A 57671-nucleotide genomic window follows, 5' to 3' on the forward strand; every position below is an offset into this window, starting at 1 on the left:
CCGCTGAGCAGCTCGTTGCCGATGATCAGCGCCGCTGCCGTCCTCATCTCACCCTTGCTCCGCTCAGCCCTCGAACTCGCGCGTCACCGGGCGCCCGTCGGCGTCCATCCCGAGCAGCTCCTCGACGCGCTTCTCCGCGCGGTCGAGGCGCTCCTGCGCCGACCGCGACAGGCGGATGCCCTCTTCGAAGAGCGAGAGCGCGCGCTCGAGCGGCAGGTCCCCGCCCTCGAGCTCCGCCACGATCTTCGCGAGGCGGCGCGTCGACTCCTCGAACGACGTCGCGCCCGCAGCCTTGTCGCCGCTCGCGGGAGCGCGATCGGCCTCGGTCGCGGACGGCGTCGACGCGGCGCGGGGCTCCGCGCTCGATCCCACGGCCGATTCCACGGCCGATCCCACGGCCGCGCCGCCCTCGTCCGTCGCGTTGCTCATCGCCATGAGCCAGCGTCCCCCGGGGGTGCGGCCGGCGCAAGCAGGACGGAGCTCACGCCGGGCGGCACCGCCGGCACGAGGAGCACGCCGTCGGGATCGGCCACGACCGGGACCGCCAGCCCATCCGGGCGGACGAGCCGCGCCGGCCGCGAGGACGCGCTCGCGGCCGCGCTCCGGTCGTTCGGGACGATCGCGATCCACACCACACCCGTGGCCAGCGCGGAGCGCGGCGGGTCGAGCCCCGGCGCGCCGGCGCCGGAGAGGGCGGCCCGCGCGAGCGCGCGCACCCCCTCGTCCGGATCGAGATCCCGCGCCGCGAGGAGGACCCGCCTGCGCTGCACCTCGGTGCGCCGCGACAGCCCGCGGACGATCGCGCGGCGCACCGAGGGGTCGTCCTCGAAGCGGTAGGCGCGCGCAAGGAGCGACACGCTGTCGGGCATGGGGTCGCTCCCGAGGCCGAGGGCGACGTGCGCGCGCACGACGGGATCGCTCCCCTCGAGCAGCCGCTTGAGCCTGCCGCGGACCACCTCGTCGTCGCGGGCCGCGAGCGCGCGCGCCGCGAGCGGCGACAGCGGCCCCCCTTCCTCCGCGAGCGCGGCGAGCCGCGAGGTCGCGATCGCCCCGCCCCCGGGCTCCGCGAGCAGCGCGACGCCCGCGGAGATCGCCGCCGCGTCGGGCGCGGCGTCGTCGCCGCCCGGCGCGGCGGCGCGGCGGTCCACGCGGCGCGCGGCGAGCTCCGCGAAGAGCGGCGCGAGCGCGGCGAGGGCGCGATCGCCCAGCGCGAGCGCGCCGCGCGCCGCCGCGTGGACCGCCGCGCGATCGCAGGAGGCCGGAGAGCACCCGCCGACGACCTCGACCGCGTCGCGGAGGCCGAGCGCCACGGCGCCGAACACGCCGACGGCGCGATCGCTCGACCCCTTCGGCGCGGCGAGCGCGGCGAGGAGCCGCCCCTCGAGCGCCGCGGGCGCGTCGCGCAGCACGAGCCCGCGCACGACGCCCGCGCGCAGGCCGAGCCTGCGGAGGTCTGCGTCCTTCGCGGCGCGCGGGCCCTCGAAGAGCTCCGCGACGGCGGCCCGCGCCTCGGCCCCGGGCATCGTCGCCAGCGCGAACGCCGCCGCCGTCGCGAGCTCGGGGCGCTCGGTGATCAGCCGGCGCAGCTGCCGCGCCGCCTCCGCGCCGCCCGCGCGGCCGATCGCGGCGACGGCGCGCGGCTGGGCGTCCTCCGGGAGCAGCGGGAGCGCGCGCGCGAGCGCCGGCACGAGCCGCTCCGCCGGCGCGAGCTCGGCCAGCCTGAGCCCGTCGACCCGGCCGAGCTCGGATCCGAGCAGCGCGGCCACCGCCTCCGGCGCCTCCGGCGCGCCGAGGTGGACGAGGATCTCGACGGTCGGCTCGAAGAGCCCCGGCTCCGGCCTGCGCAGCCACGCGCGCGCCTTCGCCAGCGCCGCCTCGTCGCCGAGCCGCGCGAGGGCGCGCGCCGCGGCCACCTGCGCCGCCCGGTCGCCGCCCTCGAGCATCGGCCGGAGCGCCGCGATCGCCCGGAGATCGCCGAGCTCGCCGAGGAAGCTCACGAGCGCGGGCTCGATCCGCTTGCGGCTCCCGAGCAGGAGCTGGAGCGACGCGGGCGGGTACGCCTTGAGCGCGCGCGCCGCGGCCTCCCCCGCGGCCCCGCCCTGCACGATCGCGTTCACGAGCGCGCCGAGCGCGCGCCTCTCGCCGGTGCGCGCGAGCGCGAGGGCGGCCGTGCCGCGCAGCACCTCGCCGAGCGGCGAGGCGGCGCCGCGCGCGGGGCCGCCGCCCTCCGACAGCTCGCGCGAGAGGAGCTGGCGCACGCTGTCGCGCGGTGCGTGCGGTGCGAGCGCCCGCACCGCGGCGAGGCGCGCCCTGGGATCGCGCGCCGCCGGCGACCCCTGCTCGAGCGCGGCGAGCAGCGCGCTCACCGCCTCCTCGGTGCCGATCGATCCGAGCCGCTCGACGCCGCGCAGCCGCGCCTCCGGGTCCCCCGACGAGAGCAGCCGCTCGGCGACGGGCACGCCCAGGCTGCCGCGCAGCGGCGCCGCGCCGGCCTCGGCGCCCGCCGGCGTCCTGCCGCCGTCCTCCGCGGCCTGCGGCGCCCGCGCGACCGGCTGCGGCGCTGCCGTGCCCGCCACCGCCGTGGCCGCGATCGCCGCGGCGAGGCCCACGGCGCGGGGGCTTCCAGGGAGGAATCGCATACGCTGCGCCGTACTATCCCGCGATCGACGGCCCGCTGTCACTCCCCAGGCTCAGCAGCGCCGGGTCATGTCAGCGCCGCTCAGCGGCGCTCAGCGCCGCGTGCGACCCTGGAATTTGATGGAAGCACGCGCTAGGCCGACCTACGGTGCAGCCGCTGAATGCGCCTGTGAGTGAGGTGACGCTTGATCGATCTGGTACGGACACTGGAAAAGGCCATCACGGTATCCGCCAACAAGGCGTGGCCAGTCTTGCAGCGCCTGAGCCGGCTCGGCGGCGAGCCCAAGCCGTTTCACCCGAAGTGGAGCGACAAGCCGATCCCGAGGGGCGGCCAGCGCTCGAAGCCCCCGCTCGGCTGGCCTCGCGAGACGGACAGCCTGTGCCCGCGCTGCGTCAAGGAGGCGCGCGCCGAGATCCTGAGTGGCAAGGCGGACTGGACGAAGCTCATCAGCGACAAGCCCGGGGAGATCCGCGCCAGCATCGTCGCGCGCGACGGGCGCGTGGTCATGGAGAAGACGTGCCCGAAGCACGGCTTCTTCTCGGACACGATCTCGATCGACCCGGAGTTCCTCGCCCGGATCGAGCGCCTCTTCGGCGGCCGCGACGTCGAGATGACGCCGGATAAGATCCACAACCACGGCTCGAGCACCATCCGGTACGGGCGCGGCGCGGTGCTCACTGTCGATCTGACGAACCGCTGCAACATGATGTGTGACCCGTGCTTCATGGATGCCAATCAGGTCGGCTATGTGCACGAGCTGTCCTGGGAGGAGATCACGCGGATCCTGGACGACGCGGCGGACGTGCGCCCGCGCCGCCAGATGTCGATCCAGTTCTCCGGCGGCGAGCCCACGCTGAGCCCGCATTTCCTCGACGCGATCCGGTACGCACGCCAGAAGGGGTACTTCGCGGTGCAGTGCGCGACGAACGGGATCCGCTTCGCGGAGGAGCCGGGCTTCGCCATGAAGGCCAGGGAGGCCGGCCTCCGGATGGCGTACCTGCAGTTCGACGGGGTCACGAACACCGCGAACAGCCACCGGAAGATCGGCAACCTCTACGACGTGAAGCTGCGGGCGATCGAGGAGCTCTCGACCGCCGGGATCGACGTCATCCTGGTCGTGACGATCGTCAACGGCGTGAACAACGACCAGGTGGGCCCCATCATCGACTTCGCGGTCCAGAACGCCGACAAGATCACGGTCGTCAGCTTCCAGCCGGTCAGCTTCACCGGACGCGACGAGGACATCTCCGACGAGCTGCGCGAGGAGCAGCGCTACACGCTGAGCCACCTCGCGCACGACATCGCCCGGCAGACCGGCGTGACCGACCCGCTCCGCGACTGGTTCCCCCTGTCGGCGCTCAGCCCCTTCGGCAACGTGACCGACCTGCTCGACGGCCCCGACAAGGACTGGGGACAGATCAACTGCGGGTGCCACCCGAACTGCGGGATCGGGACCGTGCTGTTCGTCCACAAGAAGACGAAGCAGATGGTCCCGCTGCTCGACTTCATCGATGTCGAGGAGCTGCTCTCCGACCTGCGCGCCATCTTCGACGCCGGGCGCGGCCGCACGCTCACGAAGGCCCAGGTCGTCGCCGCGCTGCTGCGCCACTACCGGCCCGAAAAGGCGCCGTCCAACTTCAATCTCGCGACGCTGGTGAAGCAGTTCATGAGCCAGACGGGCGCCGCGCACGCCGGCGAGGGCGACGCCAGCGCGTACGAGTGGCGGGTCCTGTTCGTCGCGGGCATGTGGTTTCAGGATCTGTTCAACTACGACTTCCGTCGCACCGAGATGTGCATCATTCCGTACGGAACGCAGCTCGGCGAGATCAGCTTCTGCGCATACAACACCGGCGCCGGGTGGCGGAACATCCTCGAGAAGATGAAGGCAAACGCCACGGTGGCCGAGTGGTACAAGAAGCACGGCAGGCACCCCGTCCATGCGAAGAATAAGGATCTTCCTTTACCGGCTTACGACAACCCCCTAACGATCATCGAGCACGATCTCGCATTGCACGAGCGCGAGCAGGGCGGCCCGCGCGCGCGACCGCCGACCAGGCGGCTGCCGATCGTGAGCTGATCGCGCATCCTCCCCCCGCGCGCGCTGCGCCACCGTCACCGATCGCCGACAGAGAGGTCACGCCGGCCCGCGACTGTCGGCGAACGGTCGTAGCACACCTCACATCGACAGGGAATCGGGCTGTCGCCGTGGCTGTGTGGGACGGGCGCGCGCACGCGGAGACCGGCGCATGACTCGTGGAGAACGCGCCACGCATGGTGTAGCCTGGCCATGTGACCTTGTACGGTGGCCGCTATGAGAGCTTGCGCGCCATCGCGTCGGGCGGCATGGCCACCGTGTATCTCGGGCGGGCCGTCGGCGCCGGCGGGTTCGAGCGCCTCGTCGCCCTGAAGATGATGCACCCGCACATCGCGGCGGAGCCCGAGTTCGTCGCGATGTTCCTCGACGAGGCGCGCCTCGCGGCGCGGGTCCGCCACCCCAACGTCGTCGCGACCTTCGATCTCGTCGAGGACCCGCTGTTCCTCGTCATGGAGTACATCGAGGGCCCGTCGCTGCACCTGCTGCTCCGCACGTGCGCGCGGGCGAAGCGGCCGGTCCCCGTCGGGATCGTGCTCCGCATCTTCCTCGACGTGCTCGCGGGTCTCCACGCGGCGCACGAGCTCACCGGGTCCGACGGCGAGCCGCTCCACCTCGTGCACCGCGACGTCTCGCCGCAGAACGTGCTCGTCGGCATCGACGGCGTCTCGCGCATCACCGACTTCGGCGTGGCCCGCGCCGAGACGAGGCTCATGTCGACGCAGGGCAACGCGCTCAAGGGCAAGCTCTCGTACATGGCGCCCGAGCAGATCCGGGCCGAGCAGGTCGATCGCCGCAGCGACGTGTACTCGGCCGGCGTGGTGCTCTGGGAGATGCTCACGGAGGAGCGCCTGTTCAAGGCCGACAACGACGGTGCGTTGATCGCGCAGATCCTCCAGGGCCCACCCGCGGGTCCGCGCGGGGTGGTGCCGTCGGTCCCGGCCGCGATCGACGGGATCTGCCTGCGCGCGCTGCGCGCCGACCGGGACGAGCGGTTCCCTACCGCGGCGGCCTTCGCCGAGGCGCTCGAAGAGGCGGCCGCGCACACGCCGGGCCTCGCGGTGTCGTCGCCTCGCGCCGTGGAGGCGCTCATCAAGGAGATCGGCCTGCGCGACGTCACCGCGCCCATCAGCGCGCGGAGCGGCCCCGCGTCCGGGCCGAGATCGGCGCGCTCGCCGCTCAGCCAGCGCTCTCCTCGGAGCGAGCCCCTGCCGCTGAGCCAGCGCTCGCCTCGGAGCGAGCCCTTGAGCCAGCGCCCTCCGCCGAGCGGGCTCCTGGGCCAGCGCTCTCCGCCGAGCGAGCCCCTGAGCCAGCGCTCTCCTCTGGGCCTGCGGATCCTCGGGGCGGCGCCGGACAGCTCGGGCGCCGACGGCAGCGCGCCGGGGCTGGGCGCCGTCGTCTCCGAGGCCGTGTTCCGCCGGCAGCACATCGTGCGCCGCAGCGTGATCGCCAGCGTCTGCGCGGTCGCGCTCGCGGCCGGGGTGGGCGCCTTCGTCGCCGTCGGTCAGCGCGAGCCCGCCGCTCGAGAATCGGCGGAGAGCATCTCCGCCCCCCCGAGGTCGCCGCTGCTCCCCACGACCGTGGCCGACAGCGCGACCGTCCACGCGGCCGCGCCGGAGCAGCCCGGCGGGCCCGCCGAGGCTCCCGTCCCCGGCGGCTCCGCCCAGGGCCCCGCCCCCGGCGGAATCGCACACGGCGCTCCCCCCGACCGATCCGCCCAGCCCCCTGTCGCTGGCCGATCCGCCCAGGGCTCCGCTCTCGGCAGGTCCGCACACGGCCCTGCTCCCACCGCCAACCGCGCAACGAACGCGGCCCCGCGGCCGGCCCCCAGAGCGACCCCGCCTGTGGCCGTCAAGCCCAGGACGAGCCGGCCGGACACGCGCACAGCGAGCGGATCCAACGTCTCGAAGACGAAGCCGGCGCCCCGCTCATCGGCCGTTCGCAGCGCAGCGCCGAAGGCGCCGGAGCCGAAGCGGAGCGTTCCGCGGGCGACCTCCCGGACGCCGTTCAAACCAACAGGGCTGTGACGCGCAACCCAGCGAAGCGGTGACGCGCAACCCAGCGAAGCGGTGACGCGCGACGTCACGACGGTCGTGAGACGCCATCGGCGCACCAGCGTCCCAAAGACGTCAGCGCTGGACAGACGCGGCACGCGGCGCCTGAGCACCGGCGCGGCGGAGCGCGTCGCGCGACGCCGGCCTGGCGATGCTCCTTTTTGCCGCCTCGTCCAACACTCCGGCCATGGAGGCCCGTCCAACGCTCCGGCGACCACGACCTTCCGCCGCCTCGGCTCAGGTCGCGCGACCCGAGGTCGCGCTGTCACACATTGAGCGCCTCGCTGCGTCACCTACATCGTCACAAGGGACAGCAGAAGGTCAGTCGTCATCTCACGAGCGCGATATAGGAGGTAGGCTATTCTTGTCGTGGGGCGGTATGTGCTCGCCCAAGTGAAAGACGCGCCGCGCGTCAGACGTTACCCCGGGGGAACCAGCTCATGCGCTCGCTTTTCGAGCAGGTGGTCGAGTGCTGCGGCCTCGCGCCCACATTCGCCAGGAAGATCATCCAGGAGGCCTGCGACCGGAGCGGTGTGTCGCCGCCCGAAGCGATGACGCCTGCCGATCTCATCCGTTCGCTCCCCCAGATCCGCCAGGCCCTCGGCGTCTTCCTCGAGCCCTCGGAGGTCGCGCTGAAGACGGCCGCGATGCGCGCCCTCGTCAAGGGCTCCTGGCCGTCGATGCCCGCGGTCGTCCCCCCCGACCAGAGCCAGGAGAGCCGGACACCTCAGGAGGAGCCGAAGTCAAAATCGAGCTCGTAGAGCTCGTAGTGCGACCGCTTCATTCCGAGCGCGACATAGGTCGACTGGGCACGCGCGTTCGCGGTCTCCACGTAGAGGCGGATGCCGCATACGTCCCCCGCGTCCGCCGCCATCTCGTGGACTCGCCGGTACAGCGCCCGGAAGATCCCGCCGCGCCGCGCCGCGGGGGACACGTAGACGGATTGGATCCACCAGAAAGTGCCGTTTCTCCAGTCACTCCATTCGTAGGTCACCATCAGCTGCCCAGCCACGTCGGAGGCGCGCTCGGCCACCAGATAGAACCCTTTGGCCTCATCGGCGATCAGCGCCGCGGCGCCGCGGAGGGTGGTGGCGGTGTCCAGCACCTTGCCCTCCGTCTCGAGCGCCATGGCCCGGTTGTTCGCCGCGATGATGGCCACGTCCGTGGGGGCCGCCCGGCGGATGACGAGCGCTGTCACGGGGCGACCTCCCGGCGGGCGCCGGGGGGGCGTGCTCCCGGCGAGCGGCCGGAGGGCGGCCTGCCGGGGAGCTCGGGGGAGCGGCGTCGGATCGACATGGCCGACCCCATACCGCGGACCGCGCGGCTGCTCAACGGTTGCGTCCCGGTCCCGCGGCGAGAGCGCAGGAGGCAGCGGCGAAGGCGCCGCCGCGGCGCGTCATGTTTCGAGATGCGATCATCGACGTGGGCGGCCGGCACTCCGGCGCACAGCGGTGAGCCATCGAGCCTCGCGCCGACGTGGCGCAGCCCGGCCGCCCCCTGCGCCGGCCGGCGGGGAGGTTGTGCTCCCCGCCCGATCGTGCGTACGCTCCGGGCGCGCAGCCTCCGGAGGGTGCCCCTTGACACTGCTCGTCAGCGACTCGATTGCCCAGCGCGTCCAGCGCCTGGAAATCCCTTTCAACAGCTTCGGGGTCGATCCTTACGGCATCTCCCGGAAGCACCTGGGTCTCTTTTTCTCGCTCCTTGACTTCTTCTATCGTCATTATTTCTCGGTGGGCGTGACGGGCACGGAGAACGTCCCTGCGCGCGGGCGCGCGATGCTCGTCGGCAACCACTCGGGGGGAATCGCCATCGACGGAGCGATGGTGGTCGCATCGATGTTCTTCGAGATGGAGCCGCCGCGGCTGGCAGAGGGGATGGCGGAGAAATTCATCAATCGCCTCCCGTTCACCTCGCTCTGGTCGAGCCGCACAGGGCACTTCACCGGCCTCCCCGAGCACGCGAGCCGCCTGCTCGAGGACGAGCGGCTGCTCATGGTGTTCCCGGAGGGGGCGCGCGGCACCGCCAAGCTCTACAGCGAGCGCAACTCGCTCGTGAATTTCGGGTCCGGGTTCGTCCGGCTCGCGATGAAGACGAAGACGCCCATCCTCCCGTTCGGCTTCGTCGGCGGCGGAGACGCGGTGCCCACCGTCGCCAACTCGTACACGATCGGCCGGCTGTTCGGGGTGCCGTATATCCCGATCACCCCGTACCTCGTCCCGGCCCCGCTGCCGGTCCAGCTGGAGATCACCTATGGCGAGCCGATGACGTTCGCCGGGACCGGCGCGGAGGAAGACGAGGTGATCCTGGGCCACGTGGAGCAGGTGAAGGCGAGGATCGCCGAGCTCATCGAGGCCGGGCGAAGGCGGCGACGCAGCAAGCTCGCGCTGGACCAGCGCGGCGCCGCGCCGCCCAGGCCTGCTTCGTCGAAGGAGAGCGCATGAGGGTCCTCATCCCTGGAATCACGGGTCAGCTCGGCCGCATGGTCGCGACGCGCCTCCTCGAGGAGGGGCACCAGGTGATCGGCATCGACCGGCGGCCGTGGCCGACCGCGCCGGCCGGCGTCGAGATGCACAACGTGGATCTGCAGAAGCGCGCCGCCGAGGAGGTGTTCCGCAAGAGCCGGCCCCAGGCCGTCATCCACATGGCGACCGTGACGCACCTCGTGGAGCAGACCGAGGAGCGGTATCGGATCAACCTCGGCGGCACGCGCGTCGTCTTCGACAACAGCCGCGCCTGCGGGGCCGAGCACGTGATCTTCGTCGGACGACACACGTATTACGGCGCTGGCCCCGAGTCGCCGCTGTACCACACAGAGGAGGATCCGCCGATGGCGGTATCCACCTTCCCCGAGCTCGCCGACCTCGTGGCGGCCGATCTCTACGCCTGCACGGCGCTCTGGCGCGCTCCCGAGCTCTGCACGACCGTGCTCCGCATGTGCTACACGCTCGGCCCGACGGGCCACGGCACGCTGGCGAGCTTCCTCCGCGGGCCTCACGTCCCGTACGTCCTCGGGTTCGACCCGCTGTTCCAGTTCATGCACGAGCAGGACGTCGTGACCGCCATCTGCCTGGCGCTCGAGAAGCGCATCCGCGGCGTCTACAACGTCTCGGGCCCCCAGCCCGTGCCCCTGTCGCTCATCATCCGGGCGGCGGGCAGGGTGGCGGTCCCCCTCCCCGAGTTCGTGCTGCGCAACGCGCTCGGCCGCTTCGGCCTGCCGAAGCTCCCGCGCGCGGCGCTGACCCACATCAAATACCCCGTCGTCGTGGACAGCGCCGCCTTCCGCGCGGCCACCGGGTTCAAGCACGCCATCGACGAAGCCCAGGCCGTCCGCGAGTTCCGCGACGCGCACCCGGTCCAGGCGGGCCGCCCCTGAACCCTCCGGAGATCGCCGGACATCGCCCTTATATTCGAGCGACGGTCCCCCCCTCTGGTACATGCCGCTCTAGGAGGTCCCGTTGTTGTCCGACAAGGTCAAGCAGTTCGCGCCGGCCAGGCTCACCGCGGACGTCAGCACGCTGCCCGAGCCCGAGAGGAGGGCGCTCGGCAAGCTCATCGAGGCCTCGCGGCGGCTCGATCCCGTGTTCGACCGGCAGGCCTACGCCGCGAACCCCGAGCTCCGCGAGCGGCTCCTCTCGGACGCCACCCCGGAAGGGCGGGGCAAGCTCGCCTATTTCGACATCATGCGGGGCCCGTGGGACAGGCAGGATCACCACCGCCCCTTCGCCATCGACAGGCCCCGCCCGCCCGGCGCCGGCTTCTACCCGGAAGATCTCGCGGCCGACGAGCTCCACGCGTGGACGAAGCAGCACCCGGGCGACAAGGAGGCGTTCGAGGGCCTGTTCACCCTCATCCGCCGCGACCAGGGCGGGCTCGTCGCCGTGCCGTACAGCCAGGCCTACGCGGCGTGGCTCGGCCCCGCCGGCGCGCTCCTCGAGGAGGCGGCGGCGCTCACGGCGAACGAGAGCCTCCGCAGGTTCCTGAGGTCGCGGGCCGCGGCGTTCCGATCGGACGACTACTATGCATCCGACAAGGACTGGATGGATCTCGACAGCCCGGTCGAGGTGACCATCGGCCCTTACGAGACCTACGAGGACGAGCTCCTCGGCCTCAAGGCATCGTTCGAGTCGTTCGTCACGGTGAGCGACCCGGCGGCCTCCGGGAGGCTCTCCAAGTACAAGGAGCTCCTCCCGGAGATGGAGCGCAACCTGCCCATCCCCGATGAAGTGAAGACGCAGCGCGGCGGAGAGAGCCCCATCCAGGTCGTGGACCTGGTCTTCAGCGCCGGCGACGCCCGCAAATCGGTCCAGACGATCGCGTTCAACCTGCCGAACGACGAGCGCGTCCGCGCCGAGAAGGGGGCCAAGAAGGTCCTGCTCCGCAACGTCATCGAGACGAAGTTCGAGCTGATCATGCGGCCCATCGCCGAGCGCATCCTCGACCCGGCGCAGCTCGAGCGCCTGTCCGCCGACGCGTTCTTCAACGAGACGCTCTTCCACGAGCTCTCGCACAGCCTGGGCCCGGCGTTCGCGCGTGTTGGCAAAGAGCGGGTGGAGGTGCGGCTCGCGCTCGGCGCGACCTACTCGGCCATCGAGGAGGCCAAGGCCGACGTGATGGGCGCCTACAACGTCCTCTTCATGATCCAGCGAGGCCACTTCGCCGAAGACTTCCGGGAGAAGCTCCTCGTCTCCTATTTCGCGGGGCTCTTCCGGAGCACCCGCTTCGGCGTGGCCGAGGCGCACGGCAAGGGCGCCGCGCTCCAGATCAACCGCTTCCTCGAGGAGCGCGCCGCCCGCTTCGAGCCGCAGACCCGGCGCTTCACGGTCGACGCCGCGGAGCTCGAGGCCGCCATCACCCGCCTCGTCCGTGACCTCTGCCTCCTGCAGCACCGCGGCGACAGGCAGGCCGCCGGCGAGCTCCTCGCCCGCTACGGGGAGGTCTCGGAGCCCATGCGGCTGGCGCTCGGCGGCCTCGAGGGGATCCCGATCGACATCCGGCCGATCTACCCGCTCGCCGGCGAGTGAGCCGCGCTCACGGCGAGCGAGCGGCGCTCACGGCCCGAGCTGGACAAGGAACGCGTCGCCAGCGCCGCGGCTCGTGACCGCGCCGCTCCCGAGATCGAGGACGCCGTCGAAGCGGCCGGTCACCCAGCTGCCGCCGAGGGGATCGACGGCGACCGAGGCGCCTTGCTGCTCGCCCGCGTCGCCGAACGAGCGCAGCCAGATCGGGTTGCTGGTCGGGTCGAGCTTGGCCACGAACGCGTCGGCGGCGCCCGTGGCCGAGCGCACCACGTCCCCGAGCTCGATGCTCCCCTGAAAGGACCCGGTCAGCACGATGTTGCCGGCCAGATCGACCGCGACCGACGCGCCCTCCTGGTCGGCGTCGTCGCCGAAGTCCTCGCACCACTGCAGGACGCCGTTCTCGTCGAGCCGGATGACGAGGATGTCCTTGTCTCCCGCGGTCGTGCGCACGGACTCGCCGACGGTGACCGAGTTGCGGAACGAGCCGGTCACGACGACGTTGCCCGCGCCGTCCACCGCGACGCCGAGCGCCTCGGCGGCGTTTGTCGCGTTGGCCGACTTGCTCCAGAGGTGGTCGCCCGAGGGGTCGAGCTTCGCGATGAACAGGTCGCTCTTGGCCACGGTGGAGAGCCCCTTCTCGTCCCGCCCGAAATCGACGCTCCCGCCGAACCGGCCGACGAGGACGATGTCGCCATGGCCGTCGACGGCGACGCCGGTGCCGGCCTGGTCCTCCGCGTCGCCGAACTGCCTGGCCCACTGGACGTTGCCGGCGGCATCGAGCTTGGCGAGGAACACATCGCTCTTGCCCTGGCTCTCCAGGAGGAAGCGCTCGCCCTGGCGGTTCTCGCCGAAGTCGAGCGTGCCCCAGAACTCGCCGGTGACGAACGCGTTCCCCGCCTCGTCCACGGCGACCGCCGTCGCGTGCTGGGTGGCGCCGTCGCCGAAGCGCCGGCTGAACTGGTGCGCCCCGGAGGCGTCGAACCGCGCCACGACGACGTCGGCGCGGCGCCCGTGGCCCTTGCGCACGCCGCCGCCGAAATCGACGTCGCCCGACGCGCTGCCCGCGAGCACCACGTCGCCGCCGGGCGCGAGCGCGACCCCCCGCGCGACGCTGTCCGCGAAGCGGCGGGCGAACCGGAAGCGCCCCTCGCGCGCGGAGGCGTCGCGGGAGAACGAGACGAGGAAGGCGTCCGGCTCGGCGAGCGCGCCCAGCTCATCCGACGGGCCCGCGCCGAGATCGGTGCTGCCGGACGCCGACCCGACCACCACGGCGGCGCGCGCGCCGACGGCGACGCCCATGCCGTGCTGAGCGCCGGTGCCGCCCAGCGCGACGCTCTGCACGGGATCGCCCGTGCACGCCCGCCCGTCGCAGTTCTCGTCCTCGGGCGTGGCGCAGCTCTCGAACGCGGGCAGCACCTGGTCGACGCAGGCGCCGGCGTCCGTCCCGTCGTCGTTGCACGTGGCGACGCCGGGCTTGCAGAGGCCGACGCCCTCCGTGCCCCGCGGCCCGGCGTAGCAGGCCGTCGCGACGCGGGGGACGCAGACCTCCACCTCCGGGCTGCCCCCGCCCGCCCCGCCCGCTCCGCCCGCCCCGCCGCCGCCACCTCCCCCCTCGCCCACCGGGTCCAGCGCGACGTCGGGGAACGGCGCGAGGAAGGCGCACGCGCCCATGCCGGAGCAGGCCAGGGCGAGCGCCGCGACGGCGCCCGTTCCGAGGCGGCGCGCGCGGCTCACAGGACTCCCTGCACGGCGACGCCCGCGCCAGTCACGCCGACCCACGGCGAGAGCGCCGTCGGGCCGGGGGCGCGCGGCGCGGGCGACGGCCGACCGCCGGCGGCGTCCTGAGGCGCCGCGCGCGGCGCGGCAGAAGGCCAGAAGAGGTACGTGGCGAAGCCGCCCGCGACGAGGGCCGCCCCGGTGAGCACCGTGCTCGTGACGGCGAGCGCCTGCCCGCGATCGCGCAGCGCCTGCCGCTCGCCCAGCGAGCCCGGCGCGGGGCTCGCGTTCTTCTTCAGGAAGGTGTGCCGCACGTCGTAGGCCATCACGCCCGTGAGCACGGCGGCGGCGCCGAGCGCGGCCGCCGCCCCCACGACGGCCACCGGCGGGATGCTCGGGCCCGGCGCGGGCGCGCGGGGCGGCGCGGGGCGAGCCGGCGCGCTCTGCCGCGAGACCGCGGGCGGGCGCTTGCGCCCGAGCTCGGCCCGGAGCTCGACGACCGCGCCCGTCTCGGCCTGCACCGTGGCCTCGAACCGCTCAGCGTAATTCTCGGCCCTCACCGCGATCCGCCGCGCCCCGGGGCTCACGAGGATGGCCGCCCCGACGAGCGCCGGGTGGACCGGCTCGCCGTCGATCGCGACGCGCACGCCGGTCGCGTCCTCGGGCAGCTGCAGGACGATCTGCGACGTCTTCACGCGGAGCTTCTCGATGCGTGACCGCGACTCGCTGGCGAGCGCGAGCTCCTTCCGCGCGGTCGCGCCGGACATGGCGAGCTCGAACGCGTTGAGCGCCTCGACGACGTGGCCGAGCGCCTCGTGACAGACGCCGAGGTGATACCAGAGCGCCGGTGACACGACGATCTTGCTGATGCGCTCGTAGGTCTCGAGCGCCTCCGCCCACCGTCCCTGGTCCTCGGCGGCGAGGCCGAGCCCGAAGAGGTGCCGCGCGGACGCGAGCTCCGCGGCGCTCGGCTGCCGCGGCGCAGCGACAGCCGCCGTGTCGCCCGCGACGGCGCCCGGCGGACCGCGATCGGCGCCCTCCGGGTAAGGCTCGGCGAACGCAGCCGGACCGACGCCGACCACGGCGAAGAATACCACTCCGCCGATGGTGATCCGATGCTCCACCCACGCCTCCTTCCTCAACGAAGCGATAGAGGCAATCCAAACGTACCCACGCTGCACTATTCTAGACAACTGGAAAATTGTTTGTGATTGGTGCCCGATCCTGGAACGCTCTTGCACCTCCCGCGAGAGCTTCAGCATGGTCGGATTCAGGACGACACAGGAGTCGCAGGTACGAGCTGTGATAGCGCCCGTCGATCTTGTGCCAGGCCAATTTCTCGGCCGCTATGAGCTGCTGATCGCCATCGCGCAGGGCGGAATGGGCACGGTGTGGGCGGCCCGGGAGCGCGGTGGGGCGGCGGGCAACAAGATCGTGGCAGTCAAGACGATGCTGCCGGCGCTCTCCAGCGATCCGCGCTGCAAGCGCATGTTCCTCACGGAGTCTCGCATCGCGGCCCGGATCAAGCACCCGAATGTGTGCGCGATCCTGGATCAGGGTGAGCAGAGCGGGGTGCTCTACTTCGTGATGGAGTGGATCGACGGCGACGCGCTCGTGGCGCTGCTCGGCGGCAGCACCCGCAAGCAGGGCCGGCCGCTCCCCCTGCCCGTCGCGGTGCGGATCGCGATCGAGACGGCGCGCGGCCTGCACGCGGCCCACGAGCTCCGGGACGAGGACGGCGCGCTGGTCGGGCTCGTGCACCGGGACGTCTCGCCGCACAACATCCTCATCACGCGGGAGGGCTCGGTCAAAATCGCCGATTTCGGCGTGGCCAAGGCCATGGCGCAGGCGGACAACCCGACGACAAACACCGGGCACATGAAGGGCAAGATCCTCTTCATGGCGCCCGAGCAGGTCTACAGCGAGCAGCTCGACCGGCGCTCCGACATCTTCGCGCTCGGGATCGTGCTCTATCAGCTGACGACGGGCACGCACCCCTTCGCCGCCAGCCACGACCTCGCGACGATGGCGCGCATCGCGCGGCCCGAGCCGGTCGATCCACCGAGCTCGCTCGCCCCCGGCTACCCGCCCGCGCTCGAGGCGGCGGTGATGCGCGCGCTCGCCAAGGATCCGGCCGAGCGGTTCGCGACGATGGCCGAGCTCGCGGACGCGCTGGAGGCGGTGAACGCGACGCTGGGCGGCCGCGACGAGGAGGTCACGGGGTACATCCGCGACGCGCTCGCCTCGCGCTCCTCGCGGCGCGCGGCGGTGATCAAGGACGCGCTGCGCGCCGCGGACGGCAGGTCGCGGGGGCGGCCGCTCTCCCGGCTCGATCCGCGCCGCCGCGCCCGGACGATCGCCACCGCGGCGGCGCTCGTCGCCTCGGGCGCGCTGCTCGGCGCGGCGACGCTCCTGTGGATCGGCCTCGGGGAGGGCCCCGCCGCGCCGGCCGTGGAGGTGCCCGCGGCGCCGCCCCTCACGGTGGAGCCGCGCCCGGGGGCCGCGACCGCCGAGCCGCGCGCGCCGGAGCCGCCGCGCGCTTCCGCGCCGGCGCCCTCCGCCTCGCCCGCGACGCCGCCGTCCTCCGCCCCGGCTGCGGCCGCGAGCCCGGGCCCGCCGCGCCCGCGAGCGCCCGCCGAGACCGGGCGCGCCAGGTTCCGCGAGCCCGGCTTCTAGCGCCGCACGCGCCGCGCGGGGCGCGAGAAGCTCGGCGCGCGCCGAGCCCCGGCGCGCCTCGAGGAATATTCGGGCGGCGCCGGTTGTCCTCGGGCGGCCGGGCTTGCTATGAGCTCCCACCCGTTATGCACGACGTACGCGCCCTGAACGAGCTGGTCGCCAAAGAGAGCGCCTTCATCGACACCCTGCTCAACGAGGTTGGCAAGGTCATCGTCGGCCAGACGTACATGATCGAGCGCATCCTCATCGGGCTGCTCACCGGAGGGCACGTGCTCCTCGAGGGCGTCCCGGGGCTCGCGAAGACGCTCACGGTGCGGACGCTCTGCGACGCCATCGAGGCGAAGTTCTCCCGGATCCAGTTCACGCCGGATCTCCTGCCCGCCGACCTCATCGGCACCGTCATCTACAACCACCAGAAGGGCGACTTCACCTCGAAGCTCGGCCCGATCTTCGCGAACCTGGTGCTCGCCGACGAGATCAACCGCGCGCCGGCGAAGGTGCAGAGCGCGCTCCTCGAGGCGATGCAGGAGCGGCAGGTCACCATCGGCGACACGACCTACCCGCTGCCGAGCCCGTTCGTGGTCATGGCGACCCAGAACCCGATCGAGCAGGAGGGGACCTACCGGCTCCCGGAGGCGCAGGTCGACCGGTTCATGCTCATGGTCAAGGTCGGGTACCCCGCGCGCGCCGAGGAGCGGCTGATCATCGACCGCACGACCGCGGTGATCGAGGGCAAGGCCGCGAAGGTGACGACGCCCGAAGACCTGGTCTCCGCGCGCAAGGTCGTGCGCGACGTGTACATGGACGATCGCGTGAAGGACTACATCGTCGACGTGGTCTTCGCGACCCGCGAGCCCGGGCAAAAGGGGATGCGGGAGCTGAGCAGCCTCATCGAGTACGGGGCGAGCCCGCGCGCCTCGATCGCGCTGGCGCTCGCGGCGCGCGCGCACGCCTTCCTGCGCCACCGGGGCTACGTGACGCCGGAGGACGTGAAGGCGATCGGCCCCGACGTGCTCCGGCACCGGGTCGTCCTGACCTACGAGGCGGAGGCCGAGGAGGTGACGTCCGAGCAGATCGTCCGGCGCGTGTTCGAGGTGGTCGAGGTGCCGTGATCAAGGCCTCCGGCTCGAAGAACCCGCTGCCGCCCGAGCTCCTGAAGCAGCTCCGGCGCATCGAGATCCGGACGCGACGGCTCGCCAACGAGCAGCTCTCCGGCACGTACTCGTCCGTCTTCAAGGGGCAGGGCCTCTCGTTCCGCGAGGTCCGCGCTTACATGCCCGGCGACGACGTGCGCTGGATCGACTGGAACGTCTCGGCCCGCATGAGCGAGCCGTTCGTGAAGGTGTTCGTCGAGGAGCGCGAGATGACCGTCATGCTGGTCGTCGACGCCTCGCAGAGCGAGCAGTTCGGCACGCGGCGCGCGTCGAAGGCGCGCATCGCCGCCGAGATCGCGGCGCTCTGCTCGTTCAGCGCCATCAAGAACAACGATCGCGTGGGCCTCGTGCTCGCGACCGAGGCCATCGAGAAGCTCGTGCCGCCGAAGAAGGGGGACAAGCACGTGATGCGCGTCATCCGGGAGATCCTCGGGCACGAGCCGAAGTACACGGGGACGAACCTGAAGCTCGCGCTCGAGACCCTGGTCAAGGTGGCGAAGCGGCGGAGCGTGGCGTTCGTGATCAGCGATTTCTTCGCCACCGGCTTCGAGCGCTCCCTCTCGCTCGCGAGCGCGAAGCACGACGTGATCCCGGTGATGCTCGTCGACCCGCGCGACGAGGAGCTGCCCGACGTGGGGCTCGCGACGTTCGAGGACCTGGAGACCGGCGAGGAGGTCGTGGTGGACACCGGCGACCGGGCGGTGCGCGACCACTACCGCACCGCCATGCGCAAGCTCCGGGGCGACCGGGACAAGCTCTTCAAGAAGCTCGCGCTCGACGCCGTGGTGGTGAAGACGGGGGAGAGCTTCGTGACGCCGCTGCGCGATCTGTTCGCCAAGCGGGCGCGGAGGCTCAGGCGATGAGGCCGCGCCGCTCCTGGGTCGACGGCTCGGGCGCCTCGCCCGCCGCGCGCCTGCCCGCGTGGGCCGCGCTCGCGGCGGCGCTCGCGTGCGCGGCGCCGGCGCTCGCGCAGCCGGACGCGGGCGGCGCCGGCGGGCCCGCCGCTCGGGACGACGACGCGCCGCCGCCGCCGCCGCCCGCGCCGCCGCCGGCGCCCGCCGCGACGGAGCGCGGCGGGAGCGTGTGGGCCTCGTGCGCGGAGCACGTGCCGCCGGGCGCGACGCGGCCCAAGATCCAGGAGACGTTCCCGAAGAACGGGTTCAGCGGGTACGCCGCGCCCCTCGAGATCACGGTCGCGCACGGCAAGGGCGAGACGGTGCTGCCGGAGGGGTTCAAGGTCCAGGGCGACAGCGACGCGGCGCGCGCGCTGGAGAAGGCGGGGTTCGTCCTGCCCGAGGCCGACGCGGGCGCCGGGCCGACCCGCACGACGACGGCGACCGATACCGGCGCGACGACCCGGCTGGTCATCCCGTTCGTCCCGCTCCCCAAGGAGCCGGGCAGGAGCGTGCTGCAGCTGCCGCCGGTGCCGATCGCCGTGTCCCGCGCGAGCGGGGAGCTCGTCACCGTCTGCACCCGGCCGCACGAGATCGTGGTCGAGGATCCGATCGCCAACGAGCGGGATCCCAAGGTCAGGCCGAACCCGCCGCCGCGGCCGCAGCGGGAGGAGTGGGTGCTCGCGAAGCAGCTCACGGCCGGCATCCTCATCGGCGCGGCGCTCGGGCTCATCGTGGCCTGGCTGGTCCGGCGCTGGATGCGCCGGCCCCGCGTGGTGACTGCCCCGCCGCCGAAGCTGCCGTGGGTCGCCGCGCTCGAGGAGCTCGAGGCGCTCCGGCGCTCGAGCCTGCTCAGCGAGGGGCGGACCGACGAGTACTTCGACCGCGTGAGCGACAGCGTGCGCAAATACCTCGGCGCGCGGTACGACTTCGACGGCCTGGAGACGACAAGCGACGAGATGCGCGCGCTGCTCGCGCGGGTGCGCCCGCCCGTGCCGGTGCTGCCGCAGATTACGCGGTTCCTCGCCGACTGCGACCTCGTGAAGTTCGCGCGCCTCCAGCCGAGCGAGGCCGACTGCCTCGAGGCGATCGAGCGCGGCGAGGTCATCGTGCACCGCACGACGCCGCCGGCGGCGCGGCCCGCCGAGGGCGCAGGGCCTGGAGGCCCGCCCGCCGCCAAGCAGCCGCCGCCCGCTCGCCCGTCCCGGGCGCCGGAGGAGGCGCCTTGAGCCGCGCGAGGCGCGCGGCGCTCGCGATCGGGGCGACGCTGGTCGTCGCCGCGATCGCCTGCGTTTACCCCTACATCGCCCGCCGCGACGCCTGGACGGGCGCGAGCTGGCAGACCCCGTGGTTCTTGCTCGCGCTCCTCGCGGTGCCGGTCGTCTGGTACTGGGGCATCTTCGCGGAGGACGCGCGCAAGCCGCGGCTCCGGCTCGGCACGGTCGCGCCGCTCGTGCGCGGCCCGCGCGGCCTGCGCAGCCACCTGCGCGACCTGCCGGGCGTGCTGCGCACCGTCGCGCTCGCGCTCCTCATCCTGGCGATGGGGCGGCCTGTCAGCGTGCTCCGCGAGCAGCGCACGGACGACAGGGGCATCGACATCGTCGTGGCGCTCGACCTGTCGGGCTCGATGCGCGCGATCCTCGACGCGCGGCCGAGCGACCTCCCCGGCCAGCCGAAGCTGCCGCGCAGCAAGCGGCTGACCCGGCTCGACACGGCCAAGCTCGTCCTCCAGGACTTCATCGGCCGCAGGAAGACCGATCGCCTCGGCGTCGTCGTCTTCGGCAAGGCCGCGTACGTGCTGTCGCCGCCGACGCTCGACTACCACCTGCTGACGCAGATGGTCTCGCAGATGACGCTCAACGTGATCGACGGCAGCGCGACGGCGATCGGCGACGCGCTGGGCACCGCGGTCGCCCGCCTGCGCAGGAGCGACGCGCAGTCGAAGGTCGTCATCCTCCTGACCGACGGCGACTCGAACGCGGGGGCGATCTCCCCCGAGTACGCGACCCACCTCGCGACCTCGCTCGGCGTGAAGGTCTACACGATCCAGATCGGCACCGACGACGAGGTCGAGGTCGAGGACGGCGTCGATCTCTTCGGGCAGCCGCGCTACGTGCGGCACCGCTTCCCGGTGAACCCCGCGCTGCTCCAGGAGATCGCGCAGAAGACCGGCGGGGAGTCGTACGTGGCGACCGACGCGAAGGCGCTCGCGGACAGCATGCACGACGTGCTCGACCGGCTGGAGACGACCCGCTTCGAGGCGTCGAGCGCCGCGTACGAGGATCTCTTCCCGTTCCTGCTCCTGCCCGGGGTGTTGCTGATCGGGCTCGACGCGCTCCTGCGCGCCTGGTTGCTCCGGAGGTTCCCTTGAACTTTGCGGCCTCGTGGTTCCTGCTCGGGACGGCGTTCGCCGCGCTGATCGGCCTCCTGCTCATCCTCGGCGGCTTCGGCGTGGCGCGCGCCATCAGGCGCTTCGGCGACGAGGATCGCGTGAAGGCGCTCACCACCGCCGACCCGGCGAAGCGCCGCGCGTGGAAGGGCGTGCTCCTCGTGCTCGCGACCGCGCTCGCGTTCGTGGCCGCGGCGCAGCCTCAGTACGGCAAGGGCACGCGGCTCGTGCCGGCGACCAACGTCGACGTGGTGGTCGTGCTCGACTACTCGAAGAGCATGTACGCGCGCGACGTCGAGCCTTCCCGCATCTTCCGGGCGAAGGTCGAGGTCGCCCGCCTGATCAAGGATCTCGAGGGCGCGCGCTTCGGCGCGGTCGCGTTCGCCGGCGAGCCGATGGGCTTCCCGCTCACCGCCGACGGCGCCGCGATCGCTCAATTTTTCCGCCAGCTCGACCCGAACGACATGCCGATCGGCGGCACCGCGATCGCGCGCGCGCTCGACCAGGCGAACGATCTCCTGAAGCGCGATCCGAAGTCCGCCGAGCACAAGCGGATCATCCTGCTCGTCACCGACGGCGAGGATCTCGAGGGCTACCCGCTGAGCGTCGCCCAGGCGATCGGCGCCCAGGGCACGACGGTCCACGTCGTGCAGATCGGCGGGCGCACGCCGGAGCCGATCCCGGAGATCGGCCCGGACGGCCGCATCGTCGGGTGGCGGACCGATCGCCAGGGCAAGCCGCTCACGACCGAGCTGTCGCTGTCGGGCGAGCAGCAGCTCGCGTCGATCGCGCAGGCGACGCCGGGAGGGCAGATCATCCGCGCGGAGAAGGGGACCACGGGCATCGAGACGATCGCGGCGGAGCTCAGGCGGCAGATGAAGAGCGAGTTCTCGGAGCGGGTCGAGACGGTCTATGCGGACGTCTACTTCTACCCGCTCGGCCTCGCGATCCTGCTCCTCATCGCCGAGGTGTTCCTGAAGGACGCTCCGCGCCGGCGGTTCGTGGCGACGAGCCCCAAGGCCGCGCCGAAGCGCGCCGCGCTGCTGAAGGGGCGCGCGGGCGGCGCAGGCCTCGCGGCGGAGGCGCGGCCGGCGGCGGAGGGCAACGCGGGAGGGCAGCATGCCGCGTCGTGATCGCAAGCGGGTAGGTCTCCCCGGGTTCTTCGAGCGCCACGGGCGCTGGCTCGCGATGGGGCTCGCCGCGGCGTGCCTCACCGGGGCCGCGTTCTCGGCGACGACGGGGTGCAGCGGGTGGGATCCGTCGTCCCCGTTCGAGCGGAACGCGCCGGCGGTCGATCAGGCGATCCGCGATCTCGACGCGGGCGACCTCGAGTCCGCCGAGCAGGCGCTCGAGAGCTACCTGGGGACGGGCGCGTGCAGCGACGCCGGCATCGGGCTGCCCGACTCCGTGCGCCAGAAGCCGAACGGCTCGTTCGATCTCGGGCTGACTTTGTTCCACCTGGCCGAGCGCTACGGCCACCGGTTCGGCGACGAGGGGCTCGCGGACGGCGGGCCGGCGCAGGAGCAGAACGACGCGCTGCGCGGGATCGAGATCGACTGCGCGCTGATCCTGGTGAAGGCGATCGGCGCCGATCCGAGCGTGCCGGCCGACCTGCGCGCGCGCGCCCGTTACCTCGCGGGCAACCTCGAGTTCTTGCGACGCAAGTACGAGGACGCCGTGACGTATTACGACAAGGCGCTGGCCATCATCCCCGGCATCTTCGAGGAGGCGGGCGGCGACGGCATCGGCCGGGACGCGGCCTGGAACCGGGCCATCGCGCTGCGGCGCATCGAGGAGCAGAAGGACGCCGCGCCGCCGGACGCCGAACCCGATGCTCCTCCGGACGCCGAGCCGGACGCCGGCGACGACGGCGGCGATCAGGACGCCGGCGACGACGGCGGCGATCAGGACGCCGGCGACGACGGCGGCGAGCCGGACGCCGGCGACGACGGCGGCGACCAGGACGCCGGCGACCAGGACCAGAGCCCTGACGCCGGCCCGCAGGATCAGCCGCCTGACGCCGGCCCGCCCGAGCAGCCCGAACCGCCGCCCGAGCAGCCCCAGGAGCAGCCGCCGACCGGGCGGCAGGACGATCGCATCCTCGACCAGCTCGAGGAGGCGCCGACGTACCAGGAGCAGGAAGCGAAGAGCAAAGCCGGCATGCGCCGCGGCCGCGCGATGGAGGACAAGTGATGCGCTCGCCGCGCACCCCCGCCCCGCTCGCGTCTGCCGCGCGCTCCCCCGCCCCGCTCGCGCTCGCCGCGCTCGCCACCCCGCGCCTTGCGCCGCTCGCGACGGCGCTGCTCTTCGCGCTGCTCGCGCTGCTCGCCCCCCTCCGCGCGCGCGCCCAGCAGCCGGCGCTCTCGTCGCGCGCGAGCTCCACCGAGGTCGAGGTCGGCGAGCCGTTCACGGTCGAGGTCAAGGCGCTCGTGGAGCGCGGCGCCGGCATGCCGTCCGATCCGGAGCTGCGCGTCCCGCCCGACCTCTCCATCGCCTCGGGCCCGAGCATCGGGACGCAGATGAAGACCCAGCTCAGCGGCGGCGTGATGACCACGCAGCTGGGCATCAGCGCGACGTGGCAGATCGTCGCGAACAAGCCCGGCCGCTACACGATCCCGGGGCCCACGATCGTGTGGAACGGCAGGCGCCTGCCGGCGGATCCGATCCTGATCAAGGTCGTGCCCGCGAGCGGGCGGCCGCGCCGGCCGAGCAACCCGTTCCTGCTGCCCGGCGGCCCGCTGCACGGCCTCCCGTGGCCGTTCAGCGGCCCGGGCGGCCTCCTGGACGACGAGGTGGTCGAGGACGAGCCCGAGGACCAGGCGCCGGAGCTCGCGATGCCGAGCGAGCCCGCCCCGGTGGTGTTCCTGCGCGCCATCCCCGACAAGACGACCGCGGTGGTCGGCGAGCAGGTCACCGTCTCGTTCTACCTGTACTTCCGCGAGAACGCGGAGATGAGCGAGCCCCGCGCCGCGCCCACCGCGGACTTCCTCCGCCACCCCCTGCTCGAGGACCCGCGCCACGAGCGGCCCGTGTACACGCGGGTCGGGGGGCACCGCTACGCGGCCCGCCTCGTCGACAAGCTCGCGCTGTTCCCGCTGAAGGCGGGCGAGCTGCACACGGGCAGCATGCAGGCGCGCATCACGGGGCGGCGGATCGGCGCGCGCGTGCTGCGCGAGTCGAACGACGTGGTCGTCCGGGTCACCGAGCCGCCGCTCGCCGGCCGCCCCTCCGGCTACGTCCTCGGCGACGTCGGTCAGTTCACCCTGAAGGCGACGGTGCAGCCGCGCCAGATCGAGCAGGGCGGCTCGGTGGCCGTGACCGTGCAGGTCACGGGCACCGGCAACTTCCCGCAATCGCTCCGGGTGCCGGAGCGGACCGGCCTCGAGTGGCTCGACCCCGAGAAGCGCGAGTCGCTCGAGCCGCGCGGCGGCGTGATCGGCGGCTTCCGTTCGTTCGGCTACGTCGTCCGCATCCAGGGGAGCGGCGCGGTGGATCTCGGGAAGATCGAGCTCCCCTACTGGGATCCGGCGCAGAAGCGCTACGTCGTCGAGAGCGCCGATCTCGGCGTCGTCCAGGTGACCCCGGTCGCGCCGCCGGCGCCGTCCGGCCCGCCGTCCGGGGCGCCTGGCGCCGGCGACGGCGTCGCTGGCAGCGCCGGGCCGTTCGCCGGGATGCCGGGGCTCCGCACGTCGCTCGGCCCGTACTCCCCGCCCGCGACGCTGCCCCTCGACGGGGCGCCGTTCTGGCTGCTCCTGGCCGCGCCGCCGCTCGTCGTCACGCTGTTCGGCGCGGGCGATCGGCTCGTGCGCCGGGCGCGCGAGCGCCGCGCGGCGGGCGCAAGCTCGCCCGCCCGGCTCGCGGCGGTCGCGCAACGCGAGGCGGAAGAGGCCGCCGCGCAGGGGGATCTCGGGGTGACGGCCGCGGCGATCGAGCGCGCCGTGCACCGGGCGATCGAGTCCGCGACGGGCCTCCGCTCCCGCGGCGTCCTGCTGGCGGCGCTCCCGGACGAGCTCGGCCAGCGTGGCGTCCCCGAACCGCTGTCGGCGCGCGCCTGCGAGGCGCTGGCCGCGTGCGAGGCGATCCGGTTCGAGCCGACCGCGCAGGAGGGCGGCGCGGCCGCCGCCGCGGCGCTCCTCGAGAAGAGCCGCGCCGTCATCACCGAGCTCACCCGATGGAAGCCGGCATGAACGGCCGCCGCTGCAGGCGCCGTCTCGCCGCCGCGCTCCTCCTCGCCGCGTGTCTCGCGCCGGCGTTGCCCCCCGCGGCGCGCGCGCAGCCGGCGGAGCCGCCGGAGGCGCTGTTCCAGCAGGGCACGGCGGCGCTCGGCCGCGGCGAGTACGGCGCGGCGGTCGACACGTTCGAGCTGCTCGCCGACCGCGGCTTCGTGCATCCGGACGCGAGCTACAACCGCGGCCTCGCCTACGTCACGCGCGTCCGCGAGGGCGCGGATCGCCCCGGCGACCTCGGCCGGGCGGCGGCCGCCTTCGAGGAGGCGCTGCGCCTCCGCCCGGGCGACGCGGACGCGGATCGCGCGCTCGACCTCGTGCGCGCCGAGATCACCCGCCGGCGCTCGCGCCGCGCCGCGGATGCGGTCGACGCGCGCCCCACGCTCGATCGCGTCATCGTCGGCCTCGCCTCGGAGCGCACCTGGGCGGCGGCCGCGCTCCTCGCGTCGCTGCTGCTCTCGCTGGGCGTGGTCCTGCGGCGCCGCCCGGCCGGCCCCGCGCACGTCGCGGGCAGCGTCCTCGCGCCGACGGCGCTCGTCGCGCTGCTCGCGCTGGTGCCGCTCACCTATGCGGCGCGGCACCTCCGCCTCACGACCCGGGCAGGCGTCGTGGTCGTCCCCGAGGTCCGCCTCCTCGACGAGGGTGGGCGCGCGCTGCCCGCCGCGGCGCAGAGCCCGATCCCGGAGGGCGCGTCGGTCGAGGTCGCCAGGAGATCGGGCGGGCTGGCGGAGGTCCGCTGGGGAGCGACGGAGGGGTGGGTTCCGGCGTCGAGCATTCGGTTGCTCGCTCCATGAGCCGCGCCATCGTGTGCTAGGTTGTCCGCGTGTGGGTACGCCGCGCAGCCATTCGCCCCGTCCCCTCGTACGCTCAGGTGCCTGCGCGCGTCCTGTCCGAGATCGAGGATCAGCTCGCCGAGGATGACGACGACTCGCGCAAGCAGCTCGACGACGCGTTCACGCGCTTCGAGCAAACGCAGCCTGCGCTGGCGGACCGGATCTCCTCGGTGCTCTCCGGCCCGCTCGACGAGACGGCGCTCGCCCTCGGCTATTTCCTGACGCTGGCCATCTGGCTCGCCTTCGACGAGCTGTTCGGCCAGGACCTCGACGAGGTCACCGAGACGGCGCTCACGGGCGTCGAGGAGTCGCTGAACCTGGACGAGCAGATCCGCCTCCACGACCCTGCCGAGGCGGTCGACTCGGACGACGTCATCGCGATGGAGCAGCCCGACGTCCTCGCGTTCGTGCAGGAGCACCTCGACGCCGCCCTCGAGGCGAACGCGCACGAGGTCGACGTCGACGACGTCCACGCGATCTACCGGGTGGTGCTGATCGAGGTGCTGGCGCTGAGCTACGCCGTCCGCCCGCCCTCGAACTGGGTAGCCCTGACGACCGAGTTCACGGCCTAGCGGCGTCGCAGTTCCCCATCCCCCTCAAATATTCGCGCTCCGAGCGGCGTTCACCCGCACAGGAGAGCGCCGCTCTTATCGCGCTGAGAAGGTGGCGAGGAACGCGGGCATCTCGACGCTGCGTCCGTCCTCGAGCAGGACGGTCCGGCGCGGGACGTTGATGGCGTCGAGCACGGCGACGAGCTCGCGGAACGGGGTCCTGTCGTCGCTGTGGAGCACGGCCTGGTCGGCGCGGCGGTCGCTCGGGGCGCGGTGCTCGCCGCCCCGCTCCCACTCGCGCAGGATGGCCTCGCTGAGCTCTCTGTAGCGAATCGCGGTGGCCCCCGCCGCGCCGATCTCGACAGGATGCTTTGGTATGCTCACCTCGCTCAGCACGGTCGCGCCCTGCTTCCACACCAGGTTGAAGCTGTCCTCGCCGACGTGGACGTGCATCGTCTTGAGAGGCTCCTTCTGACACTCCTCTCCGCACCCGGCGGCGGCCGGCGCCTCTGCGCTGGTCCTGAGGCGCGAGCTCGTGACCCACACCGCGGTGATCAGGAGAAAGGCGATCATCACCATCAACAGATCGATGAACGGGATCATGTTGATCTCGCCGTTCCGTGCCCGCCTCTCGCCACCCCCCACGTCGACGCCCGCCATGGCTGCCTCCTTGTGTGTTGGTGATGTCGCGATGTGCGCTCATGACGCCGCGAAGCGCCGCGGCTCCACAACCACGCTGCGACGGAGGGACAGAGGACGGCGCGCGCAGAATGTTCCTGGAAGGCACCGGATCGAGCGGCGTATCCGTGCGGCGTACGACGATGGGCAACCGCGGAGAGGCACGGACACGCCAGCCCCTCTCACCCCTGCGCGCATACAGACGACGCCCCCTGGAGGGACGGACGATCACGGGCGAGCGCGCGCGGTCCGAGCGCTCCGCCTCGTCCACTATCTCGGCGGTGCTCCGCTTTGCTCTTTCCAAGAACAACGCAAAGCGCAAATCACCAGAGCTTCACCGAAATACTCCTACAGGGAAATTTTCCAATCATAACGAAAACTCTCTCGATTTCAGGCGCAAATTACGACACGTTGCGCAACGAATGAGATCGTTCTGCGATGGCACAATGACGCGACGCGCTTCGAACGATGCGTCATGGTCGAGCTATCCCTTGACATACAATCCGTTATAGCGGATGATAGGTCTACGGGTTGGAGGTAAATCGGATGCGCGCCCAGAGTGCTCAAGTGATCGATCTGGAGGAGTACCGGCAGCAGCGGCGGGTGGCTCGGAACGAGCGTGCCCTCGAGAACGGCAGGGAGATGGAGATGTCGTCGGGCAGCTCGTTGACCATGCAGGCCGCGCTCTGGTGGTTCCCCGTGTGGACGTGGATGCCAGTCTGGCAGCTGCGATGAAATCGGTCCGCCAGAACACGCCGCGCGCCTCTTCCGGGTTGGTTTCCGGCGAGCCGTTCGATTCCTCGTTGCCCGTGCCGGGCTACACGAACGGCGTGGATGCGTCCACTCGGGCGACGGGGAACTCCTCACCGCTCGCCGGACCCCGTTCGCACCGCGGGCCAGAGGGCTCTGCTGGCCTTGCGGGCTCGTACGCCGTCCGAGCGACGGGGGACGGGCCGCAGAAGGAGCCGTCGCAGCGGGACGCGGACGAGACGTCCGACGGGGCCTGGACCTACGAGATGGCCCCGCACGATGCCTCCTCGGCGCTCACCGGCATCGTCGGTGCCAACCTGCGCCGCCTCCGGACCAAGCGCGGGCTCTCCCTCGAGCGGCTGGCGAAGGCGTCGAGCGTGAGCCGGGCGATGCTCAGCCAGATCGAGCTCGGCCAGAGCACGCCGACGATCAACGTGCTCTGGAAGATCTCCCGGGCGCTGGGCGTGCCCTTCTCGACGCTGATCAGCGATCAGTCGATCGGCGGCACAGCGCTCATCCCGGCCGCGCGCGCCAAGGTGTTGACGTCGCACGACGGCTCGTTCTCCTCGCGCGCCCTGTTCCCGTTCGATGTGCCGAGGACCGTCGAGTTCTACGAGCTCAGGCTCGCTCCCCTCGCCACGGAGCACGCGGATCCGCACCCGCCGGGTACGATAGAGAATCTGGTGGTGACGTCAGGGACGCTTGAGATGATCGTCGGCGCCGAGCGCCACCTGCTCGCGACGGGCGACGCGATCCTGTTCGAGGCCGACGTGCCCCACCAGTACAGGAACCCCACCAAGCTGACCGTCATCATGTACCTGGTGATGACGTACGTCGAGAAGACGGGCTGACCGGAGCGATCGGCGGTTCGAGCCGCCGCGACGCTGGGAACGCCAGGAGAAGAAGCGAGCCGCCTGCCCTGCGCCGGGAGGGGATCAGGCGCTGCGACAGGAGCGCGCGTTCACTTGCTCATGCTGGCGACGTTCGAACCGCCGCCCATGTTGCTCATCCCGCTCGTGCCGCTGCTCATGCCCATGCCGGTGCTCATGCCCATGCCGGTGCTCATGCCCATCATCATCGGCGTGCTGCCGCACATCAGCATCATCGGCATGCCCATGCCCATCATCTTCATCATGGCGTCGCAGCGCTGGCGCAGCATATCCATGCTCGCGCCATCCATGGGCATCATCTTGCAGACCATCCCCTCCTTGTCCATCTCACAGGTCATCCGTGCCATCATCGGCATCTGACCCATCATCTGGGGCATCATCCCCATCATCTGAGGCATCATCCCCATCATCTGGGGCATCATCCCCATCATCTGGGGCATCATCCCCATCATCTGGGGCATCATCCCCATCATCTGGGGCATCATCGGCATCTGACCCATCATCTGGGGCATCATCCCGATCGAGCCCATCATCGGCATGCTCATCATCGGCATCATGACGTTTCTCTCCGCGATTTCGTGGTTACGTCTGCGGCCCAGGGTAGGCGCTCACGCAGGTAGGAGCAAGCAGCGCCACCGAGTCGCGCAACTTTTCCTCCGGTGAAGCAGACGTGTCGCCGCCCTCGACGGATGATGCGCCAATGAAGCAGAGAGTCATCCGTCATCACGAGGCGACGCACTCTCCTGGGGGTCAACAGGGATGTCCGTCACCGGCGGAGAGGCCCTGGTCGTTCGTCCCGGCTCAAGCGGCCTCACGGGCGAGCTGGGCCGCCACCGCGGTGGAGAAATAGCGCGCGAGCGCATCGTCGAGCGCGGAGAGAAGGAGCCCTCGCTGGCTGCCGAGCGCGCTGTACCGGGGGCGCGGCGCGACGAAGCCGAGCGCGCTGCCAGGGCAACGGACGACGAGCGCCGTGTCCAGGCGCGCAAGCGCGGCGCTCCGCGCAGCGAGCTCAGCCCAGGTCACCGCGTCGCGGTTCGCCAGATGCCAGAGGCCGCCCTCGCCGTCGATCAGGAGATCGAGGGTCGCGTCGACGAGATCGGGTGTGTAGGTCGGCGTCACGATCAGATCCTCGGCCGCGCTGAAGGGGCGGCCGTCACGGAGCGCGCGCAGGGCGGCGGCGACGAAGCCGGCCTCGTCCCAGGGGTCGATGAGCGCCGCCGTGCGCACCACCAGCGCCGCCGGAAGGGTCGAGAGCACCTGTTGCTCGGCAGCCGCCTTGCTCCGCCCGTACGCGCTGAGCGGCCTCGCCGGGTCGGTCTCGACATATGGTGTCGTGCCGGTGCCGTCGAAGACCTGATCCGAGGAGAACGTGACGAGCCGGACGCCGCGCTCACGGCACGCCGCCGCGAGCACCGCGGGCCCGGAGGCGTTCTCGCGCGCGCAGCGGTGAGGCTCGAGCTCCGCGTCGTCGACGCGCGCATGGCCCGCGGTATTGATGACCGCCCACGGCGCGTGACGCTCGAGGGCGCGCTCGACCGAAGCGGGATCGGCGATGTCCATCTCGAGGCGGCTCAGCAGGCGGTGCGGCAGCCCGCGGTGGGCGCACAGCCGCGCAAAGGCCTTGCCGAGCGTGCCCGTGGCGCCGGCGATCACGATCGGCGGCCCTTCGGTCCGCCCGGTCAGGCCGCCGGACGGCTCGACGCACGCCGCGCCGTCGCGCTCTTCGACGCTGACCGCCGGATAAAGCAGCCGCTCCGGGCGGCGCCACCACCCCGGAAACGAGAGCACCGGGTGGTCGAAGGGCTCCCCGCGCGCAAGCGCACGGACGAGCCGGGCCAGCGCGGTCGGTCGCGGCGCCTCGCCGCGGACGTCGAAGACGCCCGGCTCGTAGCGCCCGCGCTCGCGCACGACGAGGCTGTCCCAGTCGAATGAGCCGAGCAGCGCCCACACGGTCATCGCCCGCACGTCCGCGCCCGCCGCGCGCGCGTCCACCGCCGCGCGGTACGCCTCGGCCAGCCAGCGGAGCTGCTCCTCGCGGGAGCCGCCCATGTGGGCCTCGGTGATCGCGACCGGCCGCCGGTAACGCTCCCAGACCTCGACGAGGCGCTGGAGATGCCCGCCCACGCCTTCGGCGACCACGCGCACGGCCTCGAGATCGGCGTAGGCGTGCCTGTCATTGCCGCCGTGCATCCCCGGCGGATAGCGTTCGAGGCGCTCGTCGATGAACCGCTCGCTCGTGATGTAGTAATTGACGCCGAGGATGTCCGGCGGGCAGGGCGACGCGACGAACGCCTCGAGCTCGCCGGGAAACGCGCCCCACTCGAGGAGCTGCGGATAGAACGGGTGATCCCGGTCCACTCGACCCATGAGCAGGTCGAGGCTCAACCACCTGCGGTGATTCTCGTGCTGCGCCTGGTACGCGAGCAGCGGCGTGCTGAACGTCCTCCCGAGATCCTCTGTCTGCACCAGGCGCGCGCGGGGGTTGATCTCGCGGACGGCGCGCATCCCCGCCGCGATCGCGCGGCACTGCGTGAGGAGCGCGCGGACGAAGGCGCGGCCATCCTGCCCGTGCGGGTACCAGTGGCCATAGAGGCCGGAGAAGCGCGCCGTGGTGAGCGGCTCGTTCACCGGCGTGTAGTCCTCGACCCACGGGTAGCGCTCGGCCACCGCGCGGGCGAAGCGCGCGAGCCCCTCGACGAAGCTCGGATCGAGGAGGCTCGTCCGGGGCGGCCCGCTGCCGTGGTGGACGAGCCCCACGATCGGCCGTATGCCGAGGTCGCGCAGCCTCCCGAGGCGCGCGTCGGCCCACGCGAAGCGCGCGCAGCCGTCGGGCGCCGTGCGCTCCCAGAGCACGGGGTACCGCAGCGCCCGGATCCCGAGCTCGGCGAAGCGGTCGAGGTCGTCGAGCCGGCGCGCGTGGCCGTTCCAATCGAGCTGATCGTGGTACACGTCGCGGACGCGGTTCACCGTGCACTCGACGCCGCCCCAGAGCTCGATCGCCGGCTCGCCGCCCTCCCCGGCCGCCCTGCTCACGCCGCCTCCGCGCGGGCCCGCCAACCCGGGGCGCCCGTCAGCTTCGTGTAGAGGGTGAGGGCCTGGGCGACGACCTGGTCCATGTTGTAGTAACGGTACGTGCCGAGCCGGCCGGCGAAGTGGACGCCGGCGGTCGACCGGGCGAGCTCCTCGTACTTGCGATAGAGCGCCGCATTCTCCGGCCGCGGCACGGGGTAGTACGGGTCGCCGTCGCCCTTCGGGAACTCGTAGACGATCGTCGTCCTCGGGTGCGCCTGGCCGGTGAGGTGCTTGAACTCGGTGACCCGGGTGTAGCTGTACTCGTTCGGATAGTTGATGACAGGCGCCGCCTGGTACACCTCCTGGTCCTTCGTCTCGAACTTGAACTCGAGCGAGCGATAGGGCAGCTTCCCGAACCGGTGATCGAAATAGGCGTCGACCGGGCCTGTGTAGATCACCTCGCGGTGCGGGACGGCATGGCAGATCTCGCGGTAGTCCGCGTTGAGCAGGATCTTGATGCCCGGGTGGTCGACCATCCGCTCGAACATCCGCGTGAACCCGTGGAGCGGCATCGCCTGGTAGGTGTCGGCGAAGTAGCGGTCGTCCCGGTTCGTGCGGACCGGGACGCGCGCCGTCACCGAGGCGTCGAGCTCCGACGGGTCGAGGCCCCACTGCTTGCGCGTGTAGCTGCGGAAGAATTTCTCGTAGAGCTCGCGCCCCACCTTGCTGACGATCACGTCCTCCGACGTGCGGATGCTCTCGCGCCGCTCGGCCCTCGAGGCGAGGAAGCCCTCGACCTCCAGCGCGTTGAGGCTCAGGCCGTAGAGGCCGTTGATCGTGTCGAGGTTGATCGGGATGGGCAGGAGCTGCCCGTCGACCCAGGCGCGCACGCGGTGCTGGTAGGGGCGCCACTCGGTGAACTGAGACAGGTAATCGAAGACCTCCCGAGAGTTCGTGTGGAAGATGTGCGGTCCGTACCTGTGCACGAGGATGCCAGCGGCGTCGTGATGGTCGTACGCATTCCCGCCGATGTGCATGCGCACGTCGCAGAGCAGGACCTTCTTGCCGGCGCCCCGGGCGAGCCGCTCGGCGAGGACGCACCCGGCGAAGCCTGCGCCGACGATGAGGTAATCGAACATGGCTCACCTCGTCGCCGCGGCCCGGCCGCGAGCCTCCAGCGTGCCCTCGAGGAGCCGATCCATCCTGGCCCAGGTGGCGTCCCACGAGCCCTGCCCGAGGAAGTCGTCCGCGCGCGCGAGCAGCGCGCCGCGCTCCTCGGCGAGGGCCGCCTCCACGGCGGCCACGAAGTCGCCGGGCGCGTCCGCGATGCGCACGAGCCCGAGCTCGCCGTAGGGCCGCACCACGTCGCGGATCGACGTCGAGACGACGGGCCTGCCGCCGGCCAGGTACTCCGGCGTCTTCGTGGGGCTGATGAACCGCGTGGCCTCGTTCCGGGCAAAGGGCAGGAGCGCCACGTCCCAGCCCCCGAGATACGCGGGCAGCTCTTCATACGGCCTCTGCCCCAGGACATGGATGTTCGGCGCGCGGGGCAGCGTCGCCCGGTCGATCTTGACCACGGGCCCCACGAGCACGATCTGCCAGGCCGGCCGCAGCGCGGCCACGGCGGCGAGGAGATCGAGATCCATACGCTCGTCGAGGACCCCGAAGAAGCCGAGGCGCGGCCGCGGGATCTCCGCCTGGTCGGCGGGCTCGGCGCGGGAGGCGGCGCGCGCGCGGGCGAAGTGCGCGACGTCGACGCTGCTCGGGAACGCGTGCACGCTCCGGTGCAGCGCGCGCTTCGCCTCGTAGAGGCTCGCGCCGCCGGCGAAGACCAGGTCGGCGCGGCGCAGGAGCTCGGCCTCGCGCACCTTGAGCGCCGGGGGCGCCCCGGAGAAGGCCGAGAGCTCGTCCATGCAATCGTACACCGTCGCCGCGGGCACGAGGTGCCGAGAGAACGAGAGCGCCATTGGCGTGTAATACCAGAGCACGCAGTCGCTCATCGCGTGGCGCTTCATCATGCCGTCGAGGAGCTCGCGTTGCATGGCGGAGGCCCGCGACGGCTCGGTGCCGGAAGGCAGATGTGGAGTCGCGACGCAGAGGCCTCCGTGCTGGGTCGCGGTCTCCTCGAGGCGCGGGGGCCCGCCGTCGAACACCGGCTCTTCGAAGAAGAGGACACGGCGCCGCCGCGCGCAGCGCGTGAGCAGTTGCTGTGGCCGCTGAAACACGAAGCTGAAACGCAGGTGCGAAAAGCAGATCACGTCTGGCTGCGATCTCGCGCTCATCGATCCCCCTCCCGCTCGAGTCTCGGTGTGCACCTGGGTCCCGGCCCGGGCTCCGGAGAAGCGCTATTCAAGGAGCATGCCCAGCAGCGCGCGCCGCGACGCGGCGTCAGCGCTCCTCTCGCGGATTCACCGCGCGATTGCGGGGCAAAGGCGTGTACTTGGAGGGGAACAGGCCCTCCTCCCGCCCTCTCTCGCGCTGGGCTCCCCCGGCCGCGCTATCATCGCGCCGCCTCCTACCGAGGAGCCCGGGCCCTCGCTGCATGTCCCAGCCCTTTCCCGCGTCCATCGCGCGCGCCTCGCCGAGATCACCGCCGGCGCCCACCGCGCGCGACTGGCTCTGACCCCGGCGCGCGCCGCCGCGCTCGCCGGGGGTGCTACCGTTCGGCATGTCCGATTTCCGCCGCTTCCGAGGCACCGAACGCTACCTCACAAGCGAAGCGCTCGAGGCCGCCGTCAACTGCGCGCTGGTCCTGGAGCGGCCGCTCCTCGTCAAGGGAGAGCCCGGCACCGGCAAGACGCTGCTCGCCGAGGCCGTCGCGCAGGGCCTGTCCGCCGAGCTCATCCCCTGGCACGTCAAGAGCACCACGCGGGCCCAGGACGGGCTCTACGTGTACGACACCGTGCAACGGCTCTACGACGCGCGCTTCGGCGACGGCGATGTGCGCGACATCCGGCGGTACATCAAGCTCGGCCCCCTCGGGAGGGCGTTCAGCGCTTCCATGCGGGTCGTGCTCCTCATCGACGAGGTCGACAAGGCGGACCTCGAGTTCCCGAATGACCTCCTCCACGAGCTCGATCGGATGCGCTTCCGCATCACCGAGACGGGCGACGAGATCGCCGCCCGGGAGCGGCCGGTCGTGATCATCACCAGCAACAACGAGAAGGAGCTGCCGGACGCCTTCCTGCGGCGCTGCGTCTTCCACTTCATCGATTTCCCGGACGCAGAGCTCATGCGGGAGATCGTCCGCGTCCACCACCCCGAGCTCGATCGGTCGCTGGCCGATCAGGCGATGCAGGTCTTCTACGAGATCCGGAAGAACTCCCGGATCCGGAAGCGGCCCTCGACGAGCGAGCTCATCGACTGGATCGCCGTGCTGCGCGGGGCGGGCGTGAGCGAGGTGAAGCTCGACAAGACGCTGCCGTTCCTCGGCGCGCTGCTCAAGAAGGAGCAGGACCTGACGGCCCTGGCCGACCAGCTGGCCGGCGGCAGGCGGTACCGGTCGTAGCGATGTTCGTCGAGTTCCTCTACGAGCTCCGGGCCCGCAAGGTCCCGGTCGGCGCCCAGGAGGCGCTCGGCCTCGCGCGCGCGCTCGCCGCGGGGCTCCACGAGAGCTCGCTCGGCGGCTTTTACCACGTCGCGCGGGCGCTCCTTGTCCACTCCGAGGCGCACCTCGACGACTTCGATCTCGCGTTCGCCCAGCACTTCCGCGGCGTGCACGTGGAGGCCAAGGCGATCGCGGAGGAGCTCCTCTCGTGGCTCCGGGATCCGATCAAGATGCGCGCCCTCTCCGAGGAGGAGAAGGCGATGATCGAGGAGCTCGACCTGGAGGAGGTGCTCCGGCGGTTCGAGGAGCGCCTCCGCGAGCAGCGGGAGCGCCACGACGGGGGGAACCGGTGGATCGGGACCGGCGGCACCTCGCCGTTCGGGCGCGGCGGCTTCAACCCGAGCGGCATCCAGGTCGGCGGCTCCGCGGGCGGGCGTGGCGGCGCCGTGCAGGACGCCGACGCGCGCCGCTACCGGCCCTACCGCAGCGATCTCACGCTCGACGTGCGCCAGATCGAGGTGGCGCTGCGCAAGCTGCGCGCCTTCGCGCGCGAGGGAGGCGACCGCGAGCTCGACATCGAGGCGACGATCGACGCGACGGCCAGGAACGCGGGCGAGATCGAGATCGTCACGCGGCCCCCGCGCCGGCCGAACACGCGCGTGATCCTGATGATGGACGTGGGCGGCTCGATGGATCCCAGCGCCGCGCTCGTGTCGCAGCTGTTCAGCGCGGCGAAGCGCGCGACGCACTGGAAGGAGCTGAGGAGCTACTACTTCCACAACTGCGTGTACGAAAAATTGTATAGAACCGAAGGGTTACAGGACCCTGTCCCGGTGCGAGAGCTGCTCCGCGAGTGCGGCAAGCACCACAAGCTCGTGATGGTCGGAGACGCCTCGATGGCGCCCTACGAGCTGCTCGGCTCATCGGGCTACGGCGGCGGGGCGGGCTCCTCGTCCGAGCCCGACGCGCGGCTGCCCGGGGTCGCGTGGCTGATGATGCTCCGCGACCATTTCGACCGCGCCGTGTGGCTGAACCCGGACGGGATCGGCCCCTACCCGCACCCGACCGTCGACGCGATCAAGGGGATCTTCCCGATGTTCGCGCTCACGCTCGAGGGCCTGGGAGAGGCCGTCTGCGAGCTCGTCCGCGGCCGCGGCCGCGCCTGATCCGGGCGAGGAGCGCGGGCGCGGGGTCAACGGCCCGCGCGCCGGAACACCTCCGCCGTGGTCGACGCGACGAGGGCGCGATCGAGCCAGCCATCCAGCGCGCGCTCGCTCCTGCACGACGAGATCTTCGCCGCCGCCGCCTTCGTGAGCCGCAGCCCTCGCCGATCGAGGACGCGCCTCAGCGCATCGCGTTTGCCCTCGAGGATCCCTTCCTCGCGCCCCTCTTCGCGCCCCTCTTCGCGCCCTGCAGCGAGCACGGCGTCGAGGTCGTCGTAGCCGCGCCGCTGGAGCAGGTTGGTCAGCGTGGCCTTCTCCGCCTCGCTGCGGTCGTAGAGCGCCTCGACGGGGACCGCGTTCTTCAGGATACCCGGCGCGCTCAGCAGCTGCCCGGGGAGCACGACGCGCATCTTCCGGCGGGGCTCGTGCACCTCGACCCGCCGCGGACCGTTGAGCCGTACCACCCACAGGAGCTTCGTGCCGGCCTCGAGCAGGTCGGCGATCTTCTCCTGGAGCTTCTCCTCGTCCTGCCCCACATCGGCGTACTCGATGGCGAGCTCCGGTACCCCCTTCACCCAGCCGGGCCTGTCGGGCACGTTCCCCACCGCGACGTCCGGCGCCCGGAGGGTGCCCTGCCCCAGGGTGTAACCCGTGTCCACGCCCGCCTCCTGGACCGCCGGATCCCACCCCACGACCGAGCTGCCCAGGTGGTTCGGCCCGGAGGCTCGCCCCCCCGTGGGGGCGCAGTAAACGGGGTGGCCGTTCGACAGCTCGTACGGGTCGCCCGAGCGGACGTGCTCCGCGCGAAAAGGGCCGCGTCCCGACGGATGGCGCTTGGCTTGCCCGTGCATGAGAGGACGATAGCACGCGGGTGGCGCGCCCCGGCGCGCCGGGGCGACCGGCCGTGGGTTCGGCCGGCGCTACCGGCTACTGGCTCGGCAGCCACATGCGGAACGCCGTGCCCGTGCAACGGCCCATCGTCGCCGTGATCTCGCCGCCGTGCGCCTCGATGATGACCCGGCTCAGCGCGAGCCCGAGGCCGGTCCCCTTCACCTTGGCCGTCACGAGCGGCTCGAAGAGGTGGTCGACCACGCAGGGGTGGACGCCGGGGCCGTTGTCCTCGACCTCGAGGTACGTGCGCTCGTCGCCGCGCCACGCGCGCGTGACGATCGAGCCGCCAGGGGCGTTGTCGAGCGCCTCGATCGCGTTGAGATAAAGGTTCGAGAAGACGCGCTCGAGCAGGATGGGGTCGCACAGGAGCGTGAGGTCGGCCGGCGCGACGGCGACCTCGAACCGGACCGCCGTGGGCAGGACCAGCGCGTGCCTGGCGCTCTCGATCAGCTTGCCGACATGCGCCGGTTCGCGCCGCAGCGGCTCGCCGCGCGCCAGCCCGAGGACGCTGCCGATGACCTCGTGCGCCTTGCGGATCTCGCACGTCACCCGGTCGAGATGGCGCAGCAGGCGGGGCCGATCGTCGAGATCGCGCTGCGCCAGGTAGAGCGACGACTCCGCGACCGCGAGGGCGTTGCGCAGCTCATGGGCGACGCTCGCACCAACCGCTCCCGCCGCGGCGAGGCGCGCGGCGCAGCATTCGGTTTCGTGACCCTCTTTTGCCATAAAGCAGAGCGCAGCGTAGCCCATCCGCGGGCGAGCGCCCGCGCGCTCCCCGCAGACGACGCGCCGCCGTCACCCGGAGGCTCTTTGCGACGCGACCGTCCCGGGCTGGCTCACTCGGCGTCCGCGGCGAGCGCGAGGGACGGCGCCCGCTCCGGAGCCGACTTGACGCGGCGCGCCCGATCGAGGTCGAAGAGCGAGAAGCGCTCGCCCGCGGCGGAGCCCGCCGGCGCGGCGCGGCCGAACAGCTGAAGCCGCACGGCGCGGTGCGGCGGCGGCGTGATCGCGCCCGGCGCCTCCCCGGGCTCGCCCGCGATCACCGCCGCGACCTCGGACGATTTCACCGCGCCCGAGCCGCGGATGTCGACCTCGACCTCGACGGCGACGAGGTCGCCGACGAGCCCGGCGCGCGCGAGCGCCGAGAGCACCTCCGGCCCGCCGACCTCGGCCCGCACGAGGTACTGGCGCACGTCGACCATCTTCGCGAGCCGGTCGATCTCCCGGCGGATCGGGAGCGACGCGGCCGAGAGGACGGCGCTGCAGCGGGCGGCGAGGGAGGCCTCCGCGTCGCCGCCGATCGCGGAGCGCGCGAACACGAGCGCGTAGCGCGCGCCGGCGATCAGCTTGCTCAGGGCGGGGTCTTCGGGGCCGAGCTTCACGGCGCCGCGGAACGCGAGCCCGCGGGGGCTCGCGGCCGACATCGAGGCGACGAGCGCGTCGAGCGCGGCGGGGTCGAGATCGCGCTCGAGGCGGAGGTCGACGTACTCGTCGAGGCTGATGACGCCGAGCGAGAGCGCCGGAGAGAACGTCATGTCGGGCTTCGGGTGGAAGCCCGCGGTGTAGGTCATCGGCATGCCGACGCGCCGGATCACGCGGGGCAGCTCGCGCACGACGTCCAGGTGGCCGAGCAGCGCCACCGGCCCGGTCTTCTCGAAGCGGAAGCGGTAGCGGAAGCCGCCGCGCCCCTTCGGCGCGGGCGCGTTCCGCTTCGCGCGCGGGGGCGCCTCGCCGCCGGCGGGGGGAGGCGCCGCGGCCTCGGCGGGGGGAGGCGCCGCGGCCTCGGCGGGGGGAGGCGCCGCGGCCTCGGCGGGGGGAGGCGCCGCGGCCTCGGCGCGGGCCGGATCCTCGTCGCCGGCGCGCGGGGCGTCGTCCGCGCCGGCGCGGGAGAGCTCCGCGTCGCCGGCGCGGGCCGGCTCGGCGGGCGGGCCGCCGTCGGCAGCCGACGGCGCGGCGCCGGCAGGCGGCGCGGCGGCTGCGTCGGTGAGCACCGGCAGCGAGCGCTTGTGGGCGCCGAGCCGGTCGAGGAAGGTCAGCCGCTCGTCGCGCATCAGCGTCATATCGCAGGCGACGCCGCAGTCGTAGCAGACGAGCCGCCGCGTATCGGCCGTGGCGTCGTCGAGGTTCGTGTGGTGCACGAACATGCCGGCGACCTTGCCGCACGGCGGGCTGAGGCGGCTCTGGAGCGCCTTCCGGTACTCCTTCGCGAGGAAGCCATCCTCGAGGCCGACGTCGATGTGATCCCACGGCAGCCGCGCCGTGACCGGGAGGGTGCCGAGGTACTTCGCCCGGCCGACGCCGGTGTGCGTGAACGCCTCCTCCCACACGGACAGCTTGATCTGATCGTCCCACGAGTCGAAGCGGGCGCCGCCGCGCCACGCCCGCTCGAGGACGTCGGCGAGGGGGCGGTCGCCGCGGGCGAAGATGCCCTCGAGGACGCTGGCGTTGGCCTCGTGGGTCTTCAGCGTGACGGCGCGGTAGGGCCGCACCGTGTCCTTGAGCAGCTGCTGCTTGCGCCCGACCTCGGAGAGCGTGTCCATCGCCGCCCACTGGAAGGGGGTGTGGGGCTTCGGCACGTGCGTCGACACGCTGACCGTCACGTCGGCCGGCTTGCCCTTGCCGGCCGCCCTCCGGCCGGCGCCGGCCGCGCGGGCGCCCGTCTCGACGATGCCGCGCACGTCCTCGTCGGTCTCGGTCGGGAGGCCGATCATGAAGTAGAGCTTCATCTTGCCCCAGCCGCGGCTGAACACGCGCTCGGCCGTCTCGAGGAGCTGCTCCTCCGTGACGTTCTTGTTCACGACGTCGCGCATCCTCTGGGTCCCCGCCTCGGGCGCGAAGGTGAGGCCCGTCGCGCGCACGCGCTTGAGCTCGTCGAGCAGGTCGGGCTCGAGCCCGTAGGCGCGCAGCGACGAGACGCCGAGCGAGATGCGCTCTCTGGTGAGGCGCTCGGTGACCTTCTTGACGAGCGGCGAGATGCACGAGACATCGGCGGTCGACAGCGCCGTGAGCGAGACCTCGTCCTGGCCGGACTTCTGCACCGCGCGCATCACGGTCTCGACGATCTGCTCGGGATCGCGCTCGCGGACGGGGCGGTAGATCATCCCGGCCTGGCAGAAGCGGCACCCCTCGGTACAGCCGCGGGCGATCTCGATCGACATCCGGTCGAAGATGGCCTCGGGGCCGCCGGTGGGGCTCTCGTCGGGGAACGGGTACTTGTTCAGATCGACGAGGGCGCGCTCGATCGGGAACGGGATCCCGGAGACGAGCGGGCGATCGACGACCTCGAAGCCGGTGCCGGGGTCGATCCGGGTCGCGTAGAGCGAGGGCACGTACACCGCGCCGAGGCGCGCGATCGCGACGAGCCGCTCGCGCCGCGGCACGCCCTCGCGCTTGAGCCGGGTCCACAGGAGAGCGACCTCGGTCGCCTTCTCCTCGCCGTCGCCGATGACGAGGGCGTCGAGGAAGGGGGCGATCGGCTCCGGGTGGGTCGCCGTCGGGCCGCCCGCGATCACGATCGGGTCGTCCTCGCCGCGGCCTTCCGCGCGCAGCGGGACGCCGCCGAGGTGCAGCATCGTGAGGATGTTGGAGTAGGTGAGCTCGAACTGCAGGGAGAAGCCCACGACATCGAAGTCCCTGAGCGGGCGCGCCGACTCGAGCGAGACGAGCGGCAGCCCGCGCTTCACGAGCTGGGCCTCCATGTCGACCCACGGCGCATAGCAGCGCTCGGCCAGCGTGCGCGGGTCGTCGTTCAGGAGCTTGTAGAGGATCTTGAAGCCGAGGTGGCTCATCCCGATGTCGTAGACGTCCGGGAAGGCGAGGCAGACGCGCGCCTCGACCGACGCCCAGTCCTTCACGACCGAGCCGACCTCGCCGCCCGCGTAGCGCGCAGGCTTCTCGACCTGATCGAGAAAGGAGGCGTACGGGTGACCGGCGAGCAGGGGGAGGCTGTCCATGGCGCTCCGGCGCGTAGCATGGCCGGCGCGCAGCGGCACCCGCGGGCCCCGGTTTCCCTGGCGCACAGCGGCCCCCTGGCAGGCTCGGCCATGCGTGGGGCCACCGCCGCCGACGGCCGAGCCGTAGGCCCGGAGCGGCGCGGCGGCCCGCTCGGGCTATGCTCACGCGGTGCGCGAGCGTGATACCCACCACCACGTGGAGATCGACCAGCAACGGCATATCGAGTACCGCGATCCCAGCGAGTTCGACCGGATCGCCTTCGCCATGCGCGCGCTGAACCGCCTCCGGCCAAAGCGGCTGACGGTGGCCGTCTACCCGGCCCTCGCCGCGCTCCGCATCGAGCGCGGGAAGAACCTGCAGCGCGGCGAGGGCGGCTCGTGGGCGATCGTCGGCATCCCACCGCACGCGAGCCGCGAGCACATCGCCTACGCCCTCGCCGAGCTCGCCGGCGTCGAGTCGGTGCCCTACGCGGTGCAGAGCCTCCTCGCCGCCGACAGGGACGCCGAGGCCTAGAGCCACGGGGCACCGGCCCGCTGCTGCCGGAAGTTGCCACCATCCCGAGATCTCCGGAGCCGGGAGCGCGCGGCGGATGGTATTGCGCCCCGCACCAGGGAGAGCGACGCTCTGCCCCCGTGCCTGCTCCGATCCAGCGACACATCGAGCGCCGCCGCGCCGCAAAGGCGGTGTGGAGCGTCATCGTCAGCCTGGATCGCCACAACGGGCCGCGGGCCGCGAGCGCGATGGCCTTCGACGCGTTCCTCAGCCTGATCCCCCTCGCCGCCTTCGCCGGCTACGTGCTCAGCCGGACCATGGAGTGGTCGGACATCGTGGCGCGGCCGCTCCTCCAGGCGGCGCCGCCGGAGGTCGCGAACCTCGTCTCGGAGGAGCTCCTCCGGCTCTCGCAGTCGTCGGCGGTCGCCCCGATCAGCATCACCGGCTTCCTCTGGATCATGTCCTCCGGGCTCTCGACCGCCATGGGCGTGTTCGACACGATCTACAACACGCGCGAGCGCCCCTGGTACGTGCGCAGGGCGATCGCGGCGGCGTGCGTGATGGCCAGCCTGGCCGTGGTGCCCGTGGTCGCCGGCATCGGCGTGCTGATCGGCTCGCTCTCGGGCTCGATCGGCGCCCGCATCGTCGCCTTCGCCCTCCCCGCGGGGCTCGTCACCTGCATGGTGGCCGCGTTCTTCAGGCTCGCCATCCAGCGCCCCAACATCGAGCGGCGCCGGGTCTTCCCGGGCGCGGTGCTCACCGTGGTGCTCTGGTCGGTCGTGTCGACCCTCTTCTCGCTCTACGTGACCACGCTCGGCCGCTACGCCACGTTCTACGGGAGCCTCGCGACCGTCGCGATCTTCCTGTTCTGGCTGTGGCTGCTGGCGCTGGCGCTGCTCATCGGCGGCGAGCTGAACGCGCGCCTGGAGCGCGAGCGCGCCGGGGTGCTGTCGGTCCCGCCCCCGGGCAAGTGGAGCGCGCTGGCGCTCTCGGAGCTGGCCCAGCTCTCCGACCTGGCCCAGGGCGAGACGCCGCTGCCCCAGAGCGAGACGCCGCTGCCCCAGAGCGCCACGCTGCCCCACGGCTCCACGATGCAGCGCCGCGACGGCCAGGGCGCGGGCGAAGCGGACGAAGGCGAAGAGCGCGGCGCCCCGAGCTCGCCGCCGCAGCAGCGGGCCGCGGGATAGCGCGGCGCGCCGGGAGGCCGCCGCCCCCGGCGGCCGCGCGCTGAAGGACGGACGGCCGCCGCCCGACGGCTCGGCTCGGCACGGGCGGTGAAAGCTCCGTCGATCGTTCGCCGCTCGGCGCTCACTCGGCGCGCATTCGCACGGTGGGTGCGCGCACTTCGCGCAGGGGGATGTCGAGGGCGGGCGTGAGGGGGAGCAGTCGAGCGTGCACGCGCACTACGGAGCGGGGGGTGACGGGGGCGGCAGCCGACGCGCCGCGCCTCTGCCAGGAGACGCCGGGCTGTACTTTCTGGGAGCGCTGCACGAGCTCGTCGCCGTCGGCCTGCACCGCCCGGCCCTCGAGGCGCTCTGCGCGGGGCAGCGCGACCTCGCGGAGCCCCCCATCGACCGCGCCTACCTGATCAAGATCCTCGACGAGGAAATCTCCCGCCAGTTCGGGCACCCGCTCCGGCCGCTCATCGAGCTCGTGCTCAACGCCGCCGACGCGGCCCGCGCGCCGCAGCCGCTCGTCGACGTCGCCGTCAACGACGGGCGCGTCGACGTCAGCGACACCGGCGCCGGCATGGGGCTCCGGGCAATCCTCTCACGGCTGCTCATCCCGTTCGCGACAGACAAGCGCCCCGGGATCGATCTCGGCCGGTTCGGGGTCGGGTTCTTCTCCGTGCTCGGGCTCGGGCTCTCGGACCCGGAGAGCTTCAGCCTGCACGTCACGACCGGCGACGGCATCGAGGGGTGGGCGATCCGCGTCGTGGCCTGGCCCAGCGCGGGCGACGCGGGCGACACCGGCGGCGCGCCCGAGCCCGCCCCCGAGGCGCCCGAGCGCGCCTGCGGCCGCGCGTCGCCCGAGCTCACCGCCGCGCTGATGTGCTCGGTGCGCCGGATCGCGCCGCTGCTCGGCACGCGCGTGCGCGTCACGTCGTCGCTGCTCGAGGCGAGCGCGGTCCGCGCCTACCTGCGCGACGCGCTCCACTTCTTCCCCGCGAGCCGCGCCCTCGTGCTGCTCGACGGCGCGGCCGTGAACGACGGCCGGCTGATCTCGGGCGGGCAGCTCATCCAGGAGCGGATCGCGCGCGCGCCGCAGGCCCCCGGCGACTGGGGCGCGTCTTCCGCCGGGGCAGACGACCCCGCCGCGGCGAGCGGCCCGCGCGCGCAGGAGGCGCGCGACGGCCTCGAGGAGGCGCGCGACGGCGCGCTCCTCGCGCGGTTCCACGTCGGCGGGCGAGGGCTGCTCCCGAGCATCTCGGCGGCCACCTTCCATGCGGGGGTCAAGATCGACGCCTGCCTCGCCCTGGCCGAGCTCGCGCTCATCGATTTCCCGGCCGCCGTGGAGCTGACCGAGGGGCGCGACGCGCTCAAGATCGGGCCGGAGTTCACCGCGGTCGCGACGGCGTTCTACCGGCGGCTCATCCAGCTCGCCGCGGCGAGCGGCGAGGGCCGGCGCACGCGCGACCGGCTCGCCGAGATGGCCGCGCAGATCAGCGCGCTCATGCTGCAATCCGCGGGCTGGGACGAGGTGGCCCTCGATCTCGCGCGCGCCCTGCTCGGCCCGGGGCGCTGCATGGTGACCCCCGAGCGGCGCGAGGCGCTGCTCGGGTTCCTCGGGCCGAGCGTCGCCGATCGGCTCTTCGTGCCGGAGAGCTTCTGGGCGGAGCGCGAGTGGCAGCCCCACCTCCCCGGCGAGCGCGAGCTCCTCGAGGACGAGCTCGATCTCGATCCGCCGGAGACGCTCGCGGCCCTCGCGCGGCGCCGCGGCGACCTCGCGGGGCTGCCGCTGATCCTCGCGCGCGCGGCGAGCCCTCACACGACCATGGTCGCCCTCTGCCGGAGCCGGCCCCAGACGGACCGCGGCGCGGGCACCGCGCCTCCGCGAGGGGCTCCGGGCGCGCCCCCGCTCCCCGACGCTGCGTGGCGGCGCCCGGCTGGACCGCTGCCGTGCCTCGGCACGCGCCGGGTCCTGCTCATCCGCGACGACAGCGCGGCGGTGCGGCGCCCCTCGGGCTGGTGCGACGGGTACGCGCTGAGGGCGGCCTTCGATCGGGCCTCCGGGGTGCGCGAGGCCGATCTCGAGCGCGATCTCATCGTCGGCGAACCCGTGGACGGGGTGGCCTGCGCCGCGCCCCGGCCCGGCGAAAGGACCTCCGGAGGCGAGCCATGACCCAGATCTCGTACGGGCTTTTCTCGGAGCTGCTCCTCGTGCGGATCCACGGGCGCGCCGAGGCCTACCTTCAGGCGAGCAGCGCGGAGCGCCTCGCGCTCGTCGCCGCCTGCCGCAGCGAGGCCACGGTGCCCGACCTCGCGCAGCGCATCCTCTCGCGCACCATCTACGCGCAGGCGTCGTCGCGGATCGGCCCGCTCCGCGAGCTGCTCCAGAACGCGCTCGACGCCTCGCCCCCCGGCGCTCGCATCGATGTCCGCTCGACCGAGGACGGGCGCGAGATCTCGGTCACCGACCAGGGCCGCGGCATGAGCCGGACCGAGCTCCTCGCCGACCTGCTCGTCCCCTTCCGGAGCGGCAAGGCGGGCGAGCCCGACGCGATCGGCGAGCACGGGATCGGCTTCTTCTCGGCGCTGGAGATCGCGCCCTGGATCGAGGTGGTCACGGCGACGCCCTCGGGCGGGCACCGGCTGCTCGTCGCGCCGCTCGGCGCAGGGCCGCCCTACGAGGACTTCTCGTGGACGCTCCTGTCCCTGCACCGCCCCTCGCCCGCGCCGCCGGACGACGGCGGCCCCGCGCGCGCCCCTGCGCCGCCGCGCCGCCCGACGACGGGCACCTCGGTGCGGCTCTCGCTCGCGCAGCCGATCTCGCGGCCGGCGCTCGCCGCGGAGGTCACCGCGGCGGTGGGGCTTGTCGACCCGGCCGCCGCGCGGATCTACGTCGACGGCGCGCTGGTCAACACGGCGCGGGCGCGCCTCCGCCGCGCCGCCGAGGCGCCGCTCCGGCTCCCGCCGTCGGGCGAGCTCTGCGGCGCGCTCGAGCTCCTCGTGGGCCGCGGCGACGGCATCGAACCGCAGCTCACGATCACCCAGAAGGGGCTCACCGTGGCGACGCGGATCGACCCCTTCCCCGGCCCCGAGCTCGGCCTGCACCGCGAGCTCGCGCGCGCGATCACGGCCGCCGGCTTCGGCCTGGTCGCGGAGCTGCCGCTCGGCGTGCCGCTCAACAAGGGCCGCTCGGCGGTCGCGGCGAGCGCGTCGACGGCGGTCGAGGCGGCGCTCGTGGCCGCGTTCGAGCGCTTCATCCTGCGCGACGCCCTGTATGACCGCGAGCTCCTGCGCGCTGTGGATCACCGGCTCTCGTCGGTGCTCGACCGGTTCGTGCACGCGGCGCTGCTCGGCGAGACCATCACGATCGCGTCGGTCCAGGGGGTGGACGAGCTCGATCCGGCCGCGCGCACCCCCACGGTGGCGGCCCCCGAGCAGGTCATCCGCTTCGCGAGCGGTCTGCTCGACGCGCCCCTCTTCCGGTCGCTCGTGGTCGAGGCCGGCCAGCGGCCTCCGGGCGCGGCGCTGTCCCCGCTCCTCGGCCAGCTCCACGTTCGCAGCGCGCCGCTCACGCTGCGCGAGCTGCTCCAGGCGCACCGGGCCGGCGTGCTCCGCCCGCTCGAGGCCGCCCCGCCGGGCCACGGCCGGAGCGCTGCCCGCTGGCCGCTCGGCGCCTCCGCCGCGGCGCCCGGGGCCGCCGCCGGCCGGGAGGCGCCCGGCGCGCGCCCCGGGGAGCTCGTGTATCTCGCGCTCGACGAGCCGCTCGCGCAGGCGTTCTGGCGGCGCCTCGCGAGCGAGGGCGCGGCCTCGCAGCCCCTGGAGGCCGCGGCGGCGGCGGCGCCTACCCGCGCGCCGGGCGCCGCGTCGTGCCCGATGCCCCGCACCTCGCGCGACGCGCTCCTGACGATCGCGGCCGAGGTGCCCGGCGTCCGCGCCGTGGCCGCGGCGATGACGGTCATCGAGCGGCTCGACGCGGCGATCTCCGAGTCGGCGGACCTGACGCCATCGCCGATCTGGGTGCACCAGGACCTCTACGGCCCCGACGAGATGGCGCACACCGACGGGAGCGGGATCAGCGTGAACCTCGCCTCGTCGCGGGTGCGGGCGCTGCTCACGGCGGTGCTGCTGCGGGACGACGCGGTCGCCTTCACCGCGCTCACCGATCTCCTGCTCCACGAGAAGACGCACGTCTCGCTGGCGAGCTACGTCCCGCGCCCCACGGCCGAGCACGGCACGAGCTTCTACCGCCGCAAGGACTGGATGCGCCGCCGCCTGCTCGCGGCGATCGCGAGCGGCGCGGTCGCCGACCCGATGCGCTGGCTCGCGGTGGCGCGGCGGGGGCTCGCGAGCGCGGCGCTGCCGGCGCCGGCGGAGCTCTCGCGCGCCTTCCAGTCGGCTGCAGCCGCGGCGTGAGGCGCGCTCGGAGCCGCGGTGGAGCGATGTGCGCTAAGCCACTGTGGCGGCGAATTCAGCTCGACCCGGGGGCTATCCGGGGAAGCCCCGGGGTCGGGTGAATTGAAGCTCAAACCTGGAGGCCGATACCGGCGGCGACACGCCGGACGTGGCTGCACGGCAAACCATGATCACGCTGACGCACAGGCGCGTCGCCTGGCACAGAACGGCACACATTTCAGAGGGGCCAGCTCGCGCCGGAGTGGCCCCTGAACCGCGACATCAGCGGGAGACGAGGTCCTTCATCCAGGCGACGTCGCCGGGCGTCGTCTCCAGGATGTCGCCGGCCCACGCCTCGTCGGTCATGCGCTCGAAGTTCTCGGTGATCTTCTCGAAGTACGACGAGGCGAGCCCCACGAACGCGCGCGGCGTGCCGCAGGGATCGGCGGTGACGACCATGAGCCGCGGCAGGCCGGTGCCCACGTGCAGCACGCGTCCGACCGGGGCCCCGACCTCGTCGGTGGGCTGGGTGTGCACGTCGGCGATCGTCGGGTCCTGGGTCACGCTCTCGAGGACGTCGAAGAAGAGCTGGGCGTACCAGCCCTCGGCGCCCTCCGGCGAGCCGCAGCCCATCTGGACACGGACCGCCTGGTTGATGAAGGCGAGGTGCTCCTCGGTGAGGGGCAGCCCGGCGCGCTCGTTCGCGGCCATCTCGCCGAGCGTCCGCGCGACGCTGTGCAGCCGCGCGAAGTACGCCGGCAGCCGCTCCGTGAGCCACGACGCGCCCGACAGATCGAGCGACTCGACGACGCGGCCGCCGTGCTCGGCCAGCTCGGCGATGCGCGCGTAGAACGCCGGGTACGGGTCGACGTAGGCGTCCGGGAAGTCGCACGTGGTGCCGCCCGTGTACGACTGCTTGGCGTAGAGCAGGGTGTCGTGCCGGAGCTCGGCCCAGGAGGCGAGCTGCGTGTTGAGCAGGCGCCGACCCCACGCCTCGGTCTTGGCCACCTCGGGCAGCCCCGCGGCGTCGGCGAGCGCCCGCGCCGGCGACAGCTCCCGCAGCGCGCCGAGCCAGCGGTTGTAGAGGTTCTTGCTCCAGAACTCGCCCGGGTGCGCGTCGACGAGCACGCGCATCATGTGCAGGTCGGGCGCGTAGGGGAACTGCCCGAGCTCGGGCGCGAGCAAGAGCCCCGCCTGATCGTTGCCGAGCGCGGCGAAGCCCACGTCGAGCGGGTTCGGCATCATGCGCTTGACGGCGCCGCCCTTCACCCGGTCGTAGACCACGTTCGAGAAGACGTGCGAGTCGACGACGTACCGCTGGCCGAGCAGCGCGAAGCTCGACGACAGGGGCATCGTGCCCTTGTCGAGGCCGTTGATCATGATGTGGCTCGAGATCCGCTGCGTCCCGTGGCCCTTCTTCATCACGACCTCGACGATCGTGTCGTCCGGGACGCCGGCGAGGCCGGCGGCGTCGCTGAGGCCGAGATCCGCGAGCAGCACGTCGAGCTCGGGGAGCGTCATGTAGTCGCTCTCGCCGACGAAGGCCTGGATCGCGTCGTCGATGCGCGTGTAGCGGGCGAGGGTCTCCTCCTCGGCGAGGGCGCGCAGCACGTACGCGCCCTCGAGCTGGCGCCGCTGGAAGACCTGCTTGCCGTCCTCCTGGGTCTCGAGGAAGCGGAAGTCCACGCGGCCGAGCCACATCATGCTGCGGAAGTAGCGCCCGAGCTCGGGCGTGTCGGTGTAGTGGCCGCGGGGCTCGAACTGCGAGAAGTCCATGAGCCGGTCGGAGCCGAAGAGGCGCACCGCGCCCATGCCCTGGTGGGCCTTCGCGCCCTCCACGAGCTCGTCGATCTTCGCGGCGTCGGCGCCCGCGACGGGCGCGACGGGCGCGTCGCTCAAGAGCGCGAGCGCCACGGCCGTGTAGAGGTCCGCGTCGGCGCGCGCCTCGGCGCCGAGATCGCCGCCTCCGCCCGCGGCGAGCCGCGCGCGCATCTCGGCGAGCATCGTCGCGAGCTCGGGGGCGAGCGAGGCGAGCTCCACTTGCTTCAGGATCGCGTCGTACGAGCGGTGGACCGCGTACAGGATGGAGTCGGCGGACACGTAGAGCGGCAGGTCGAGGGCGTAGATGCTCTCGTAGCCGTAGACGAAGGTCGGGAAGCTCTTCTTCTCCGAGATGACGAAGCCGTTCGCGGACAGCTTCGCGAGCTCGTCCGCGTCGAGCCGGAGCGTGGAGCCCTGGAGGAGCGACAGGCGGTCGGCGTCCGCCGGCGCGTAGGACAGGCCCGAGGCGAAGGCGACGCGGTACTTCGAGGTGAAGCCGTCGGCGGTCATGCTCGCCGAGGCCTCCCGCTCGGCGAGCAGCGCGCTGAGCTCCGCCTGCTGCTCGGGCCCGAGCGGCGCCGGCGGCTGCTCCGATTGCGTGCCGCCGGTGCCGGACGGCGGGCGGCCCTCGATGGAGCAGCCGCCGGCGAGGGCGAGGAGGAGCGGGACGATGGAAAAGTGAAGGAGCGTCCTGGGCATCGTGTTCCCCTTTCGGAGCGCGCCTCTCCGGAGGCGCGGCGAGCCCGACATGGGCAAGGACGATGCCGGGCTCGCCGTCGCGGCCACGTCGCCTGTCAGGTCAAGCCGGGCTTCTGGAGCTGCTTCATGGCGTATCCAATGCCTGTCTGCAGCGAGCCGAACGTGTAGATGCCACCGAGGTCGAACTCGAGCTCCATGAGCGCCACGGCGACCTCCGGCCGGATGCCGGTCAGCACCACCTGCGCGCCGAGGAGCTTGACCGCCTTCACCGAGTTGACGATGCCCTGCACCGCCCGCGCATCGATCTTCCGCACGCCGGTGATATCGATGATGACGATCCGCGCCTCCCGCGCCACGACGCCGTTCAGCAGCGTCTCCATGATCTGGACCGAGCGGCGATCGTCCACGGAGCCGATCACCGGCATGGCCAGGATCTGATCCGCGATCGGCATGAGCGGCGTCGAGAGCTCCTCGAGCAGGAGCGCCTGGGTCGCCACCACCTGCTCAAGGCGCTGGCGCTCCTCCTCCTCGAGGCGCTTGCGCTCGGTGAGATCTCGCGCGACGCAGACGAGCCCCTGGCTCTCCCCGACGCTGTCGGTGATGATGGAGGTCGAGAGAGAGACAGCGGCGATCTCCCCTGTCTTCTTCTGGAACGCCGTCTCCTCGATCAGGACGCTGCTCTCGTCATCGCCCATGACGCAGGGGAACGCGGCCGGAAAGATGCTGCTCGCAGGCGCGCCCACGAGCTCCTCTGCGGCGTAGGCCGACAGGCGGCACGCCGCCGCGTTCACGCTGGTGATGGTGCCCGCCTTGTCCACGACGACGAGCAGATCGCTCATCGACTGGAGAATGTTATCGACGTACTCCCTGGACACCACCCTGGAGGAGAGCTCCTCGGCCACCATGTTCAGGCCGAGCGCCAGCGCGTCCCAGGAGTCGCCTCGCTCGCTGATCTCCGCTCGCTTCGAGAAGTCGAACGACACGATGGAGTTGAGCATCACCATGATGTCGTTGAGCCGGCGCTCCAGCCGCTCCTCCCTCGCTCGCCGCTCGAGCACCTCCTCCACCAGCGCCTCGGCGGCGCGATTCGCCAGGTCGAAGCTTGCTCCGCCTGGGACCGCGCCCTCCGCTGCGCTCGCCCCGAGGAGGATCGAGCAGAGCTCGGCAACACGAGAGTCGGTCGACTGCTCTCCTTCGCTCACGAACGGAACCCTTTCAACCACTCGACCGCGGCCACCTCGTCGGAAAAAATCCTGGACGGGTTGGCGCGTCGTCCGTTGATCGCGCTGTAGACCGCGAGCCAGATGTTCGCGATCGTCGTGCTCAAGGGCGAGTCGGTCAGCATCGCCAGAGCAGGCCAGCTCGCGATCGATTCGGGGCCCCCGTAGTAGGATCGGGCGTCGCGGTCAATCGCCTTCACCTTGGTGAGATCGACGAGCGCGGGCCGCCGCCCGCCGTCTCCGATCGCGCTGATACCGGCGATGACCTCTCGGGCGATCTGGAGCGTCTGATGGGTCCCGGGCGTGAACTCGACCCGAATAATTCCGTTCACCTCGTCGAGCCAGATCTTGCCAGACGAGAAGGTTACCACCGCACTGTTGTCCACCCTATTCTCCTCACACCGGCTGTCCGCTCGCGGAGACCATCCGGCCGCGAACACACCAGAACGGCCGCGCTGTACAGGTACTCTATAAACTTCTACCGAAAGTCTACCGGACAGAATAGCGTTTCATTGTAGACACATTTGGACGAGCAGCATAGCTGCACGCCCGAGCAGACGTGGAGCGGAGGATCACAGGAGCGCTCCATGTACTCCGCTCTGCCTGTTGTGCGCGGCGCGGCCACCCGGGCCCCGCGCGCCTCACCGTGGTCCTCAGGGGCGGATGTCCGCGGCGAGCAGGCGCTCCCGGAGCCGCTCTGCCAGGACCCTGACGTGAGGCTCCCGGAGCATCGTGTGATGAGATCCCGGTACTTCATCGATCTCGATCGGTCGTGACGAGATCCCAGCCATGGGCTGATAGAGAGTCCCGTAGGGCTCGGTCGCCGGGCCGAAGGGGCCGGGCGGCGGCTGCTCCGCTGCCCGGAAATAGACGACACGACCACCATAACAGGGCATCACGTAGGAGCGCGCGGCCCGCCCATGAGCCACCCCGAGCCGCTTGACCGCGGCGGCAAAGCCCGGCACCACGCCGCGCGCTGCGCCGAGGACGAGCTCCGTCAGCTCGCCCTCGTCGAGCCGGCAAAGCTCGTCGTACGCCATCCCGGGGCGGGCCATCCTCGCGGACTCGACGAGCTGCCACAGCCGGCGCTCAGGGCTGCTCGGGCTCGAGATGTAGCCATCGATCATGGCCAGGAGCGCGACGCGCTCACCGCACCTCACGAGCTGGTGGGCCATCTCGAACGCAACGAGCCCGCCGAGCGACCAGCCGCCGAGCAGATAGGGGCCCGCCGGCTTCACGGCCCGGATGGCCTCGATATAACGCGCGGCCATGTCCTCGATCCGCTCGTCGGGCGCGGCGCCGTCGTCCAGCCCACTCGCCTGGAGGCCGTAGAAGGGCCGCTCCGTCCCCAGGTGGCGAGCGAGCTCGGTGTAGCAGAGCACCGGCCCGCCGAACGGGTGGACGCAGAAGAACGGCGATCCCTCGCCGCCGGGCCGGATCGCGACGAGCGGCGACCTTCGCGGCGCGCCGCCGTCCTCGGGCGCGCGCTCGCCGCCCGGCGGCGCGGGCAAGCTCAGAGAGTCCAGCGCGCGCTCGGCGAGCGCCGCGACGGTCGGATGCTCGAGCAGCAGGTGGATCGGCAGCTTGACCTTGAAGCCCAGCTCGATCCGGTCGCGGAGCTCCAGGCTCATCAGCGAGTCGAGCCCGAGATCGAGCAGGCTCGCGCCCGGCGCGATCTTCCCCGGATCGCCGAGCCCCAGCGTCTGCGCGGCGGAGGTCTGCAGCCACCCCTCCATCGCCCGTCGGCGCTCGCCGGCCGGGGCCGCCCTGAGGCGCTCGACCAGGGCGACCGCCGCCGCGCCGCCCGCGTCCGGCTCGGGGGCGGGCGCGCCGCCGGACGCGCGCGGCGCGGCCGGGACGTCCGGCGCCTCCGGTCGCTCGCGCTCGATCCAGTGCCGCGTCCGCTGCCAGGCAACCGTCGGCAGCGAGACGCAGCGCCCTCCAGCCGGATAGAGGCGCTTCCACTCGACGGCATGGCCGTGCGCGTGGAGCGCGCCGAGCGACTGCAGCAGGCACCGCCGCGCCGGGAACCCTCGCCGCAACGAGAAGACCGCATGGGCCTCCGCCCCCCGCGCGGAGAAGCACCGCTGGAGGTGGCCGGAGAGGACGGGGTGCGGGCCGACCTCGAGGAAGATCCGGTACCCCGCGGCCAGCGCGGCGTCGACGGCGCCCGCGAACCGCACCGGCTCTCTCATGTTCCTCGCCCAGTACGCCGGATCGAGCTCGCTCCCCGCGACCGGCGCGGCGGTCACCGAGCTGAACAGGGGCAGCGCCGCCCTCCGCGGAGAGAGCCCGGAGAGCGCGATCTCGAGCTCGCGATCCAGCGGCGCCATCTGCGCGCTGTGGAACGCGTGGCTCACCGGTAGCAGGCGGCAGTCCACCCCGTCCTCGCGCAGGCGGCGCAGCACGGCCGAGAGCGCCTCCTCCTCGCCGGCCAGCACGGCCGAGCGCGGATCGTTGACGGCCGCGATGGTGAGACGATCGCCCGAGCCCTCGAGGACACGCGCCGCCTCCTCGGCCGGCACCGAGACGAGGGCCATCTTCCCGCGGCCCTTCGTCCGCTGCATCAGGCGCCCGCGCAGCACCACCAGCCGGACGGCTTCCTCCAGGCTCAGGACGCCCGCGAGGTGCGCGGCCGCGACCTCGCCGACGCTGTGCCCGACGACCGCGCCGGGCCGGATGTCCAGGGACCGCCAGAGCTCGGTCATCGCCACCTGGACGGCGAGGAGCGCCGGCTGGGCCACCTCCGTCTCCTGCAGGCGCGAGGTCGCCTCGGGCGCATCGAGCTCGCCCAGGAGCGACCAGCCCGCGTGGCGCCGCACGAGCGCGTCGCAGGCCTCGAGCGCGGCGCGGTAGCTCGGCTCCTCCGCGAAGAGCTCCCGGTGCATGCCGAACCACTGCGATCCCTGCCCCGAGAACACGAAGACCACGCTGGCCCGCGCTCCCGGCTCGGCGACGCCCCGGGTCGCCCCCGGAGGCGCCTGTCCCTCGACGCAAGCGTCGAGGGACGCCGCGAGCTCCTCCCGGGAGCTCCCCACCACGGCCAGGCGGTGGTTATGGTGGCTCCGCCGGACGCTCGCCGTGTAGGCGATGTCCGCGAGGCGCGGAGACGCGCCGGTGACCGGCTCGCGCAGGAGATCCCGGAACGCCCGTGCCGCCGCGAGGAGCGCCTCCGGGCTCCTCGCCGAGAGCGGCAAGAGCACGACCGGCGCCTCGCCCGCAGAGGCGGCGGTGCTCGGCGGCGCCTCCCCCAGGATCACATGCGCGTTGGTCCCGCTCAGGCCGAACGCGCTCACGCCGGCGAGGCGCGCGGCACCGCCCGCCTTCCACGCGAGCTTGCGCGTGGGGATGACGAGCGACGTGCCCTCCAGCTTGATGCGCGGGTTGAGCGCCCTGAAGTGAAGGTTCGCCGGGATGGCGCCGTGCTGGAGGGCGAGCACGGCCTTGATCAACCCCGCCACGCCGGCGGCCGACTCGAGGTGACCGATGTTCGTCTTCACCGCCCCGAGGACACACCCGGCCTCCGTCGCACGCGGCCTCCCCACGACCTGCGCGAGCGCCTCGATCTCGATCGGATCCCCCAGCGACGTCCCCGTCCCGTGCGTCTCGACGTAACCGATCTCCGAGGCCTGCACGCCGGCGTTCTCCAGGGCCTGCTTCAGCATCGATTGCTGGGAGAGGACGTTGGGAGCGGTCATCCCCGTGGAGCGGCCGTCCTGGTTGACCGCCGAGCCCCGGATGACGGCGCAGATGGGATCGCCGTCGGCCTGCGCGTCGGAGAGCCGCTTCAGGAGCACGAGCCCGCACCCCTCGCCGCGAACGAAGCCGCTCGCCTCCGCGTCGAAGACCTTGCATCGGCCGTCCGGCGAGAGCGCCCCTGTCGTCGAGATGAGCCGCATCATCACGGGCGACAGGATGACGTTGACCCCGCCCGAGAGGGCGAGCGAGCACTCGCCGCTCCGCAAGCTCTGGCACGCGAGGTGAATCGCGACGAGCGACGACGAGCACGCCGTATCGACGGTCAGGCTCGGCCCCTGGAGGCCGAGCGTGTAGGACAGCCTGCCTGAAGGGAAAGAGAAGAAGTTGCCCGTCATGGCGTGGACGTCCTGCGCGCCGGGATCAAACGCGCCGCACAGGTGGGCGTAATCGTTGGTGCTCATGCCCAGGAACACGCCCGTGCGGGTCCCCACGAGCCGCTCCGGGACCTGCCCGCCGCGCTCCAGGGCCTCCCAGGCCACCTCGAGCAGGAGGCGCTGCTGCGGATCCATGGCCATCGCCTCCCGGGGCGAGATGCCGAAGAAGCGCGCGTCGAACAGGTCGACCTCCCGGAGGAAGGCGCCCCAGCGGACCGCGCGCGCCCGCGGATCCGGGGCCTCGTCGGGCGCCGGGTCGAGGCGCCACCGCTCGGCGGGGATCTCCGTGACCGCGTCCACGCCGTCCTCGAGCAGCCGCCAGTAGGCCTCCGGCGTCGACGCGCCGCCCGGGAACCGGCACGCCATGCCGATGACGGCGATCGGCTCGGACCTGGCGCGCGCGAGGGCGTCTCGCTCGGCTCGGAGCTCCCGGATGGTGGCGATCGCTTGCCGTAAACGAGCCTCGTAATCTGTCACCGGCGCGCTCATACCGATCTCCTCCCGCTGGCTAGCGTCAACTCTTCGTCAAGAAGGCTCAGCAACTCACGTTCATCGAGACCGCCGAGGACATCGGCGAAGGTCCGCTGGTTCGCCTCCTCGGCGGGGGCATCGGCCGCCTCGATCTCGGTGAGCAGGTGGTCGGCGAGCGACGCGATGTTCGGGTACGTGAACAGCAGCGTCGCCGAGAAGCTGAGCCCGAGGCTGGACTCGAGACGGTTGCGGAACTCGAGGCTCGTCAGCGAGTCCATCCCGAGGCTGGCGAACACCTCGATCTGGCCGATCGTGGCCGGATCCACGCGGAGCACACGGCCGAGCTGCTCCTTCAGGTGCCCTTCCAGGCGAAACCGCCGCTCCTCGGGCAGCTCCCTCTCCAGCGCCTCGCGGACCCGGACGATGTCCGACGACCTCGGCGCCGCGCGGGCGCGCTCGCGCGTGAGCCGGTCCCAGTAGCGCCACCGCGCGACGCTCGGGTAGGACTCGAGCCACCGGTGCACGTTGAACCGGACGACCGCGATCTGGGGCATGTCCGCCGCGAGCAGGCGCTCCAGCATCCGCAGCCCGTCCGCCTCCGTGAGGCTGTCCATCCCCCGGTCGCCCACGCGGCCCATGACGTCGGCCTGCCGGACCGCGATGCCCACGTCGGAGAAGATCCCCCAGTTGATGCTCAGCGCGGGCAACCCGAGCGCGCGCCGGTGATGCGCGAGGGCGTCCTGGAACGCGCTCGCCGCCGTGTAGTTCCCGTTGCCCGGCGCGCCGAGCAGCGAGGCCACCGACGAGTACATCACGAAGAAGTCGAGCGGCCTGCTCGCGGTCAGGGCGTGCAGGTTCCACGCGCCGTGCATCTTCGGGGCCATGGTCTTCCAGAAGCGCTCGGCGCTCTGCTCCATCACCGTGCTGTCGGCGATGACCATGGCCGCATGGACGACCCCGCGGAGCGGCGGGGCGCGCCGGTCGATCGCCGCGAGGAGCTCGACGACCTGGTCGCGGCGCGACACGTCCGCCTGGGCCACGACCACCTGCGCGCCCCGCGCCTCGAGCGCGTCGATCGCGCGCCGCGCCTCCTCGGATGCGCCGCTGCGGCCCGCCAGCACGAGGTGGCGAGCGCCCCGGGCCACCATCCAGCGCGCCAGCGAGAGCCCGAGCCCCCCGAGCCCGCCGACGATGAGGTAGCTGCCGTCCGGCCGCAGATCGACGCCGCCGGCGAGCCTGCCCCGCAGCGCGCCGCGCGCCATCCGCGCGACGTAGCGCTCGCTCGCCCGGAGCGCGATGTGATCCTCGTCGTCCGTGGCGTCGAGCTCTCGCACGAGCGAGGCGGCCTCCTCCGGCGCGCGCGCCGGGGAGAGGTCCACGCGCGTGCACCGGAGCTCCGGGTGCTCGGAGGCGAGCACGCGGCCGAAGCCCAGGAGCGGAGCCTGAGAGACCGACACCGGCGCGGCCTCCGCCACCGCCTGCGCGCCGCGGGTCACGAGCCACAGCCTCGGCGTGTCGCGCCATCCCCTGCGCAGGAGCGCCTGCGCGAGGAACGTCGCGCTCAGCGCCCCGAGGTGCTGATCCCGCTCCAGCGTCTCCAGCGTGACGCCGTCCGCGGCCTGCGCGTCGAGGCTCCACAGGTGCACGACGCCCCGGCACGCCGGGCGGCCGCCGAACGCGTCCTCGAGCAAGAACCGGAACGCCATGGGGTCCGCGAGGTTCAGCGCGTAGAGCCCGGCCCCGAGGCGCGCCGTGATCTCGCCTGTCACCGCGACGACGCAGGTGTCGCCCCGCTGGCGCAGGAGCTCCGCGAGCTCCGCGCCGGTCCCGGCCTGGTCCGCGAGCACGAGCCAGGCGCCGCGCCGGGCGCGACCCTCGCCGTTCGCCGGCACCGGCGCGCGGCGCTCCCATTCGACGGCGTACAGCAGCTCGTCGTCCTCGTCCGGCGCCGCGAGGTGCCCCTCGGGCCAGGACGCCCGAGGGCCCTCGTCGATCCAGTAGCGCTCTCGCTGCCAGGGGTACGCCGGCAGCGAGACGCAGCGGCCTCCTGACGGATACTGCCGCTTCCACTCCACCGGGTAGCCGTGCGCGTAGAGCGCCCCGAGCGCCTCCAGCAGGCATCGCTTCTCGTCCCGCTCGCGCCGCATCG

Annotated in this window: 43 protein-coding genes (2 of these 43 only partly in view); 24 read left to right on the plus strand and 19 right to left on the minus strand. The window is 72.6% G+C overall.

Translation table 11 applies throughout. The features are described from left to right. The 3 genes in view from WMF28_RS32660 to WMF28_RS32670 are tightly spaced (at most 16 nt apart) and all read right to left on the minus strand, a layout consistent with a single transcriptional unit that may run on beyond the window. Window positions 1-47: the start of a competence/damage-inducible protein A gene (locus WMF28_RS32660; RefSeq protein ID WP_437597344.1), read on the minus strand. The gene continues 682 nt to the left of window position 1, outside the view; only the first 47 of its 729 coding nucleotides appear in the window; its start codon is at window positions 45-47; the stop codon falls past the left edge of the window. A 16-nt stretch (window positions 48-63) separates the two neighbouring features. After that, window positions 64-429, minus strand: coding sequence for an exodeoxyribonuclease VII small subunit (gene xseB / locus WMF28_RS32665; RefSeq protein WP_437597345.1), 366 nt, complete (start codon window positions 427-429; stop codon window positions 64-66). Next, window positions 426-2639: a HEAT repeat domain-containing protein gene (locus tag WMF28_RS32670; RefSeq protein WP_437597346.1), complete on the minus strand. Its 2214-nt coding sequence runs from the start codon at window positions 2637-2639 to the stop codon at window positions 426-428. Before WMF28_RS32670 ends, xseB begins: the two co-directional genes overlap by 4 nt. A gap of 249 nt (window positions 2640-2888) precedes the next feature. Between WMF28_RS32670 and WMF28_RS32675 the strand changes: the two genes are divergently transcribed. The 3 genes from WMF28_RS32675 to WMF28_RS32685 all read left to right on the plus strand — a co-directional run bounded on the left by WMF28_RS32675 (window position 2889) and on the right by WMF28_RS32685 (window position 7545). Beyond that, window positions 2889-4715 (plus strand): radical SAM protein, encoded by a 1827-nt coding sequence (locus WMF28_RS32675; protein ID WP_437597348.1) that lies wholly within the window; start codon window positions 2889-2891, stop codon window positions 4713-4715. Window positions 4716-4927: 212 nt separating this feature from the next. Further along, entirely contained in the window at window positions 4928-6757 is a 1830-nt protein-coding gene (locus WMF28_RS32680) for a protein kinase domain-containing protein (RefSeq protein ID WP_437597349.1), read from the plus strand. A gap of 467 nt (window positions 6758-7224) precedes the next feature. After that, the gene (locus tag WMF28_RS32685; RefSeq protein ID WP_437597350.1) at window positions 7225-7545 is read left to right on the plus strand and encodes a hypothetical protein; all 321 of its coding nucleotides are present in this window, start codon (window positions 7225-7227) and stop codon (window positions 7543-7545) included. On the opposite strand, the gene WMF28_RS32690 is transcribed toward WMF28_RS32685, so the two are convergent. After that, a complete protein-coding gene (locus WMF28_RS32690; protein ID WP_437597351.1) occupies window positions 7512-7982 on the minus strand; it encodes a GNAT family N-acetyltransferase in 471 nt (156 codons plus the stop codon). The two genes, WMF28_RS32685 and WMF28_RS32690, sit on opposite strands and share 34 nt — an antisense overlap. A gap of 379 nt (window positions 7983-8361) precedes the next feature. On the opposite strand from WMF28_RS32690, the gene WMF28_RS32695 reads away from it, so the two are divergent. The 3 genes from WMF28_RS32695 to WMF28_RS32705 all read left to right on the plus strand — a co-directional run bounded on the left by WMF28_RS32695 (window position 8362) and on the right by WMF28_RS32705 (window position 11805). Then, window positions 8362-9225: a lysophospholipid acyltransferase family protein gene (locus tag WMF28_RS32695; protein ID WP_437597352.1), complete on the plus strand. Its 864-nt coding sequence runs from the start codon at window positions 8362-8364 to the stop codon at window positions 9223-9225. After that, window positions 9222-10157, plus strand: coding sequence for an SDR family oxidoreductase (locus WMF28_RS32700; protein WP_437597353.1), 936 nt, complete (start codon window positions 9222-9224; stop codon window positions 10155-10157). Before WMF28_RS32695 ends, WMF28_RS32700 begins: the two co-directional genes overlap by 4 nt. Before the next feature lie 82 nt (window positions 10158-10239). After that, on the plus strand, window positions 10240-11805 hold the full coding sequence (locus WMF28_RS32705) for a dipeptidyl-peptidase 3 family protein (RefSeq protein WP_437597355.1): 1566 nt from the start codon (window positions 10240-10242) through the stop codon (window positions 11803-11805). A 27-nt stretch (window positions 11806-11832) separates the two neighbouring features. Here the strand turns inward: WMF28_RS32705 and WMF28_RS32710 are convergent, their stop codons facing one another. Together WMF28_RS32710 and WMF28_RS32715 are read right to left on the minus strand one after the other, a co-directional pair. Continuing rightward, entirely contained in the window at window positions 11833-13536 is a 1704-nt protein-coding gene (locus tag WMF28_RS32710; RefSeq protein WP_437597357.1) for a hypothetical protein, read from the minus strand. Beyond that, window positions 13533-14642: a hypothetical protein gene (locus WMF28_RS32715; protein WP_437597358.1), complete on the minus strand. Its 1110-nt coding sequence runs from the start codon at window positions 14640-14642 to the stop codon at window positions 13533-13535. Before WMF28_RS32715 ends, WMF28_RS32710 begins: the two co-directional genes overlap by 4 nt. Before the next feature lie 199 nt (window positions 14643-14841). On the opposite strand from WMF28_RS32715, the gene WMF28_RS32720 reads away from it, so the two are divergent. From WMF28_RS32720 to WMF28_RS32765, 10 genes are all read left to right on the plus strand, one after another. Next, the gene (locus tag WMF28_RS32720; RefSeq protein WP_437597359.1) at window positions 14842-16194 is read left to right on the plus strand and encodes a serine/threonine-protein kinase; all 1353 of its coding nucleotides are present in this window, start codon (window positions 14842-14844) and stop codon (window positions 16192-16194) included. 125 nt (window positions 16195-16319) lie between these two features. Beyond that, the gene (locus WMF28_RS32725; RefSeq protein ID WP_437597360.1) at window positions 16320-17306 is read left to right on the plus strand and encodes an AAA family ATPase; all 987 of its coding nucleotides are present in this window, start codon (window positions 16320-16322) and stop codon (window positions 17304-17306) included. Next, window positions 17303-18211: a DUF58 domain-containing protein gene (locus WMF28_RS32730; protein WP_437479665.1), complete on the plus strand. Its 909-nt coding sequence runs from the start codon at window positions 17303-17305 to the stop codon at window positions 18209-18211. Before WMF28_RS32725 ends, WMF28_RS32730 begins: the two co-directional genes overlap by 4 nt. Beyond that, window positions 18208-19470: a hypothetical protein gene (locus tag WMF28_RS32735; protein ID WP_437597361.1), complete on the plus strand. Its 1263-nt coding sequence runs from the start codon at window positions 18208-18210 to the stop codon at window positions 19468-19470. The genes WMF28_RS32730 and WMF28_RS32735 overlap by 4 nt, the downstream gene beginning before the upstream one ends. After that, window positions 19467-20612 (plus strand): vWA domain-containing protein, encoded by a 1146-nt coding sequence (locus WMF28_RS32740; protein WP_437597362.1) that lies wholly within the window; start codon window positions 19467-19469, stop codon window positions 20610-20612. Before WMF28_RS32735 ends, WMF28_RS32740 begins: the two co-directional genes overlap by 4 nt. Next, window positions 20609-21763 (plus strand): vWA domain-containing protein, encoded by a 1155-nt coding sequence (locus WMF28_RS32745; RefSeq protein ID WP_437597363.1) that lies wholly within the window; start codon window positions 20609-20611, stop codon window positions 21761-21763. The genes WMF28_RS32740 and WMF28_RS32745 overlap by 4 nt, the downstream gene beginning before the upstream one ends. After that, a complete protein-coding gene (locus WMF28_RS32750; protein WP_437597364.1) occupies window positions 21750-22823 on the plus strand; it encodes a tetratricopeptide repeat protein in 1074 nt (357 codons plus the stop codon). The genes WMF28_RS32745 and WMF28_RS32750 overlap by 14 nt, the downstream gene beginning before the upstream one ends. Next, entirely contained in the window at window positions 22823-24817 is a 1995-nt protein-coding gene (locus tag WMF28_RS32755; protein ID WP_437597365.1) for a BatD family protein, read from the plus strand. Before WMF28_RS32750 ends, WMF28_RS32755 begins: the two co-directional genes overlap by 1 nt. Next, the gene (locus WMF28_RS32760; protein ID WP_437597366.1) at window positions 24814-25650 is read left to right on the plus strand and encodes a tetratricopeptide repeat protein; all 837 of its coding nucleotides are present in this window, start codon (window positions 24814-24816) and stop codon (window positions 25648-25650) included. Before WMF28_RS32755 ends, WMF28_RS32760 begins: the two co-directional genes overlap by 4 nt. Before the next feature lie 29 nt (window positions 25651-25679). Then, window positions 25680-26261: a hypothetical protein gene (locus WMF28_RS32765; protein WP_012239127.1), complete on the plus strand. Its 582-nt coding sequence runs from the start codon at window positions 25680-25682 to the stop codon at window positions 26259-26261. 75 nt (window positions 26262-26336) lie between these two features. Here WMF28_RS32765 and WMF28_RS32770 read toward each other — a convergent pair whose 3' ends face one another. Beyond that, entirely contained in the window at window positions 26337-26900 is a 564-nt protein-coding gene (locus WMF28_RS32770; RefSeq protein WP_437597368.1) for a biopolymer transporter ExbD, read from the minus strand. A 564-nt stretch (window positions 26901-27464) separates the two neighbouring features. Here WMF28_RS32770 and WMF28_RS32775 point away from each other — a divergent pair. Beyond that, a complete protein-coding gene (locus WMF28_RS32775; protein ID WP_437479686.1) occupies window positions 27465-27653 on the plus strand; it encodes a hypothetical protein in 189 nt (62 codons plus the stop codon). After that, window positions 27650-28519 (plus strand): helix-turn-helix domain-containing protein, encoded by an 870-nt coding sequence (locus WMF28_RS32780; protein ID WP_437597369.1) that lies wholly within the window; start codon window positions 27650-27652, stop codon window positions 28517-28519. Before WMF28_RS32775 ends, WMF28_RS32780 begins: the two co-directional genes overlap by 4 nt. Window positions 28520-28629: 110 nt before the next feature. On the opposite strand, the gene WMF28_RS32785 is transcribed toward WMF28_RS32780, so the two are convergent. From WMF28_RS32785 to WMF28_RS32800, 4 genes are all read right to left on the minus strand, one after another. Further along, on the minus strand, window positions 28630-29115 hold the full coding sequence (locus tag WMF28_RS32785) for a hypothetical protein (protein WP_437597370.1): 486 nt from the start codon (window positions 29113-29115) through the stop codon (window positions 28630-28632). Between the two features lie 244 nt (window positions 29116-29359). After that, window positions 29360-31591 (minus strand): family 1 glycosylhydrolase, encoded by a 2232-nt coding sequence (locus WMF28_RS32790; RefSeq protein ID WP_437597371.1) that lies wholly within the window; start codon window positions 31589-31591, stop codon window positions 29360-29362. Further along, on the minus strand, window positions 31588-32709 hold the full coding sequence (gene glf / locus WMF28_RS32795) for a UDP-galactopyranose mutase (RefSeq protein ID WP_437597372.1): 1122 nt from the start codon (window positions 32707-32709) through the stop codon (window positions 31588-31590). The genes WMF28_RS32790 and glf overlap by 4 nt, the downstream gene beginning before the upstream one ends. A 3-nt stretch (window positions 32710-32712) precedes the next feature. Continuing rightward, window positions 32713-33852 (minus strand): glycosyltransferase, encoded by a 1140-nt coding sequence (locus tag WMF28_RS32800; RefSeq protein ID WP_437597373.1) that lies wholly within the window; start codon window positions 33850-33852, stop codon window positions 32713-32715. Between the two features lie 386 nt (window positions 33853-34238). Between WMF28_RS32800 and WMF28_RS32805 the strand changes: the two genes are divergently transcribed. Further along, on the plus strand, window positions 34239-35078 hold the full coding sequence (locus WMF28_RS32805) for an AAA family ATPase (protein WP_437597374.1): 840 nt from the start codon (window positions 34239-34241) through the stop codon (window positions 35076-35078). Window positions 35079-35080: 2 nt separating this feature from the next. Then, window positions 35081-36283, plus strand: a complete 1203-nt coding sequence (locus tag WMF28_RS32810) for a VWA domain-containing protein (RefSeq protein ID WP_437597376.1) — start codon at window positions 35081-35083, stop codon at window positions 36281-36283. Window positions 36284-36309: 26 nt separating this feature from the next. Here WMF28_RS32810 and WMF28_RS32815 read toward each other — a convergent pair whose 3' ends face one another. The 3 genes from WMF28_RS32815 to WMF28_RS32825 form a co-directional block, all read right to left on the minus strand. Continuing rightward, entirely contained in the window at window positions 36310-37131 is an 822-nt protein-coding gene (locus WMF28_RS32815; protein ID WP_437597378.1) for a Uma2 family endonuclease, read from the minus strand. Between the two features lie 76 nt (window positions 37132-37207). Then, window positions 37208-37921, minus strand: a complete 714-nt coding sequence (locus WMF28_RS32820; RefSeq protein ID WP_437597379.1) for a sensor histidine kinase — start codon at window positions 37919-37921, stop codon at window positions 37208-37210. Window positions 37922-38007: 86 nt separating this feature from the next. After that, a complete protein-coding gene (locus WMF28_RS32825; protein ID WP_437597381.1) occupies window positions 38008-41124 on the minus strand; it encodes a TIGR03960 family B12-binding radical SAM protein in 3117 nt (1038 codons plus the stop codon). Window positions 41125-41293: 169 nt separating this feature from the next. Between WMF28_RS32825 and WMF28_RS32830 the strand changes: the two genes are divergently transcribed. The 4 genes from WMF28_RS32830 (at window position 41294) to WMF28_RS32845 (ending at window position 47199) form a co-directional block, all read left to right on the plus strand. Next, complete coding sequence (locus WMF28_RS32830; RefSeq protein WP_437597382.1) at window positions 41294-41638, plus strand: hypothetical protein; 345 nt, start codon at window positions 41294-41296, stop codon at window positions 41636-41638. A 119-nt stretch (window positions 41639-41757) separates the two neighbouring features. Beyond that, a complete protein-coding gene (locus WMF28_RS32835; protein ID WP_437597383.1) occupies window positions 41758-42804 on the plus strand; it encodes a YihY/virulence factor BrkB family protein in 1047 nt (348 codons plus the stop codon). A gap of 205 nt (window positions 42805-43009) precedes the next feature. Then, entirely contained in the window at window positions 43010-44959 is a 1950-nt protein-coding gene (locus WMF28_RS32840) for an ATP-binding protein (protein WP_437597384.1), read from the plus strand. Then, window positions 44956-47199, plus strand: coding sequence for an ATP-binding protein (locus tag WMF28_RS32845; protein WP_437597385.1), 2244 nt, complete (start codon window positions 44956-44958; stop codon window positions 47197-47199). The genes WMF28_RS32840 and WMF28_RS32845 overlap by 4 nt, the downstream gene beginning before the upstream one ends. Window positions 47200-47460: 261 nt before the next feature. Here WMF28_RS32845 and WMF28_RS32850 read toward each other — a convergent pair whose 3' ends face one another. The 5 genes from WMF28_RS32850 to WMF28_RS32870 all read right to left on the minus strand — a co-directional run. Then, window positions 47461-49698, minus strand: coding sequence for a DUF3160 domain-containing protein (locus WMF28_RS32850; protein ID WP_437597386.1), 2238 nt, complete (start codon window positions 49696-49698; stop codon window positions 47461-47463). A 95-nt stretch (window positions 49699-49793) separates the two neighbouring features. After that, entirely contained in the window at window positions 49794-50900 is a 1107-nt protein-coding gene (locus WMF28_RS32855) for a PAS domain S-box protein (RefSeq protein WP_437597387.1), read from the minus strand. After that, window positions 50897-51304: a DUF7793 family protein gene (locus tag WMF28_RS32860; protein ID WP_437597388.1), complete on the minus strand. Its 408-nt coding sequence runs from the start codon at window positions 51302-51304 to the stop codon at window positions 50897-50899. Before WMF28_RS32860 ends, WMF28_RS32855 begins: the two co-directional genes overlap by 4 nt. A 267-nt stretch (window positions 51305-51571) precedes the next feature. Then, entirely contained in the window at window positions 51572-55528 is a 3957-nt protein-coding gene (locus WMF28_RS32865; protein WP_437597389.1) for a type I polyketide synthase, read from the minus strand. Between the two features lie 8 nt (window positions 55529-55536). Continuing rightward, window positions 55537-57671, minus strand: partial view of an SDR family NAD(P)-dependent oxidoreductase gene (locus tag WMF28_RS32870; protein ID WP_437597390.1) — the final stretch only. The gene runs 13378 nt beyond the window's last position; only the last 2135 of its 15513 coding nucleotides appear in the window; its start codon lies off the right edge, out of view; it ends in the stop codon at window positions 55537-55539.

The sequence above is a fragment of the Sorangium sp. So ce590 genome (assembly GCF_051521365.1).
In the GTDB taxonomy this organism is placed as follows: domain Bacteria; phylum Myxococcota_A; class Polyangia; order Polyangiales; family Polyangiaceae; genus Sorangium.

Coding starts and splice junctions, on each gene's coding strand:
- WMF28_RS32755 (WP_437597365.1), top strand. CDS start 22,823: ATGCGCTCGCCGCGCACCCCCGCCCCGCTCGCGTCTGCCGCGCGCTCC.
- WMF28_RS32770 (WP_437597368.1), bottom strand. CDS start 26,900: ATGGCGGGCGTCGACGTGGGGGGTGGCGAGAGGCGGGCACGGAACGGC.
- WMF28_RS32725 (WP_437597360.1), top strand. CDS start 16,320: ATGCACGACGTACGCGCCCTGAACGAGCTGGTCGCCAAAGAGAGCGCC.
- WMF28_RS32700 (WP_437597353.1), top strand. CDS start 9,222: ATGAGGGTCCTCATCCCTGGAATCACGGGTCAGCTCGGCCGCATGGTC.
- WMF28_RS32785 (WP_437597370.1), bottom strand. CDS start 29,115: ATGATGCCGATGATGAGCATGCCGATGATGGGCTCGATCGGGATGATG.
- WMF28_RS32820 (WP_437597379.1), bottom strand. CDS start 37,921: ATGGGCTACGCTGCGCTCTGCTTTATGGCAAAAGAGGGTCACGAAACC.
- WMF28_RS32825 (WP_437597381.1), bottom strand. CDS start 41,124: ATGGACAGCCTCCCCCTGCTCGCCGGTCACCCGTACGCCTCCTTTCTC.
- glf (WP_437597372.1), bottom strand. CDS start 32,709: ATGTTCGATTACCTCATCGTCGGCGCAGGCTTCGCCGGGTGCGTCCTC.
- WMF28_RS32805 (WP_437597374.1), top strand. CDS start 34,239: ATGTCCGATTTCCGCCGCTTCCGAGGCACCGAACGCTACCTCACAAGC.
- WMF28_RS32750 (WP_437597364.1), top strand. CDS start 21,750: ATGCCGCGTCGTGATCGCAAGCGGGTAGGTCTCCCCGGGTTCTTCGAG.
- WMF28_RS32810 (WP_437597376.1), top strand. CDS start 35,081: ATGTTCGTCGAGTTCCTCTACGAGCTCCGGGCCCGCAAGGTCCCGGTC.
- xseB (WP_437597345.1), bottom strand. CDS start 429: ATGAGCAACGCGACGGACGAGGGCGGCGCGGCCGTGGGATCGGCCGTG.
- WMF28_RS32775 (WP_437479686.1), top strand. CDS start 27,465: ATGCGCGCCCAGAGTGCTCAAGTGATCGATCTGGAGGAGTACCGGCAG.
- WMF28_RS32815 (WP_437597378.1), bottom strand. CDS start 37,131: ATGCACGGGCAAGCCAAGCGCCATCCGTCGGGACGCGGCCCTTTTCGC.
- WMF28_RS32800 (WP_437597373.1), bottom strand. CDS start 33,852: ATGAGCGCGAGATCGCAGCCAGACGTGATCTGCTTTTCGCACCTGCGT.
- WMF28_RS32685 (WP_437597350.1), top strand. CDS start 7,225: ATGCGCTCGCTTTTCGAGCAGGTGGTCGAGTGCTGCGGCCTCGCGCCC.
- WMF28_RS32780 (WP_437597369.1), top strand. CDS start 27,650: ATGAAATCGGTCCGCCAGAACACGCCGCGCGCCTCTTCCGGGTTGGTT.
- WMF28_RS32845 (WP_437597385.1), top strand. CDS start 44,956: ATGACCCAGATCTCGTACGGGCTTTTCTCGGAGCTGCTCCTCGTGCGG.
- WMF28_RS32735 (WP_437597361.1), top strand. CDS start 18,208: ATGAGGCCGCGCCGCTCCTGGGTCGACGGCTCGGGCGCCTCGCCCGCC.
- WMF28_RS32760 (WP_437597366.1), top strand. CDS start 24,814: ATGAACGGCCGCCGCTGCAGGCGCCGTCTCGCCGCCGCGCTCCTCCTC.
- WMF28_RS32850 (WP_437597386.1), bottom strand. CDS start 49,698: ATGCCCAGGACGCTCCTTCACTTTTCCATCGTCCCGCTCCTCCTCGCC.
- WMF28_RS32670 (WP_437597346.1), bottom strand. CDS start 2,639: ATGCGATTCCTCCCTGGAAGCCCCCGCGCCGTGGGCCTCGCCGCGGCG.